The organism is Candidatus Thermoplasmatota archaeon (assembly GCA_035541015.1).
In the GTDB taxonomy this organism is placed as follows: domain Archaea; phylum Thermoplasmatota; class SW-10-69-26; order JACQPN01; family JAIVGT01; genus DATLFM01.
The window spans coordinates 1-42,012 of record DATLFM010000075.1 but is presented as its reverse complement, the minus strand read 5'-3'; the positions used below and the strand labels follow the sequence as shown (position 1 = coordinate 42,012).

At 70.0% G+C, this 42,012-nt stretch carries 45 protein-coding genes, 4 tRNA genes and 1 pseudogene; 40 read left to right on the top strand and 10 right to left on the bottom strand.

What is annotated here, in order from left to right:
* From VM681_06845 to VM681_06720, 26 genes and pseudogenes are all read left to right on the top strand, one after another.
* Window positions 1-272: ribosomal protein S19 family protein (locus VM681_06845; GenBank protein ID HVL87703.1), on the top strand; the 272-nt coding region annotated here is incomplete at its 5' end.
* Window positions 273-277: 5 nt separating this feature from the next.
* Window positions 278-751 (top strand): 50S ribosomal protein L22, encoded by a 474-nt coding sequence (locus tag VM681_06840; protein ID HVL87702.1) that lies wholly within the window; start codon window positions 278-280, stop codon window positions 749-751.
* The gene (locus tag VM681_06835; protein ID HVL87701.1) at window positions 751-1,629 is read left to right on the top strand and encodes a 30S ribosomal protein S3; all 879 of its coding nucleotides are present in this window, start codon (window positions 751-753) and stop codon (window positions 1,627-1,629) included. Before VM681_06840 ends, VM681_06835 begins: the two co-directional genes overlap by 1 nt.
* Complete coding sequence (gene rpmC, locus VM681_06830) at window positions 1,629-2,048, top strand: 50S ribosomal protein L29 (GenBank protein ID HVL87700.1); 420 nt, start codon at window positions 1,629-1,631, stop codon at window positions 2,046-2,048. The genes VM681_06835 and rpmC overlap by 1 nt, the downstream gene beginning before the upstream one ends.
* Entirely contained in the window at window positions 2,048-2,347 is a 300-nt protein-coding gene (gene yciH, locus VM681_06825; GenBank protein ID HVL87699.1) for a stress response translation initiation inhibitor YciH, read from the top strand. The genes rpmC and yciH overlap by 1 nt, the downstream gene beginning before the upstream one ends.
* Before the next feature lie 11 nt (window positions 2,348-2,358).
* Window positions 2,359-2,598, top strand: a complete 240-nt coding sequence (locus VM681_06820; GenBank protein ID HVL87698.1) for a ribonuclease P protein subunit — start codon at window positions 2,359-2,361, stop codon at window positions 2,596-2,598.
* A gap of 99 nt (window positions 2,599-2,697) precedes the next feature.
* Window positions 2,698-3,012, top strand: a pseudogene (locus VM681_06815) (30S ribosomal protein S17).
* 80 nt (window positions 3,013-3,092) lie between these two features.
* A complete protein-coding gene (locus VM681_06810; GenBank protein HVL87697.1) occupies window positions 3,093-3,491 on the top strand; it encodes a 50S ribosomal protein L14 in 399 nt (132 codons plus the stop codon).
* A gap of 9 nt (window positions 3,492-3,500) precedes the next feature.
* A complete protein-coding gene (gene rplX, locus VM681_06805; protein ID HVL87696.1) occupies window positions 3,501-4,067 on the top strand; it encodes a 50S ribosomal protein L24 in 567 nt (188 codons plus the stop codon).
* Complete coding sequence (locus tag VM681_06800; GenBank protein ID HVL87695.1) at window positions 4,064-4,783, top strand: 30S ribosomal protein S4e; 720 nt, start codon at window positions 4,064-4,066, stop codon at window positions 4,781-4,783. Before rplX ends, VM681_06800 begins: the two co-directional genes overlap by 4 nt.
* A complete protein-coding gene (locus VM681_06795) occupies window positions 4,780-5,319 on the top strand; it encodes a 50S ribosomal protein L5 (GenBank protein HVL87694.1) in 540 nt (179 codons plus the stop codon). Before VM681_06800 ends, VM681_06795 begins: the two co-directional genes overlap by 4 nt.
* A complete protein-coding gene (locus VM681_06790; GenBank protein HVL87693.1) occupies window positions 5,316-5,492 on the top strand; it encodes a 30S ribosomal protein S14 in 177 nt (58 codons plus the stop codon). Before VM681_06795 ends, VM681_06790 begins: the two co-directional genes overlap by 4 nt.
* A gap of 12 nt (window positions 5,493-5,504) precedes the next feature.
* Window positions 5,505-5,894, top strand: coding sequence for a 30S ribosomal protein S8 (locus tag VM681_06785; GenBank protein ID HVL87692.1), 390 nt, complete (start codon window positions 5,505-5,507; stop codon window positions 5,892-5,894).
* Between the two features lie 8 nt (window positions 5,895-5,902).
* Window positions 5,903-6,439 (top strand): 50S ribosomal protein L6, encoded by a 537-nt coding sequence (locus VM681_06780; protein HVL87691.1) that lies wholly within the window; start codon window positions 5,903-5,905, stop codon window positions 6,437-6,439.
* Window positions 6,440-6,444: 5 nt separating this feature from the next.
* The gene (locus VM681_06775; GenBank protein HVL87690.1) at window positions 6,445-7,185 is read left to right on the top strand and encodes a 50S ribosomal protein L32e; all 741 of its coding nucleotides are present in this window, start codon (window positions 6,445-6,447) and stop codon (window positions 7,183-7,185) included.
* Entirely contained in the window at window positions 7,182-7,658 is a 477-nt protein-coding gene (locus tag VM681_06770; GenBank protein HVL87689.1) for a 50S ribosomal protein L19e, read from the top strand. The genes VM681_06775 and VM681_06770 overlap by 4 nt, the downstream gene beginning before the upstream one ends.
* Window positions 7,659-7,660: 2 nt before the next feature.
* Window positions 7,661-8,203: a 50S ribosomal protein L18 gene (locus VM681_06765; GenBank protein ID HVL87688.1), complete on the top strand. Its 543-nt coding sequence runs from the start codon at window positions 7,661-7,663 to the stop codon at window positions 8,201-8,203.
* On the top strand, window positions 8,200-8,970 hold the full coding sequence (locus tag VM681_06760; GenBank protein HVL87687.1) for a 30S ribosomal protein S5: 771 nt from the start codon (window positions 8,200-8,202) through the stop codon (window positions 8,968-8,970). Before VM681_06765 ends, VM681_06760 begins: the two co-directional genes overlap by 4 nt.
* Window positions 8,967-9,425 carry a 50S ribosomal protein L30 gene (locus tag VM681_06755; GenBank protein ID HVL87686.1) on the top strand — a complete coding sequence of 153 codons (459 nt, stop codon included), beginning with the start codon at window positions 8,967-8,969 and terminating at the stop codon, window positions 9,423-9,425. The genes VM681_06760 and VM681_06755 overlap by 4 nt, the downstream gene beginning before the upstream one ends.
* A 4-nt stretch (window positions 9,426-9,429) precedes the next feature.
* Window positions 9,430-9,999, top strand: a complete 570-nt coding sequence (locus VM681_06750) for an uL15 family ribosomal protein (GenBank protein HVL87685.1) — start codon at window positions 9,430-9,432, stop codon at window positions 9,997-9,999.
* A 39-nt stretch (window positions 10,000-10,038) separates the two neighbouring features.
* Window positions 10,039-12,090 (top strand): preprotein translocase subunit SecY, encoded by a 2,052-nt coding sequence (locus tag VM681_06745; GenBank protein HVL87684.1) that lies wholly within the window; start codon window positions 10,039-10,041, stop codon window positions 12,088-12,090.
* A 54-nt stretch (window positions 12,091-12,144) separates the two neighbouring features.
* Window positions 12,145-12,693, top strand: coding sequence for an adenylate kinase (locus tag VM681_06740; protein HVL87683.1), 549 nt, complete (start codon window positions 12,145-12,147; stop codon window positions 12,691-12,693).
* Window positions 12,694-12,699: 6 nt separating this feature from the next.
* Window positions 12,700-13,878 carry an EMC3/TMCO1 family protein gene (locus tag VM681_06735; protein HVL87682.1) on the top strand — a complete coding sequence of 393 codons (1,179 nt, stop codon included), beginning with the start codon at window positions 12,700-12,702 and terminating at the stop codon, window positions 13,876-13,878.
* Window positions 13,879-13,882: 4 nt separating this feature from the next.
* Window positions 13,883-14,422 carry a cytidylate kinase family protein gene (locus tag VM681_06730; GenBank protein HVL87681.1) on the top strand — a complete coding sequence of 180 codons (540 nt, stop codon included), beginning with the start codon at window positions 13,883-13,885 and terminating at the stop codon, window positions 14,420-14,422.
* On the top strand, window positions 14,419-15,378 hold the full coding sequence (locus tag VM681_06725) for an RNA-guided pseudouridylation complex pseudouridine synthase subunit Cbf5 (GenBank protein ID HVL87680.1): 960 nt from the start codon (window positions 14,419-14,421) through the stop codon (window positions 15,376-15,378). Before VM681_06730 ends, VM681_06725 begins: the two co-directional genes overlap by 4 nt.
* A 129-nt stretch (window positions 15,379-15,507) precedes the next feature.
* Window positions 15,508-15,619 (top strand) — tRNA-Thr (locus VM681_06720).
* Window positions 15,620-15,723: 104 nt separating this feature from the next.
* Here VM681_06720 and VM681_06715 read toward each other — a convergent pair.
* The 3 genes from VM681_06715 to VM681_06705 are packed head-to-tail and all read right to left on the bottom strand — an operon-like array spanning window position 15,724 to window position 17,807.
* The gene (locus VM681_06715) at window positions 15,724-16,044 is read right to left on the bottom strand and encodes a hypothetical protein (protein ID HVL87679.1); all 321 of its coding nucleotides are present in this window, start codon (window positions 16,042-16,044) and stop codon (window positions 15,724-15,726) included.
* An 18-nt stretch (window positions 16,045-16,062) separates the two neighbouring features.
* A complete protein-coding gene (locus tag VM681_06710; protein ID HVL87678.1) occupies window positions 16,063-16,746 on the bottom strand; it encodes a phage holin family protein in 684 nt (227 codons plus the stop codon).
* Between the two features lie 41 nt (window positions 16,747-16,787).
* A complete protein-coding gene (locus VM681_06705; protein HVL87677.1) occupies window positions 16,788-17,807 on the bottom strand; it encodes a MoaD/ThiS family protein in 1,020 nt (339 codons plus the stop codon).
* A gap of 126 nt (window positions 17,808-17,933) precedes the next feature.
* Here VM681_06705 and VM681_06700 point away from each other — a divergent pair.
* Both VM681_06700 and VM681_06695 read left to right on the top strand, forming a co-directional pair.
* Window positions 17,934-18,019, top strand: a tRNA-Ser gene (locus VM681_06700).
* A gap of 316 nt (window positions 18,020-18,335) precedes the next feature.
* Window positions 18,336-18,410: transfer RNA gene (locus VM681_06695), tRNA-Glu, on the top strand.
* A 184-nt stretch (window positions 18,411-18,594) separates the two neighbouring features.
* On the opposite strand, the gene VM681_06690 is transcribed toward VM681_06695, so the two are convergent.
* Complete coding sequence (locus VM681_06690) at window positions 18,595-20,052, bottom strand: hypothetical protein (GenBank protein ID HVL87676.1); 1,458 nt, start codon at window positions 20,050-20,052, stop codon at window positions 18,595-18,597.
* 187 nt (window positions 20,053-20,239) lie between these two features.
* On the opposite strand from VM681_06690, the gene VM681_06685 reads away from it, so the two are divergent.
* From VM681_06685 to infB, 4 genes are read left to right on the top strand one after another with little or no spacing between them, the layout of a single operon-like run.
* A complete protein-coding gene (locus tag VM681_06685; protein ID HVL87675.1) occupies window positions 20,240-21,502 on the top strand; it encodes an MFS transporter in 1,263 nt (420 codons plus the stop codon).
* A 31-nt stretch (window positions 21,503-21,533) separates the two neighbouring features.
* Window positions 21,534-21,893 (top strand): ribonuclease P, encoded by a 360-nt coding sequence (locus VM681_06680; protein ID HVL87674.1) that lies wholly within the window; start codon window positions 21,534-21,536, stop codon window positions 21,891-21,893.
* On the top strand, window positions 21,880-22,176 hold the full coding sequence (locus VM681_06675; protein HVL87673.1) for a YhbY family RNA-binding protein: 297 nt from the start codon (window positions 21,880-21,882) through the stop codon (window positions 22,174-22,176). Before VM681_06680 ends, VM681_06675 begins: the two co-directional genes overlap by 14 nt.
* A gap of 21 nt (window positions 22,177-22,197) precedes the next feature.
* Window positions 22,198-24,033 carry a translation initiation factor IF-2 gene (gene infB / locus VM681_06670; protein HVL87672.1) on the top strand — a complete coding sequence of 612 codons (1,836 nt, stop codon included), beginning with the start codon at window positions 22,198-22,200 and terminating at the stop codon, window positions 24,031-24,033.
* A gap of 1 nt (window position 24,034) precedes the next feature.
* On the opposite strand, the gene VM681_06665 is transcribed toward infB, so the two are convergent.
* On the bottom strand, window positions 24,035-25,891 hold the full coding sequence (locus VM681_06665; protein ID HVL87671.1) for a S8 family serine peptidase: 1,857 nt from the start codon (window positions 25,889-25,891) through the stop codon (window positions 24,035-24,037).
* Between the two features lie 197 nt (window positions 25,892-26,088).
* Here VM681_06665 and VM681_06660 point away from each other — a divergent pair, with 197 nt between their 5' ends.
* A complete protein-coding gene (locus VM681_06660) occupies window positions 26,089-27,438 on the top strand; it encodes a sialidase family protein (GenBank protein ID HVL87670.1) in 1,350 nt (449 codons plus the stop codon).
* A gap of 59 nt (window positions 27,439-27,497) precedes the next feature.
* Here the strand turns inward: VM681_06660 and VM681_06655 are convergent.
* Window positions 27,498-27,569, bottom strand: a tRNA-Cys gene (locus VM681_06655).
* A 139-nt stretch (window positions 27,570-27,708) separates the two neighbouring features.
* Between VM681_06655 and VM681_06650 the strand changes: the two genes are divergently transcribed.
* From VM681_06650 to VM681_06635, 4 genes are read left to right on the top strand one after another with little or no spacing between them, the layout of a single operon-like run.
* Window positions 27,709-28,461 (top strand): PAC2 family protein, encoded by a 753-nt coding sequence (locus tag VM681_06650; GenBank protein ID HVL87669.1) that lies wholly within the window; start codon window positions 27,709-27,711, stop codon window positions 28,459-28,461.
* A 52-nt stretch (window positions 28,462-28,513) separates the two neighbouring features.
* Complete coding sequence (locus tag VM681_06645; GenBank protein ID HVL87668.1) at window positions 28,514-29,449, top strand: ABC transporter ATP-binding protein; 936 nt, start codon at window positions 28,514-28,516, stop codon at window positions 29,447-29,449.
* Window positions 29,446-30,288 carry a hypothetical protein gene (locus tag VM681_06640; protein HVL87667.1) on the top strand — a complete coding sequence of 281 codons (843 nt, stop codon included), beginning with the start codon at window positions 29,446-29,448 and terminating at the stop codon, window positions 30,286-30,288. Before VM681_06645 ends, VM681_06640 begins: the two co-directional genes overlap by 4 nt.
* A gap of 36 nt (window positions 30,289-30,324) precedes the next feature.
* Window positions 30,325-32,931: an RNB domain-containing ribonuclease gene (locus tag VM681_06635; protein ID HVL87666.1), complete on the top strand. Its 2,607-nt coding sequence runs from the start codon at window positions 30,325-30,327 to the stop codon at window positions 32,929-32,931.
* Here the strand turns inward: VM681_06635 and VM681_06630 are convergent.
* Complete coding sequence (locus VM681_06630; protein ID HVL87665.1) at window positions 32,928-33,233, bottom strand: hypothetical protein; 306 nt, start codon at window positions 33,231-33,233, stop codon at window positions 32,928-32,930. The two genes, VM681_06635 and VM681_06630, sit on opposite strands and share 4 nt — an antisense overlap.
* Before the next feature lie 112 nt (window positions 33,234-33,345).
* On the opposite strand from VM681_06630, the gene VM681_06625 reads away from it, so the two are divergent.
* Window positions 33,346-35,214, top strand: a complete 1,869-nt coding sequence (locus VM681_06625) for an ATP-dependent DNA ligase (GenBank protein ID HVL87664.1) — start codon at window positions 33,346-33,348, stop codon at window positions 35,212-35,214.
* Here VM681_06625 and VM681_06620 read toward each other — a convergent pair.
* Together VM681_06620 and VM681_06615 are read right to left on the bottom strand one after the other, a co-directional pair.
* Window positions 35,168-36,625, bottom strand: coding sequence for a hypothetical protein (locus VM681_06620; GenBank protein HVL87663.1), 1,458 nt, complete (start codon window positions 36,623-36,625; stop codon window positions 35,168-35,170). The two genes, VM681_06625 and VM681_06620, sit on opposite strands and share 47 nt — an antisense overlap.
* A complete protein-coding gene (locus VM681_06615; GenBank protein ID HVL87662.1) occupies window positions 36,622-37,410 on the bottom strand; it encodes an S-adenosyl-l-methionine hydroxide adenosyltransferase family protein in 789 nt (262 codons plus the stop codon). Before VM681_06615 ends, VM681_06620 begins: the two co-directional genes overlap by 4 nt.
* Window positions 37,411-37,471: 61 nt before the next feature.
* Here VM681_06615 and VM681_06610 point away from each other — a divergent pair, with 61 nt between their 5' ends.
* Window positions 37,472-39,337 (top strand): long-chain fatty acid--CoA ligase, encoded by a 1,866-nt coding sequence (locus VM681_06610; GenBank protein HVL87661.1) that lies wholly within the window; start codon window positions 37,472-37,474, stop codon window positions 39,335-39,337.
* Between the two features lie 4 nt (window positions 39,338-39,341).
* On the opposite strand, the gene VM681_06605 is transcribed toward VM681_06610, so the two are convergent.
* Entirely contained in the window at window positions 39,342-40,739 is a 1,398-nt protein-coding gene (locus VM681_06605) for a helix-turn-helix domain-containing protein (GenBank protein HVL87660.1), read from the bottom strand.
* Window positions 40,740-41,152: 413 nt separating this feature from the next.
* Here VM681_06605 and VM681_06600 point away from each other — a divergent pair, with 413 nt between their 5' ends.
* Complete coding sequence (locus tag VM681_06600; GenBank protein ID HVL87659.1) at window positions 41,153-41,821, top strand: helix-turn-helix domain-containing protein; 669 nt, start codon at window positions 41,153-41,155, stop codon at window positions 41,819-41,821.
* The last annotated feature ends 191 nt before the right edge of the window (window positions 41,822-42,012 follow it).

The window sequence follows — 42,012 nt, the reverse complement described above, 5'->3', positions numbered from 1 at the left end:
TCAGCGAGGAGCACCAGCACCTCCTGAAGCGCGTCCAGAAGACGGACCCCGGCGTGACCCTGCGCACGCACCTCCGCGACATGCCCATCCTGCCCAGCTTCGTGGGCCGCAGCTTCGCCGTGCACAACGGCAAGGAGTTCGCCCGCTTCGAGGTCGCGCCCGACATGGTCGGCCACTACCTCGGCGAGTTCGTCCTGACGCGGAAGAGCGTCCGCCACACCGGGCCCGGCGTCGGCGCGACGCGCGGCTCGAAGTTCATGCCGCTGAAGTGATGCCCATGCCCACCTACGGATACTCGGTCAAGCCGGACCCGGAGAAGACGGCCATCGCTTCGGCCCGCGAGGTGCCGGTCAAGCCCAAGCACGTGGTCAACGTGTGCAAGGCCATCAAGGGCATGAGCCTGGAGCGCGCCAAGGCCTTCCTCGAGGAGGTCCAGGAGCTCGAGACCGCGGTGCCCTTCGTGCGCCACAAGCGCAAGGTCGCGCACCGGCGCGGCAAGGTGGGCCCCGGGCAGTTCCCCGTCAAGGCCGCCGGCAAGGTGCTGGAGGTCGTGAAGGGCGCCGAGGCCAACGCCGAGTACAAGGGCCTCGACCCCGAGAAGATGGTCGTCTCGCACGCCGCCTGCCAGCGCGCCGCGCCCATCCAGGGCACGATGCAGCGCGCACACGGCCGCGCCACGCCGTGGAACACGGCCACCTGCCACATCGAGATCGTGCTGTCCGAGAAGTCCGAGAAGGAGGAGGAGAAGTAATGGCGGTCGAGCGCAAGCTCGTGAACGAGCGCATGCGGCGCGTGATGGTGCGCGAGTACCTGAAGCGCGAGACCGAGAAGGCCGGTTTCGGCGGCGTCGACATCCAGCGCACGCCCATGGGCACGCGCATCACGCTTGTCGCCGAGCGCCCGGGCTTTGTCATCGGCCGCCGCGGCGCCACGATCAAGAAGCTCACGGACGACCTCACGAACCGCTTCCAGCTCGACAACCCCCAGATCGACGTGCAGGAGGACAGCAACCCCTCCCTGAACGCCCAGATCATGGCCGTCAAGCTCGCCGAGGCGCTGGAGCGCGGCTGGCACTTCCGGCGCGCCGGCCACTCCACGCTGCGCCGCATCATGGAGTCCGGCGCCAAGGGATGCCAGATCAAGATCGGCGGAAAGATCACCGGCGGCCGCGCGCGCATGGAGAAGTTCACGGCCGGCCACATCAAGCACTGCGGCGAGCCCGCGCTCCAGTGGATGCGCTTGGGCTACGCGACCGCGCGCAAGAAGCTCGGAACGATCGGCGTGCGCGTGGCCATCATGGACCCCAACGCGAAGCTGCCCGACGAGGTGACCTACGCCGGCGAGGCGGGCTCCACGCAAGTCGTCCCGCAGGCGCCAGCGCCCGCGCCTGCGCCCGCCGTGCCCGTCGAAGGCGAGGTCGGCGAGATGCCGGCTGCGCCCACGGGCAAGCGTGGCGGCCGGCTCACGGACGTCGAAGGCATCGGGAAGGTCAAGGCCAAGGCCCTCGAGGAGGCCGGCTTTTCCGACGTCGAGAGCCTGCGCGAGGCCTCCGAGGAGGACCTTGCGACCGTGCTCGGGGAGAAGCTCGCCCGGAAGATCAAGAGCGACATCCTGCGGGGTGAGCGCTGATGGGCGTGAAGGCCCGCGAGATCCGGGGCATGAGCCACGACGACAAGCTGAAGATCCTCGCCGAGACGCGCGGCGAGCTCATGCACCAGCGGGGCCTCGCCGCGATGGGCGGCGCCGTCAAGAACCCGGGCCGGATCGGGGACCTCCGACGCACGATCGCGCGGATCCTCACGCTCGTCCGCGAGGAGGAGTTCCGCACGGGCCGCCGCCTGCGCACCGTCGCGCGGGGCGAGCGGCACCGCGGCGAATCGGCCCCCTCGCCCGCCGCGCGCCGCCGGGCGTCCGCCCGGCCCGCCCCGCCGAAGCCCAAACCCGCCTCGGCCAAGGTCGGCGCCACGAAGGCGGAGACGGCCGCGGCCAAGGAGCGGGTCAAGAAGGATTCGAAGCGAACGCGTGCCTCCAAGGAGGAGAGCGCCTAGTGGCGGAAGTGTGCCAGAAATGCGGGCTGCCCACGGAGATCTGCGTCTGCGAGGAGATCGCGCGGGAGCAGCAGCGCATCCAGATCTACTCGGTCGCCCGGCGCTACGGCAAGATGGTGACGATCGTCGAGGGGATCGACCCCACGGACATCGACATCGGGCATCTCACGACGGAGCTCAAGAACCGCTGCGCCTGCGGGGGAACCCAGAAGGACGGCAAGATCGAGCTTCAGGGCGAGCACCGGCAGAAGGTGAAGCAGGTGCTCGAGAACATGGGATTCAACGCGGAAGTGAAGTGAGGAGGATCGACGTGACGCGGACGGACTGGATCGGATTCCACGCGGAGGTGCTCGCCCCCGCCCCCTACGCGGGCATCGCGGGCACCGTCGTGGACGAGACCCGGGAGACCCTCCGCATCGCGTCGGACGACCGCGAGCGCGTCGTTCCCAAGCGCGGAAGCACGTTCCGCGTGAAGGCCCCCGACGGCTCGGAGGCGGTCGTGGAAGGATCGACGATCGCCAAGCGCCCGGAGGATCGCCTCCGAGGCTGACGTTTCAACCAAGGTGACGACATGGCCAAGCAAGCAACGACGGAGAAAGGCACGGCCGCCCGGTCCCGCACGCGCGGCGCTTCGCAGGCCGCCCGCAACATCGGCATCGACGTGCCGGCGCCGGAGCGGACCTGCGACGACGGCGACTGCCCCTTCCACGGCACGCTGCGCGTCCGCGGCTTCCGCATCGCCGGCAAGGTCGTGTCCTCGAAGATGGACAAGACGGCCGTCGTCGAGCGCGAGCACCTGCGCTTTGTGCCCAAGTACGAGCGGTACGAGCGCCGCACGGGCCGCTACGCCGCGCACAACCCGCCCTGCATCGCCGCGCAGCCCGGCGACGACGTGACCCTCATGGAGTGCCGCCCGCTCTCGAAGACGAAGAGCTTTGCGATCGTCGCGGCCCGTCGCGGCCAGATGCGCGTCGTGGGCGAGGACTACACGGAGGGCCTGCGCGAGGCGCGCGCGACGCCCCCCTCCCCCGGAGGCGAAGGCGCATGAAGGCCGTTCCCGCCACCATCACGCGCGGGCTTCCCGTGGGCGCGCGCCTCGAGTGCGCGGACAACACGGGCGCCAAGGTCGTCCAGATCCTGGCCGTTCCCCGCGCGGGCGCCCACCACCGCCGCCTGCCGGCCGCCGGCGTCGGCGACTACCTCGTCGTCTCCGTCAAGAAGGGAACGCCCGAGATGCGCCGACAGGTCCTAAACGCGGTCATCATCCGCCAGCGCCGGCCGTTCCGCCGGCCCGACGGCACGGTCGTCCAGTTCGAGGACAACGCCGCGGTCATCGTGGCCGAGAACGGCGACACGAAGGGATCGGACATCAAGGGACCCGTGGCCCGGGAAGCGGCGGAGCGGTGGCCCCGCATCGCGGCCACGGCCAGCATGATCGTGTGAGGTGCGACGATGACAAGCTCCCAACCCCGAAAGCAACGCCTTCGTCTCCACAACCTTCCCCACCACGAGCGCCCGCGCCAGCTGCGCGCCCACCTCGCGGAGGAGCTGTTCCTCAAGTACGGCAAGCGGTCGGCCACGATCCGCGTGGGCGACACCGTGAAGGTCCTTCGCGGCGGCCACGCCGGCACGGTCGGCAAGATCCTCGCCGTGAACCCGAGCCGGCGCACCGTGACGGTCGAGGGCGTCACGGCCGCCAAGGCCGACGGGACGCAGAAACCCAAGCCCATGTTCGCAAGCAACCTGCTTCTCACCAAGCTCGATCTCACGGACCGCCAGCGGCGCGACCTCCTGGGCGCGCAGCTGTCGGCCGACGAGGTGAAGGCGCTCGAGCGCGAGAAGGAGGAGCGCGAGAAGGCCAAGGAGGCCGCGCGTCGCGCCAAGGAGGAGCAGGCCGAGGCCCCGGAGGAAACGGAGGCCGACGAAGACGAGGCCGACAAGGAGCCCGCCGCGGGATCCGGTCCCTCCGAGATGGAAGAGGAGCACGCCGAGGACGACGAAGAGGAGGGACGCAAGTGAGCAAGCATCTCAAGCGCCTGGCCGTTCCGCGCCGCTGGACGGTCCCCCGCAAGGCCCACAAGTGGGCGACAAAGCCCCGCGCCGGACCGCACGCCGGCGAGGAGAGCGTTCCCATGGCCATCGTGCTTCGCGACTACCTCCACCTCTGCGACACCTCGCGCGAGGCTCAGCGCATCCTGGGCGCCCGCGAGGTCCTCGTCGACGGCCGGGTCGTCACCGACTACAAGCGCGGCGTGGGCCTCATGGACGTGCTGTCGATCCCGAAGGTCGACCGGCACTACCGCGCGCTCGTGGACACGGCCGGACGGCTGCGTCTCGTGGACATCCCAAAGGCCCAGGCCGACTGGAAGCTCTGCCGCGTGGAGGGCAAGACGACCGTGAAGGAGGGGCAGTTCCAGCTCAACCTCCACGACGGGCGCAACCTGCAGATCAAGGAGAACAAGTACGCCACGGGCGACGTGCTCAAGCTCAAGCTTCCCGAGCAGAAGGTGGCGGGGCACCACGCTCTCGCCGAGGGCATGCTCGCGTACATCACGGGCGGATCGCACGTGGGCGAGCTTGCCACGATCACGAAGATCGTGGTCACGCACGAGCCGCGCGCGAACCTCGTCGAGCTTCGCGCGGGCGACCGCGCGTTTGCCACCGTGAAGCCCTACGTGTTCGTCGTCGGCAAGGACGAGCCGGAGATCCGGATCCCGGAGGTGGCGATCCAATGAGCGCCGTTCAAGACTTCGCGTACGCGAACCCCATGCAGGCGCCGCGCCTGGAGAAGGTCATCATCAACATCGGCGTCGGCGAGGCGGGCGAGAGGCTCATCAAGGCCGAGAAGGTGCTCTCGCAGCTCACCAAGCGCAAGCCCGTCCGCACGCTCTCGAGGGTGGCCAACCGCGACTGGAACCTGCGGGTGGGGCTTCCCATCGGCTGCAAGGTCACGCTGCGCGGCGCGGCGGCCAAAGACTTCCTGAAGACGTGCCTTGAGGTCCGCAACAACAAGCTGGACCCGTGGAACTTCGACCAGGAGGGCAACCTCAACTTCGGCTTCTCCGACCACACGGACTTCCCCGGCATGAAGTACGATCCCGACATCGGCATCTTCGGCCTCAACGTCACGGCCACGCTTTCGCGCCCCGGCTACCGGGTGAAGCGCCGACGCGTGCTGCCCTCGCGCATCCCGCGCGCCTCGCGCATCGTCCGCGAGGAGGGCATCGCCTGGGTGAAGGCCAACTTCCCCGTGGAGGTGCTGGAGGAATGACCGACGCGACGAACGCCCCCGAGCTTCCCCCGAACGCCCGCTTCGGCCGCGGCGCCAACCGCTGCCAGCGCTGCGGCGTGTTCACCGGGCTCATCCGGAAGTACCGGCTCTTCGTGTGCCGCCACTGCTTCCGCGAGATCGGACCGGACCTCGGATTCAAGAAGTACTCCTGAAGGTGAGACGGAATGCAAAACGATCCTCTGGCAGACGCCTTGACGCTCCTCAAGAACGCCGAGCGCGTGGGCAAGCTCACCTGCGACATCCGGCCCGCGAGCAAGCTCGTCGGCCGCGTGCTCAAGGTCATGCTCGACGCGGGCTACATCGGGCCCTTCGAGTTCGTGGACGACGGCGCGAGCGGGTTCTTCCGCGTGAAGCTCGTCGGCCACATCAACGAGTGCGGCGTCGTGAAGCCGCGCTTCAACGTGAAGCGGCAGGAGTTCGAGCGCTGGGAGAGCCGGTACCTTCCCGCGCGCGACTTCGGCACGCTCATCCTGACGACCACCCAGGGCGTGATCAGCCACGCCGCCGCCAAGGAGCTCGGAACCGGCGGGAAGCTCCTGGCCTACGTCTACTGAGGGAAACCATGGTGCAAGCGCTCGCGAAGGAAACGATCCCGATCCCCAAGGGCGTCACGGTCACCGTCGAGGACCGCGACGTCAAGGTCAAGGGGCCCAAGGGCGAGCTCGTCCGCGCCTTCCCGGAGGCCTCCGTGGCCCTCGCCCAGCAAGGCGACGAGCTCGTCGTGTCGTGCGAGCTTCCCCGCCGCCGCCAGAAGGCGCTCGTGGGCACCTACGCCTCGCACCTACGCAACATGGTAAGCGGCGTGCAGGCCGAGTGGGAGTACAAGCTGAAGATCGTCTTCAGCCACTTCCCGATCAAGACGAAGGTCCAGGGCAAGCAGTTTGTCATCGAGAACTTCCTGGGCGAGAAGACGCCGCGGCGGGCCAGCATCCGCGAGGGCGTCGCCGTGAAGGTCGAGGGCGACGCGGTGAGCGTGACCGGCGTCCACCTCGAGAACGTCGCGCAGACGGCCGCAAACATCGAGCAGGCCACGCGCATCCGCGGCTTTGACCCGCGCGTCTTCCAGGACGGCATCTACATCACGCACAAGCCGAGGTGAGCGACGTGACGCGAGAGGACACGATCAAGGAGTTCGCGAAGATCCCGGGCGTCGGCGAGAAGAAGGCCGAAGCCCTCTACGACGCCGGCTTCACGTCGATGGAGAAGCTCAAGCGGGCGACCAAGGAGGACCTGCTTGCCGTCGAGGGCGTGGGCCCCAAGCTTGCCGAGGCCATCCTGAAGGGCGTAGCCGAGCTCTCGGCGCCGCCGGCGGCCGAGGAAGAGCAGCGCATCGAGGTCGTCGAGGAGAGCGCCCGCGAGGAGCGCAAGGGCCGCCCCAAGCCCAAGAAGGAGAAGGTCGAGATCGTCGAAGAGGCCGAGCGGGTCTACCGGACCCGCGCCAAGCCCAAGCTCGACGAGGCCACGCGCAAGGCGCTCGCGCTTCGCCGCGAGCTTTCGCGCCGACGGCCCGACTTCCCGCGCGACCAATGGTTCCGCTACAAGAAGATCGACCGCAACGTGTGGCGGCGCCCCATGGGCATCTCGAACAAGCAGCTCAAGATGTACCGCTACCGCCCGGCCGTCCCCAAGGCCGGCTACGGCGGCCCGGCGGCCGTCCGCGGGCTGCATCCCTCGGGCTTCGAGGAGGTCCTCGTGCACAACGCCGCGGACCTCTCGAAGGTGAACCCGGACACCCAGGCCGCCCGCGTGGGCGGCTCCGTGGGCGCGCGCACGCGCGAAACGATCGAGAAGGAGGCGGCCGCCCGCGGCGTCCGCATCCTCAATCCCCGGAGGGGATCGAAATGACCGACCTTCGCAACCAACGCCGCATGGCCGCCCTCCTCCTCGACTGCGGGGCCTCCCGCATCTGGATCGACCCCCTCCACGCCGAGGAGGTCGCCGCGGCCGTCACGCGCTCCGACGTCCGCAAGCTCATCGCGCGCGGCTGGATCGAGAAGCTCCAGGAGACGGGCGTCTCGCGCGGCCGCGCCCGCGCGCTTGCGATCCAGAAGAAGAGCGGACGCCGCAAGGGCGAGGGCTCCCGCAAGGGCGCGCAGGGCAGCAAGGCCCGCTCGCCTCGCAAGACGCGCTGGGTGCGGACGATCCGCCCCCTCCGCCGCGTGCTCGCGCAGCTTCGCGACGAGGGCAAGATCAGCCCCCGCGACTACCGCGCGCAGTACCTGCGCGCCAAGGGCGGCGTCTACCGCAGCAAGAACCACCTCTTGAGCCACCTCCGCACGGAAGGCGTGCTCAAGGAACCGCCCGCCGGAGGTGCCTGACGATGGCCGACGGACCCCGCTACCACGTCGCGATGCGCCGACGGCGCGAGAACCGCACGGACTACCGCCGGCGGCTCGCGCTCCTGAAGGCGCGCAAGCCGCGCCTGGTCGTCCGCAAGAAGACCGCGAACCTCATCGTCCAGCTCGTCGGCTACGACGCGCAAGGCGACGTCGTGCTCGCCCAGGCGCAGGCCCGCGAGCTCTCCGGCTTCGGCTGGACGGGCGCGGCCAAGAACACGCCCGCCGCCTACCTCGTCGGGTACCTCGCCGGCCGCCGCGCGGCGGCCACCGGCGTGAAGGAGGCCGTGCTCGACATCGGCCGGCAGATCCCGAGCAAGGGCGGGCGCATCTTCGCGGCCCTGCAAGGCGTCCTCGACGCCGGCATCGACGTTCCGCACGGCAACGACGTGCTGCCCGACGCCGCGCGCGTCAAGGGCGAGCACATCGACGACCTTGCCGAAGGCGTCTTTGCGGCCACGAAGGCCAAGATCGAATCCGGCAAACCGAACTCCAAGCCCGCCACCACTGGAGGGGCATCCCGATGACCAACGAAACGTCTCCCCCGTCCGCGCCCGCGCCCGAGGCTCCCGCCCCCCGCCGCTTCGGCGGCGAGCGAGGCGGCCGCGGCGGCGGCCCCCGCCGGCGCTTCGACGCGCCCGCGCGCGACCTTGGCGCCTGGCAGCCCAAGACCGAGCTTGGCCGGCGCGTCAAGGCCGGCGAGATCACGACCATGAGCCAGGCGCTCTCCTCCGGCCTGCCGCTTCGCGAGAGCGAGGTCGTGGACATCCTGCTGCCCAACCTCGAGGACGAGGTCATCGACGTGAACATGGTCCAGCGCATGACCGACTCCGGGCGTCGCGTGAAGTTCCGCGTGGTGTCCGTGATCGGCAACCGCGACGGCTTCGTGGGCCTTGGCATGGCCAAGGGCAAGGAGGTCGGCCCCACGATCCAGCGCGCGATCGACAACGCCAAGCTCAACCTCATCGAGGTCCGCCGCGGCTGCGGCTCCTGGCAGTGCGCCTGCCGCACGGCCCACACGGTCCCCGTGGCCGTCACGGGCAAGAGCGCAAGCGTCGAGATCACGCTCAAGCCCGCGCCCCGCGGCGTCGGGCTTGCGACGGGCGACGTCGCCAAGCAAATCCTGAAATTCGCCGGCGTGCGCGACGTCTGGGGCCGCGCCGAGGGCCAGACGAAGACCACGATCAACAGCGCCAAGGCCGCCTTCGAGGCCCTGCGCAGGGCCTCGGGCGTCAAGGTCCGTGCGAGCCAGCGCGAGGTCCTCGCGCTTGCCGAAGGAAGCGTGGTCGGATGAGCGGCGCCTACCTTGCCGTCCGCGTGCGCGGCACGCAGATGGTCCGCCACGACATCGCGCTCACGCTCGACCAGCTGCGCCTCTCGCGCCCCAACCACGCCGTCGTCGTCCCCAAGAACGAGACGACCGAAGGCATGCTCCGCAAGGCGCGCGACTACATCGCCTACGGCGAGATCGACGCCTCCACGCTCGAGCAGGTGCTGCGCGCGCGCGGCAGGCTCGCCGGTGACCGGCCGCTCAACGACGACACGGTGCAGGCGATGGGCTTCCCCTCGCTCAAGGCCTTCGCGCAGGCGCTCTCGAAGGGCGAGGCCAAGCTCGCCGACGCCGCAAAGCCGGTGCTCCGCCTGAACCCGCCGCGCGGCGGCTACGGCGGCAACAAGCGCCACTACCCCGAGGGGGCGCTCGGGTACTGGGGCGGCGAGATCCAACTCCTGATCCGGCGGATGGTGTGACCGCATGGCCAAGAAGACGAACAAGACGCACAAGAACCGCGGGTCGCGCGAGCACGGCCGCGGCAAGAAGAAGGGCCGCGGCGCGGGCCTGCGCGGCGGCAAGGGCCACGCGGGCAGCTTCGGGCACAGGATCCTCCACTACCGGCTCTACGACCCCGAGCACTTCGACCGCAAGGGCTTCAACCGGCCCCAGCAGGTCTTCGAGCCGCAGGTCGCCATCGACCTTCGGCAGCTCGAGGAGCGCGCGGAGCGGTTCCTCGCCGACGGCAGCGTGACGCGCGAAGGCGACGTGTACACGGTGAACCTCGCGGACGTGGGCTACAACAAGCTCCTCTCGACCGGGACGCCGCGGCGCAAGTGGCGCATCACGGTGGAGCGCGCCAGCGGAAACGCCGTGACGCGCGTGAAGGAGTCCGGCGGCGAGGTCACGGTGACCGCCGTTCCCAAGCCTCCGAAGGCCAAGGCGCCGCCGGCTCCTGCGGGAGGGCCCGGCAAGGGCGCGGCCAAGCCGGGAGCGTCGGCCGGCGGAAAATCCGAAAAGGCCGACGCGGGCCGCGGCGCGGGCAGGAAGTAAACCGTTATAAGGGGCAGGCGGAATCCCGGCGAGGCGGTCATGGCGGAAGAGAAGAAGAGCTTGCTGTACAAGCTGGAGCCGCTTGCCAAGCGGTTCCCCGCGGTGCAGAAGCCCGAGGGGCACGTCCACTTCCGCTCGAAGCTCGCCTGGTCTCTCGTCTGCCTCGTCGCCTACTTCTTCCTCGCCAACATCGCCATCTTCGGACTGGGCGAGGGCACGATCGACGTCTTCCAGCAGTTCCGAGCGATCCTGGCCGGCGCAAGCGGCTCGGTCGTCCACCTCGGCATCGGCCCCATCGTCACGGGCTCCATCATCATGCAGCTCTTCGTGGGCGCAAAGATCATCAACCTCGACCTCACGAAGCCCGAGGACAAGGCGATGTACCAGGGGACCCAGAAGCTCCTCGTCGTCGTCATGATCTTCGTGGAATCCATTCCCCAGGTCTTCGGATTCCTCCAGCCAAGCCAGGTGTTTGCCAACCGCCTCGACGTGGGCCTCCAGGGCGGTCTTGCGCTGGGCCTTGGCGTCGGCGCCATGTTCCTGTACGGCTTCATCTTCGCCCGCGTGGCCGAGGGCTACGAGCCCTCGCGCATGACGGTTCTCGCAAGCGTGCTGGCGGGGCTGCCCATCGGGCTTCTGTACACGTGGCTCGTCACGGCGCCGCTTGGAGGCATGCTTGGCCTTGAGGCGGAGCTTGGCGTCGTGGCCACGCTTGCGCTGGGCGCCGTGCTCACGCTTGCGGGCTTTGCCGTGGGCACGCTTCGCTCCGAGAAGGCCGAGAGCCCCATTCGGCATGCGCCCGTGCTGGCGGGTCCCGCGTTGGGGGGCCTTGCCATCGGCGCCGTGCTCGTGCTCACGTCCGCGACCTTCGCCTTTGCCCCCTCGTTTGCCACAAGCGCGGGGGCGGCCAACTACAACTGGGCGCGGTTCTTCCTCATCGTGCAGCTGGCGCTTGGAAGCTACCTCGTCTTCCTCATGGACGAGGTCGTCTCGAAGTGGGGCCTTGGATCGGGCATCTCGCTGTTCATCGCGGCCGGCGTCTCGCAGGCGCTCTTCACCGGCATGTTCAACTGGTTCCCCGCCCAGGCGGCGGACCTTTCCGTGTTCAACCCGCCCGGCGGGGCCATCCCCCGCACGGTGTACCTCCTCTCCGAGTACGACATGCGGTCGCTCGTGGGCGGCGGGTTCGAGAACATCTTCTTTGGCGACCCGCAGGATCCGTCGTCGGCCAACGCCATCATCGCCCTCGTCACGACGGTGCTCGTCTTCTTCTTCGTCGTGTACGCGGAGTCGAGCCGCATCGAGCTGCCTCTGGCCCACGGCAAGGTCCGCGGCGCGCGCGGCCGCTACCCCATCCGCCTCATCTACGCGAGCAACATCCCCGTCATCCTGATGGCCGCGCTGCTTGCCAACGTGAACTTGATTGCGCTCCTGTTCCACTACTCGCCCGCCGGGCCGACAGGCGAGACCTTCGGCCCCATGACGGATTGGCCCCTGTTCGGGGGCCGGTGGCTTGCGCACAACGCGCCCGAGTTCTCCGGCTGGCTTGGCGTCTACGCCACGGGCCAAGGCCAGGGGACAAGCCAGGCGCTGGGCGGCGCGGCGTACTACCTCTCGCCCGTGCAGGGCGTGGGCGACTGGCTGCTTCCGTTCCTGAACCCGCAGCGCTACGGCGGGGTGTTCGCCTACCGAGAGGGATGGCAGGTGATGCTGCACGTCGTCCTGTACCTCGTCGCCATGATCGGCGGCTCGATCCTCTTTGCCAAGTTCTGGATCGAGACCACGAACATGGGCCCGCAGGCCGTGGCCAAGCAGATCCAGAAGAGCGGCATGCAGATTCCCGGCTTCCGGCGGGACCCGCGCATCGTCGAGAAGATCCTCGAGCGCTACATCCCGGTCGTCACCGTGATCGGTGGGGCCACCGTGGGGGCGCTTGCCGCGTTTGCCGACATGCTTGGCACGCTTGGCCAAGCGTCCGGGACGGGCCTTCTCCTTGCCGTGGGCATCCTGCAGCGTCTGTACGAGCAGATCGCCAAGGAGCAGGTCATGGAGATGCACCCGGTATTGCGCGGGTTCTTTGGCGAGCGATAGCGCGCGCCCGGGCCTATTCCTATATACCCCCGCCTCCATCCCCGCCGCGGTTCCATGGGTGCCATCGTCATCACGGGCGTGCCGGGCGTGGGCAAGAGCACGGTGTTGGAGCTTGCCGCGGCCGAAACCAAGCGCCCGGTCGTCGTCTACGGCACGGAGATGCTCGCCGTGGCGCAGGCGCGCGGGCTCGTCAAGGACCGCGACGAGATGCGCCGGCTCCCGCCGGATCTCCAGCGGCAGATCCAGGAGGCCGCCGCCGACGCCATCCGGGCGAAGGGCGACGTCATCGTGGACACCCACTGCACCATCAAGACCCCGCACGGGTACCTGCCGGGGCTGCCCGCCTGGGTGGTCGAGCGGCTGCGCCCAAGCCAGATCATCCTCGTCGAGGCCGCGCCAGAGGAGATCGCAGGCCGGCGGGCCAAGGACGCCACGCGGAAGCGGGACGCGGACGACACGTTGGCGATCGCGGAGCACCAAGCCGTGAACCGCCTGGCCGCCATGGCCGTGGCCACCCTGACGGGCGCCACGCTCGTGTTCCTGCAGAACCGGGACGGCAGGCAGGACGAGACCAAGCGCGCGCTCCTTTCCGCCCTGGGTTGAACCGCCATGCCCGACGCCCCCGCCCCGCCCCCCGCGCCGCCGGCCAACTCGTTCCTCTACCTTTTCCTCTTCATGATGCTGTTCATGGTCATCATCATCTTCCCCGACCTCTACCTCGGGCTCGGGCGCGCCACCGGCTCGGTGCTCGCGCCCCTCATCGGCTTTGGCGGCGAGATGCCGGCGGCCACCCTCGTCCTTGCGGCGCTTCTCACCGGCGTCGCGACGACGTACCTGCGCCACGTCTTCACCGACTGGGTCGCCATGGCCAAGGTCCAGGAGACCATGCGCGCGTTCAACCAAGAGTTCAAGAAGGCGCGCCTCGACAAGAACCACCACAAGATCAAGAAGCTCACCGAGCGGCAGGGCGACATCTTCAAGCTGCAGGCCGAAGCCTCCGGCGGCCAGTTCAAGCCCATGATGGTGACGATGATCGTCGTCATCCCGCTCTTCGCGTGGCTCCTCACGTTCTTCACGGCCGCCATCCCGTACGACGTCGACGCCACGGGCGAATCCCTTCTCGTCACGCGCGGCGGAACCGAGGGCGTCCATTTCCTTGGCGCCGGCGCTTCGCCGACGTTCCAGGCCGTCCAACGCACGGACGTTTCGGCCTGGGCGCTTGCGCCCGACGCGGCCGTCTTGGTTCGAGGCGGGGGCCAAACGGCGCGTCTTGGTCCTCCATCCGCGCTCGACCGGTCGGCGCACGAGGTCGGCACGCTTGCGCGGGGCTTCCACAACCTCTCGGCAAGCGGCGCCCTCCAAACGCCGGCCGGCCCGGCTGGCGTCGTCGTCCTCCTCTTCGCGGCCGACGGTTACCGTCACGCCGTCCGGACCGACCAGGTCTCCTTCGTCGAGCTTGCGCGCAACGCGACCGTCTACGCCTTCGTTCTTTCCCCGTCGGCGACGGCGTCGGGCGAGATCGTCGTCGCAGCCGGAGGGACGAACTGGACGCTCTCGGCCGCGCACGCCATCGCGCCCGCCCAAAGCGCGCACGCGGCCGTCACGCCGCATCGCGCCTCGGTGCCCTGGAACCCCGAATGGGACCTCACGGGAGTGTGGATCTTCCTGCCGCGCTGGATCATCCTCTACTCGCTGTTCTCCTTCCCCGGCGGCCAGCTTTTGGCGCGCGCGCTCAAGGCGCGCGACCTCGGCAAGGCCGGCCGCGCCGCGCAGCCGGCGGCGGGGTGAAGACGTGCGCGTGGCCCTGGCCGGGCTCCCCGGCTGCGGAAAGACGACCGCCGCGCGCCTGGTCGCGCGCGAGCTTGGCCTTGCGCTCGTGTCGGCCGGATCCGTTTTCCGCGAGCTTGCCGCCAAGCGGAACCTGTCGCTTGCCGAGTTCTCGCGCGTGGCCGAGCAGGACCCGTCGATCGACCGCGCGCTGGACGCCCGCATGCTCGAGATCCTGCGCCAAGGCGATGTGCTCGTCGAGGGCCGCCTCGTGGCCTGGCTTGTCACCGCAAACGGCGTCCCGGCCCTCCGCGTGTGGCTCGAGTGTCCGCCCGAGGTCCGCGCGGCGCGCGTCGCCGCCCGCGAGGGGGTCCCAGTCGAGCAGGCGCGCGCGGCCAACGACCTTCGCGAAGCCAGCGAGGACGAACGGTACCGGACGATCTACGGCGTGTCGATGGACGACCCGCGCTGGTACGACCTTCGCGTCTCCACGCACGACCGCACGCCCGAGCAGGTCGCCGCCGCCGTCGTGGCACGCGCCCGCGCCGGGGGATCGCCACCGTGACCGAGCGCGTGCTCCTCGTGAAGGCGAAAGCTCCAACCGGCCCGCACGGTCGCCCGCCAAACGAGCGGTCCATCGCCGACCACCTGCGTCTGGGCATCGTCAACCTCGACAAGCCTTCCGGACCCACGAGCCACCAGGTCGTCGCGTGGATGAAGGCGGCGCTTGCCATCTCGCGCGCGGGCCACGGCGGCACGCTTGACCCCAACGTCACGGGCGTGCTGCCCGTCGCGCTCACGGACGCCACGCGGGCGCTCAAGGCGCTCCTCCTTGCGCCCAAGGAGTACGTCTGCGTCCTGCGCCTGCACGCCGACGCCCCGCCCAAGCGGCTGGAAACGGTGCTGCGCGAGTTCGTCGGCGACGTGTACCAGGTTCCCCCGCTCAAAAGCGCCGTGAAACGCCAACTGCGCGTCCGTCGCGTGTACACCCTGGACCTCCTCGAGAACGAGGGCCGCGAGGTCCTGTTCCGCGTCCGCTGCCAGGCGGGCACGTACGTCCGCAAGCTTTGCTCGGACGTCGGGACCGTGCTTGGCACCGGAGCCAACATGGCCGACCTGCGCCGAACGCGCACGGCGGGCTTTGGCGAGGACACGATCGCCACGCTTCACGACCTCACGGACGCCGTGGCGCTGTGGAAGGAGACCGGCGACGAGAGCGCACTGCGACGCGTCGTCCAACCCATGGAGCGCATGATCGAGCATCTCCCGCGCGTGATCGTCCGCGACAGCGCCGTCGACGCGCTCTGCCACGGCGCCGACCTTGCGGCCCAGGGCGTGCTCGAGGTCGAGCGCGGGCTTCGCAAGGGCCAGGCCATGGCCGTGTTCACGCAGAAGGGCGAAGGGGTCGCGCTTGGGACCGCGCTTGCCAGCGCCGAGGAGATGCTTGCGGCCGAGTCTGGGCTTGTCGTGAACGTCGACCGCGTGCTCATGGACAAGGGCACGTACCCGCGCGCCTGGTAGCAAGGTTTTTAGGCGAAGCGGGCCTACCGCGGGCCGTCGGTCCAAGGCCGCCGCCTTGGCCCTCGTGGAATCCTCGCTGCGGCTTTGGATTCCCCGGGGCCCGGCTTCAAGCGGCCCGGCGGGCCGCTTGCCGCCTTGGCTCAGTGGTGGAGCGACTCCTTGGTATCCCACTCCGCCGACGCGATTTGCGCGGGTGAGGCCGGAGAGGAGTAGGTCCCGGGTTCGATCCCCGGAGGCGGCTTCGCGGCGCCGCCGGACGCTTGCCGGGCCTGCGCCCGACAAGCCGGCGGCTGCACGCATACGCATGCATACGTTTGTATACGTGTGTATACAGGGGTTTTCGGATCAGAGGTTGTCGCGTTTCATCGAGCGCGCGCGGTCTTCCGCGCCGGGTCCTTGGATCCCCTTTTCGCCCTGCATCTGTTCCCGGCCCTGCTCGACGACCTCGCGCACGGTCTCGCCCGCCTTGCGGGTGAGCTCGCCTGCGACCTCCGGCCGCGCCTGCTCGGCGTAGCCCTCGGCCGTGCCCGTCACGGCGGCCGTGGTCTTCGCGGCGGCCTGCTTGGCCTCTTCGCGGATCTCCTCGGGCGACTTGTCGCGAAGCGTGCTCGCGATGTCCGTGGTCTTCTGCTTGGCCTTCTCGGTCAGATCGCTCGTGTCCACCATGGTTCCACTCCTCTTCGTTTACGGCTCGCGGCGCGGCCGGGCCAGCGGGCGAGCGATCGCTTGCGCGCGCTCGCCGGTCGTGCGGGCCACGCGCTCGAAGCCCTCGTCGGCCTCCCGGCGAATGGAGGTGGCCGCTTGGTACGCGACGGCCCCCGCCATGGCCGCGAGGATGGCAAACGTGAGACCCACCGCAACGTGCCCCCAGGGAACGCCCCATTGCGCGTTGAGGTGCGCCGCGATGGCAAGGGCGAGGAAGCCCAGCGCAAAGACGGCGAGCACGGCCGCGGCCACGATGCCGCCCACCGTCTTGGCAACCTCCCTGCGAACGTCGTCGATGACGCGTCGGACCTCGTCGCCGACGATGCCCGGCGTTGCGCGTGCTTCGCGTGCCGCCTCGGCGATCCCGGGCGCCTGCGCAACGCTGCTGCGCACGGCGTCGCCCGCGCGGGAGAGTGCATCGGGGGAAAGGACGTCTGCGGTACCCATTCCTTCTTGCGCCTGGCGCACGGTCTGGGCCGCCTGGTCGGCGGCGCGCGAGGTGTGACGGGCAAGGTCGCCTTCGCGCGCTTGCTCGGCGAAGCCTTCCGCCGCGCCTTCGACGGCGGCGAGGCCTTTCTCGAGCGCGCTTGCGTCGGAGCGGGTCGCCTCGGGACGGTTCGGCGGGCGGCGGGTCGCAGACTCGTCGTCGACCATGGGCTTCACGAAGCCGTTCACGGGCGCGCGCGAGTCCTTAGGGTTGCGGCTCAATCGGCGGTGGATGGCTTCCGCGCCACGAGCGCGTGGTTGTTGGCGGCCCAGCCGAGCGGAGGAAGGCTCGCGGCCGCGCGATCCCACTGGAACGTTCGCGCCGGGTCGGCTGCGAGGCGCTTGAGGAGGAGCCCAAGCGGCGTGCCGCCGTATCGCCAGTGCGCAAGCACGGAGAAGCCGGCCGCCTGCAGCAAGGACCGTATCTCCCTGGCGCCAAAGCGCCGTTCGTGGTACCAGCGCCCGCGCACCTTGCCCGCAAGGTCGCCAGGGGCAAAGGTGGTGGGCAGGTTCCAGAGGAACGCGAGGCCGCCCGGGCGCAGGACGCGGAAGACGTCGGCGAGGATGGTCGCCTCGTCGCCCACGCCGTCCTCCCAGACGTGTTCGAAGACGCCCGAGGAGATCCAGGCGTCCTGGCTTGCGTCGGGCACGGAGAGACGGTTTGGATCGCTTCCGAGGAGGGTTGGGATGGCAAGCTTCTGCGCGACGGGTTCGTAGCGCGGCGGGACGTGCAGCAGATAGTTCGCGGCGCCGCGGACCCCAAGCGCGTGCAACGTGGCGGTCACGTGGCCGTAGTACCCGCCCCAGTCGAGCACGCGACCTTGGCCGGGAACGAGCCGCGCGACGAGGCCGGCATGGAATGCGTAGATGGCCCAATCGTGTGGGTTGCGGAGGTTGTCCGCGTGATCGAGCGCAAGCTCGTCGGCCAGGCGGCGGTAGGCCATTTGCGTCCCCTTCGTGCGGGAAACAAGCGCGGGCAGGTCTTCCAGGGTCGCGTGGAAGGCCCGCCGCACGTCCGCCGATCCGCCCGTGACGACGCGCGTGATCTGAAGCTCGTCGCCGTCGGCCATGGGCGTGTCGTGCGGCACGACGACGCCGTCCAGGGCCGCAAGCACGGTCTCGGGATGGTCGCCCACCGCCCGCAGGACGTCCTCCACGCGCGCGCCTGCGGGCAGCGTGACCTCCCCTTGTCCCCGATCGGGCCCCAGCCTCCTCCATCGCACCCGGACCGTGGACACCGAAGGGGTTATGGAGGACCCCCAAAATACGGCTTCGCTCCCGGGACGAACGTACCCCGGTTGGTTCGACTTTGGAGGAACCGAGGGGGAAGGTTTCGGCCTTCCCCCTCGGGCTCCCCCTTCCATGCGCACGTAGCCAAGCGGTCCACGGCGGTAGACTCGAGATCTACTCGGGCTCACGTCCGGCGCAGGTTCAAATCCTGCCGTGCGCGTGAAACCTTTCCCGCTCGGCGGCCGCTCGCCCTGGGTGCTTCGCGGCCGCCTCGCTGAAAAGGTTGTCATCCAAAGGCGGCGATGCCCGCCCTCGCTCGGCCTGCCTTCGGCGGTCCTCGCGTCGGGCGCCCGCCGCCTAACTTCCCGCGCGGCGGCCGCTCGACCCACCGACGAAAAGGCTTAATCGGCCGCCCGTCGTGCGCGAGTTCGAACGGTGGACCGCGAAGGCGCGCGCGAGACGGTGCCGATTGCGTTCGCGGAGGGAAGAGGGGGGAGGGCTTTCGGGCCCTCCCCCCTCTACTCCCCCCACCCCATGCTCCCGTAGTGTAGTCCGGTCAATCATGCTGGCCTTTCGAGCCTGCGACTCGGGTTCAAATCCCGGCGGGAGCACTTGCGCGGTCGCAAAGCGACCGCGCGATCGCTGCGCCGGGATTTGACGAGATGACGAGCGAGGTTGCGCCCGAAGGGCGCAACGAGCGGAGTCATCGAAGTCCGAGCGTTGGTCGGCGACGAAGGCGCCGGGCACCAACGTGAGCCGAATCCCGGCGGGAGCACTCCTCGACGCTTGGGCGCGTCACCGAGTTCTCGCGCCTATCGCCCCTGCCAGCGCCTCGATCGTGATCGGCAGCCTGGGCCCATCCTGCTGCACGGCGACGGCAAGCGGCGTCGTTCCCACGCGCGAGAGCGAGTCCTGCAGGTCGTTGCCGTGGACGGCGGACAAGACCATGTAGGCGCGCCCGTCGGGGCCGACGGCGGCACCCTGGACGTGACGGGAGGCGGCCGGGCCGTCCTTGAGGACGAGCGAAGCTTCGCGGACGATCGGGCTTCCGTCGGCTCCGGCGAGGAGGTGCCCGAGGTACCAGTCGGTGGGGCCGTCCACCGTGTCCGTGAGCCCCCAATTGAGGACGGCGCCTGGGCCGCGCTTGTTGCCGTCGATGTAGACCGAGCTCACGGGCCGGTCGAATCGGATCGTTCGCTCGACGAAGGTATGCCCGTCGTCCTTGCTGATGGCGATCTGGATGCCGCCGGAGCCGGGGCCGGGCGTGGCGGCTTCGTTGCTCATGGCGACGACGTACATCGTGCCTTCCGCGTCGAAGGCGACCAGGCCGTAGTTGCTGATCTCCGAAATGGACGTGTGGGCGTTTTCGAACACGGGGCGCTGCTGGACGTCCATGACGTTTGCCGCGTTGCCCGTCACGACCACGAACATCTTGCCCTGGCGCTGGGGCGCGGCGAAGAAGTGGTCCGCGCGCATGTCCGGAATCCCGGGGATGAAGCCGCCGCCGTCGCCGGCGCACAGGTTCCACACGGGCCCGTCGAGCGGGTTCCAGACGTCCACGTACCGAGCCGGCGGAACCTTGAGCACGCCGATCTGGACCGGCCCGCCTCCGGCGTTGTTGACCATGAGGAGCTTCCCGTTGGCGTAGGCGGCCCATGGCCGGTCGTTGAGGTTCGCGACGCTGCACGAGCGATCCTGGCCCGTGAGCGCGGCGGCGCGCGAGGTCTGCGCTTGAACCATGTCGTACGCGTTGGGATTGTGGTAGCAGTGGCGGGCGCCGTCGTCGCACCAGCCGTTCACCGGGAACGTGGCAAGCGTGATGTCGACGCCCCAAGCCTGCCCGTCGTCGCCCGCGACGATGAAGATCTCGTCGCTGGGCGGAGGGGTCCCGCCGTGCAACGGCTCGGGCACCCGGGCGCTCGATGCAAAGGGAAGCTGTCTCCACGTCTTGCCGTCGTCGCTGCTGAAGAACGCGGGCGCGCCGGTGGTGTCGATGCCCGTCGTGTGGGCGCTGATGTAGATCACGCCCGAGCTCGAAACGTCGATCGTGGGCTCGTAAAGGCCATGCCCGAAGTGCACGGCAGGAAGCACCGCCGACAAGGCGAAGGCCATCGCGTCGGTGACCTCAAGATCGATGTCCAAGGGCAACGCGTCGGTCACTTGGGGGTCGAGCAAGGCGCCCGAATCGGGGCCAAGACAGCCCGCCAGGACCAGGCCGGCCGTCGCTAGAACCGGGAGAATCAGCCTCGCCATGGGGGGAAGTAGCCCTGACTCATTATCTATTTTTTCCGCGCCCGGGGGCGCGGCGGGTCGTCATCGGGCCGCGTCCGCGGAAACGCGGCCGCCGTGGCCTACGCGCCGACGCCGCGGTGAGCTTCCGGTGCCAGGCGTCTCCCCTTCCGGCCCGCGGGCTCAAATCCTCCAAGGAGCATGCGCCCGCGTGGAGGCGGTCCTGCGAAGGCCCCAAGCGGCGCCTGCGGAGCCTGCGGCCGCCTGGCGCGTGGTCGTCAACCGGGCCGTCGTCGTGGGTGCGCTCGGGTACTTCGTCGACATCTACGACCTGCTCCTTTTCAGCATCGTCCGCGTCCAGAGCTTGCGCGCCATCGGCGTCGCCGACGCGGACCTTCTGCCCGTGGGCGTGCTCCTCCTCAACGCGCAGATGATCGGGCTTCTTCTGGGCGGCATCCTCTGGGGCGTGCTCGGGGACCGGCGGGGCCGGGTTTCCGTCCTCTTTGGCTCGATCGCGCTGTATTCGGTCGCCAACATCGCCAACGCCTTCGTGACGGACGTGGAGACCTACGCCGTCCTGCGCTTCGTGGCCGGCGTGGGGCTCGCCGGGGAACTTGGCGCCGCCGTCACGCTTGTCGCCGAGACGCTGCCCGCCAACGCGCGCGGCTACGGCACGGCGGTCGTGGGCGGCGTGGGCATCCTGGGAGCGGTCGCCGCGGCCATCGTGGGAGGCGCGTTCGCCTGGCAGGTGGCCTATCTCGTCGGCGGCGGCATGGGGCTCGTGCTGCTTGTGGTGCGGTTCAAGCTCGTCGAATCCGGTCTCTGGCGCTCGGTCGAGCGTTCGGACGCCCGCAAGGGGGACCTCCGGCTCCTGTTTGGGCATCCCGAGCGCCTGGCCCGATACGCGGCGTGCGTCCTCGTGGGGCTTCCCATCTGGTTTGTCGTTGGCGTCGTGGTGACCTTCTCGCCCGAGCTGTCGACGGAGCTTCGCGTCACGGGACCCGTTTCCGCGGGGGACGCGATCCTGTGGTGCTACGTGGGCCTGGCCGTGGGCGGCTTTGGGCTGGGCGCCGCAAGCCAACGCCTCCGCTCTCGCTGGTGGACCGTGTTTGTCGCGCTCGGGCTCACGGCGGCCACGGTATTTGCCACGCTGCTTGCGCGCGGGCAGAGCCCCGCCGCCTTCTACGGCCTGTGCGCGGCCATGGGCCTTGCCGCCGGCTACTGGACGGTCTTCATCACGATCGCCGCCGAGCAGTTCGGGACGAACCTCCGCGCAACGGTCGCCACGACCGTCCCCAACTTCATTCGGGGCTCGGTGGTGCCCATCACGCTTGCCTTCTCGGCTCTGGCGCCCCTGCTGGGCCTCTGGCGCAGCGCGATGGCCGTCGGCGCGGCCTGCCTGCTCGTTTCGCTCGTCGCCTTGCGGAGCCTGCCCGAAACGCACGGAAAGGACCTGGATTACCTCGAGACCTAGCTTTTTGGCACCCTCCTGCATTGCGGGGGCCATGCCCCGACGCCGGGACAAGGGGCTCGAGCGCGAGCGCGCGCGGGCCCGCATCGGAGAACTGTTCGTCTTGGCCGAGGCGCGCGCCCGAGCCGGCGACGCCGAGCGCGCGCGCCGCTACGTCTTGCTGGCCCGGCGGCTTGGCACGCGATACCTCGTCCGCCTGCCGCGCGAGCTCTCGCGCCGTCACTGCAAGGAATGCAACGCGTACTGGCTTCCCGGGCAGGCCCGCGTGCGGATCCGCTCCCGGCGCGTCGTGGCCACCTGCCCCTCGTGCGGCGCGATCCGCCGGTTCGGGGTCGGTCCCCCCGCGCGGCGCCGCGCCCGCGCCACCAAGGAGGGTTTCCATGGACGCGCGTGAGCGGCGCGCGCTTGCCGCCCTTGCGCAGAAGCTCGAGGCGAACGTGTCCGTCGGCAAGTCCGGCGTCACGCCCGGCGTCCTGGCGGAGCTCGAGGCGCGCCTTTCCCGCTCGGAGCTCGTGAAGGTGAGGTTCCTCAAGTCGGCGCGCGAGGGCGCGCAGCGGCAGGAGCTTGCCGATAGCCTGGCGACGGGCGCCCGCGCCGAGGTCGTCGAGGTGCGTGGCAACACGGTCGTGCTCTGGCGCGCCAAGTCCAAGCGCGGTCCCGGCGCAAACGTGAAGTAGCCCGTCCCGGCTGTCCGGCCCATGGGCGAGCCTTCCGCCGAGGGCGAGGCGAAGGCCGGCGAGGCGCCCGCGCCGGCGCCCACCCCTCCTGCGCCGGCAACGGAGACCCGCCAGCCCATCGTGTCCGTCCTGGGGCACGTCGACCACGGCAAGACGAGCCTCCTCGATCGTATCCGCGGCACGACCGTGGCCGAGCGCGAGGCGGGCCGCATCACGCAGCACATCGGCGCCACGGAGGTGCCGCTTCCCGCCATCCGCCGGCTGTGCGGGCCCCTCATGAAGGGGAAGGAGTTCCGCGTGCCGGGGCTCCTGTTCATCGATACGCCCGGCCACCAAGCCTTCACGACGCTGCGCGCCCGCGGCGGAGCGCTTGCCGACATCGCCGTGCTCGTCGTCGACGTCCACGAGGGCCTCATGCCCCAGACGCGGGAGGCCATCTCGATCCTTCGCAAGAACAAGACGCCCTTTGTCGTCGCGCTCACCAAGATCGACCGGCTCCACGGCTGGCAGCCCGAGGAGGGGAGCCCCTTCCTCGCCTCGCTGCAGCGGCAGCTCTCGCGCGTCCAGGAAGAGCTCGACACGAAGATCTACGAGATCGTCGGCCGGTTCTCCGAGATCGATCTGCCCGCCGACCGGTACGACCGCATCGCCGACTTCCGCAAGTCGATCGCGCTTGTTCCCCTCTCCGCGCACACGGGCGAGGGCGTTCCCGACCTCCTGCTCGTGCTCATCGGGCTTGCCCAGCGCTTCCTCGAGGAGAGCCTCGCCACGACGATGGACGCCCGAGCGGAGGGCACCGTGCTCGAGGTCAAGGAGGAGCGGGGCCTTGGCGCCACGCTCGACGCGATCGTGTACGGCGGCACGCTGCGGCAGGGCGACACGATCGTCGTGGGCGGCCGAGCCGGCCCCATCACCGCCAAGCTGCGCGCGATCCTGAAGCCCCGGCCCCTCGACGAGATCCGCGACCCCTCCGAGCGCTTCGCGAGCGTGAAGAGCGTGCGCGCGGCAAGCGGCGTGAAGCTCTCGGCTCCGGGACTCGACGGCGCGCTTGCAGGCGCGCCCCTGTACTCGGCCACGGCCGCCACGCTTGCCGAGACGGTCGCGCTCGTCCGCGAGGCCATGCAGAGCAACATCGAGACGGCCGAGGCGGGAGTGACCGTCAAGGCCGACAGCCTCGGCAGCCTCGAAGCCATCGCTTTCGAGCTTTCGAACAAAGGCGTGCCCATCCAGGTGGCCGAGGTGGGAGACGTGAGCCGCCGCGATGTCGTGAACGCGCGGGCACGCGCGGACCCCCTCTTCCAGGCCGTGCTCGCCTTCCACGTGAAGACGCTGCCCGACGCGAAGACCGAGCTTGCCGCCGGCGACGTGAAGCTCGTCGAGGGCAACGTCATCTACCATCTGCTCGACGCCTACGTCGCCTGGCGCGACGAGCGCAAGGCGCAGCTGGAGGCGCAAAGCCGGACGGAGGTCGTGTACCCCGGCAAGGTCCTGCTCCTTGCAGACCACGTGTTTCGCGTCTCCAAGCCCGCCGTCGTCGGCGTGCGCGTGCTCGCCGGCAGCGTGCGCGCCGGCGAGCGCCTCCTTCGAGAGGACGGGCGCGTCGTGGGCGAGATCGCATCGATCCGCAGCGGGCAGGAGACGCTCAAGGAGGCCAAGCAGGGCCAGGAGGTGGCCCTTGCCATCGACGACGTGACCGTGGGACGCCAGATCGACCCCGAGATGGTGCTCTACGTGGACATCCCCGAATCCGACGCCAAGGCGCTGCAGGCGATGGAGCTCACCTACGACGAGAAGGAGACGCTGAACGAGTTCCTCGGCATCAAGCGCAAGGCCGAGCGGCCGTTCTGGGGAATGTGAGTCACGCGTCCTGCCGCCGGCGCCCGAGCGCAAGCGCAACGAGGACCACGCCGCCTGCGACAAGCAACGGCTCGGGCGCCGGCGTCCGCTTCAGCCGGTCGATCTCGAGGCCGACGCGTGCCAGCTCGTTGTCGATCTGATTCGACAGGCGCTCCATCCAGCCATACGCGCGGTCCTCCTCGCGGTACCGCGGGTCGAGGCTTGCCGCAAGCTCGGGGTTCTCCTTGACGAGCACCGTCGAGGTCGCCGACCAGGCGGTCGAGAACGGGCCCACGGGGCGGGCGACAAGCTGCCACATGCCGGGCCGGACGCCTTCCTGCTTGACGCCGCTGATGACCTTCTTTGCGCCCTCGGCCTTGGCCGCGGTCCACGGCCCAAACGTGCCCACGCCGTCGGAGAGGTACACCTGGAAGACGCCCTGCGGGTTCGTCCACGCGAAGTCGAACGTGACCCGCGTGGCGCCCTGCTTCACCGGGAACACGAACTGGATCGTGGACGGCGCTGCCCCCGAAGCCGGCGTGGCGCCAAGAAGGCCGCCCGCCGAGGACGTGAACGTGCCCGTCTGCGTCCATTCCTCCGCGCCGCCGGCCACGAGAACGTTGCCGTGGTCCTCCGGGAGGTTCCGCGCCAGCAGGACCGCGTCCCGGCCGTCCACGAGCCCAAAGCCGTATTCGGGATCGGGCCCTCGCGGCCCAAGGTCGATTGCGGCCTCGCGAAGGATGTTCTTCACGCGCGCGGGCGTGAGGCTCGGGTTCGCCTCCAGCATGGCGGCCACGATGCCGGCCACAAACGGGGCCGCCTGGCTCGTGCCCGAGAGTTCAAGATACCGCGCCGACGACACGGCGTCGGCCTGCTGCGCCCGGACGATTCGCGAGGTCGGATCGCCCGTCGCGCTGGCCGACCGCGCGCTCACGACCGAGGAGCCGGGCGCGACGAGGTCGGGCTTGATGAAGTCGAGCGCCAAGCGGTCGCGGCCCACGGCCGGGCCCCGCCCCGAATACGAGCCGAGCACGCCCGCCTTGTCCGTGCCGCCTACCGTGATCGCGTGCGGGTTCTGCGCCTCGCTCGAGAGCGTGCTTGGGCCCGGGCCCCCGTTGCCGGCGCTGAACACGACGACGATGCCCTCGTCCGTCAGGCGCTGGATGGCGCGCTGCAGCGGGTCCTGGGCGTCGTAGTGCGCGTCGCGCTCCGCGCGGCCCCAGGAGTTGCTCACGACGCGGATGTTGTAGCGGTCCTTGTTCGTGAGGATCCAGTCGAAGGCCGAGAGCGCCGCCGTCGTGGTGAAGCTCACGCTAAAGTCGAGGCCCACCAGGCACGCGCCCGGCGCCACGCCCCGGTACCGGCCGCCTGACTCGCCGCCGGACCCGGCCACGATGCCCGCCACGTGCGTACCGTGCCCGTCGAGGTCGCTGGGGCTTCCGTGCCAGGCTCCGTGCGCGTACTTCACGTTCGCAAGCACGCACGGGAAGTCCGGATGCGTCGTGTCGATGCCGCTGTCCACGACGGCCACCGTGACGCCGCGGCCCGTCGCGCCCAGGCTCTCGATCGCCGTTCCCGCCCGCACGAGGCGCGCGGCCTGATCGAGGTGCTTCTCCACGGGACGCTCGGGGTCCACGCGCAGGACGAAGGGAAGGCGCGCCACGTCGCGCGCTTGGGCGTCGGTGAGGCTCGCCTTGGCGCTCGGGACGATCGTGAAGAAGACGGCCGCCGGGTCGCGGGCGAGGATCTCAAGCCTTTGGACCGGGGAGGGCTCCTGCGCGAACGTGACCACGTACGTCTGCTCCGAGAAGCCGCCCACGGGAGGCGCGGCAAGCGTGGCGAGGAACAGAAGCGCGGCTAGGGTCGCGCGAAGGCGCATCAAGGAAAAGCCGGGCGGACGGGCTTATAAGGGCTCGTCTGTCGGGAGGCGGGAAGAAGGGGGAAACGGACGAAGGGAGGGACACGAATTTCGCGGCGATCCGCCGGCAAAGACGACTGCGTGTCGAGGTGACCGCCTGGCATCGGGCAAAGGACATGACGAATACCCTTAGGGAAGGCACTGCATCTCGCGACTCCATGCATGCGGTGGCAGCGCCGTTCCTGGCGATGGCGCTGCTCCTGTCGGGATGCTTGCAGACCGCGGAGCGTCCCAGCACCCCGGACCCGGTCGCTCCCAGCCCGCCGGGCCCGCTCGAACCATCCTATCCGGAAGGCCCCGGTGAGCCGCCGCGCCCTCCGGTTGAACCGTCGGCGGAGCGTACGCTCGTCGGGATCGGCGGTGACGCCGAGGCGTCGCTTGCCGCGGGAGCCGACGGCGTCATGCTTGTATGCAGCCATGGAGGTTTCACCAAGCCCTCGCCCCTATGGGCCTCGGACGACGGGGGATTGACGTGGCGCGAGGTCCACCCGGCGCCCAACCATCCCCCAAGCGGGGACTGCGACGTCGCGGTGGCGCCCGACGGAACTTGGTACGTGGCCTACGCGACCCTCGCCTCCGTGACGATGGCGGCTTCGACGGATCGGGGCCAGACGTGGAAGGTCACGTACGTCTCCGCGGTGCCCGTGGGCGGCATCGTCGACCGTCCGTGGATCGTCGCCCGCGAAGGCGATCTCCTGCTTTCCTACATCGGCGGCGACGCGGCCGGCATCTTCTGCCGGCGGATCGAGGCCCTGGGCGTGTACTCCTGCGCGAACGCGCATCTCTCCATGGTTGCGCGTTCGACCGACGGGGGGCAAACGTGGGCGGAGTACCGCGTCGCCATGGCGCCCTCGGGCATTCCCGAGACGTGCACCACCGGGCGGACGTTTGCCACCGGCGACGGGGTGGTCCATCTCCCGCTCGCTTGCTGGCCGTCCGCGGGCCCCTCGCCGCCGGCCCTGCGCGTGGGCCTGCTCTCCTCACGCGACCTGCAAGCCTGGGAGTTTCAGCAGGCGCACGCGTCGTCGCTGGGTCTTTTCACCGTGCCAACGGCAACGCAGAGTCCCGACGGGACGTTTTGGCTGACGTGGGCCGAGGGCAGCAGAGCGGAAGGAGGGGTGATCGCGGCCGCGTCGAGCGACGGCGCGTCTTGGAGTCCGCCCCTCGTCGTCGCCTCCAACCGGACCTCCGGCGGCTTCCTCTGGCCCTGGATTGCCGCCCACGACCGCGGCGCGACGTTGGGTTGGATGGACCAAACGCCGCACGAGGGAAGCCCCGCTTGGAACGTCGTGGTGGCGACGATCGAGGCAGATTCGCGCGTGCAAACGCGCACAACGCACTACGCCGAGGGCGACATGGTCTACGAATTCTCCATGGTTTCTCTTGACGCGGCGGGTCGAGCGTTCCTTGTCCATCCCCTCCTTGGGGACGGATGCAAGAAGAGCCCCCCGGGCATGGACGACAGGCGCCGGAACGAGCAGTGCATTTGGCTTCTGCGCGCGGCCTGATGTTCACCGCCCCCGGCCGCTCGTCCGTTCGTCAAGAACCCCCGATCGCGCCTCGCGAAAGCTGGGAGTGGGATTCGAACCCACGCGACCCAGATCTGCAGTCTGGTGCCTAGCCGCTCGGCCATCCCAGCGGGCCTACGGGCCCACCGCGCGAACCTGCCTTCAATCCTTCGCTCGGCACGCCAGCGCCGCGCGATCGCGCGACCGCGCGCGCGGCAATCGGGCACCGCCCCGCGCCCTTTACGTAGGGGGCCCGCCTTCTCGTCCGTGATGGCCGACGACGAGCCGGACCTGTCGATCCACGAGTTCGCGCAGGTCGACCTCACGGGCGCCACGGTGATCGACGGGTTCCCGAGCGTGGGCCTTGTCTCGACGATCACGGCAAACTACCTCATCGACGTCCTCGAATTGCAGCAGATCGGCATCATGGACAGCCGCTTCTTCCCCACGGTGTCGATCGTCCGCAACGCCACGCCCATGTACCCCGTCCGAATCTACGCGGGCAAGGGCGTCTGCGTCTTCATCAGCGAGTTCCAGCCCGCGCCCAAGCTCATCCGGCCCATCGCCGACGCGATCCTCGCGTTTGCGCAGCGCAAGGGCTGCACCACCATCATCAGCCCGGAGGGGCTCGTCCTCGAGCAGGCCGGCGACAACCCCGAGGAAGTCGCCATCTACGCGCTTGGCAGCACGGACGCCACGCGGGCGCTTCTTGCCAAGCACAAGCTGCCCATGTTCGGAAACGGCATCATCACGGGCGTCTCGGGCGTCCTCCTCAACCTCGGCAAGAAGCACGGTTTCGACACGATCAGCATCCTCGCCGAGGCAAACCCGAACTATCCGGACGCGCGCGCGGCGGCGAAGGTCATCGAGGTCATCGACGCGCTGCTCGAGCACATCGAGATCGACGTGAAGCCCCTGTACACGGAGGCGGAGAACATCGAGCGCACGCTCCGCATGATGCAGAAGCAGGCGGCGCCGGCCGAGGGCAAGGGGCAGGACTACCCGCCGAGCATGTACGGCTAGGCGCCGGCAGGTTCATGGGTTTCCCCGCCGCTTGGCCGCCGGGGAAAAAGCGGTGGCCGACGTTGTCGTCGAATCGCGGGGACTGTCCAAACTCTATGGCGGCCGCCGCGCCGTGGACGCGCTCGATTTGCGCGTGACCCGCGGTGAGATCTTCGGCCTCTTTGGGCCCAACGGCGCGGGCAAGAGCACGACGCTCCGGCTTCTCACGGCCCTCACGGAGCCTTCCGAGGGAACGGCCGTCGTCTGCGGACTTGACGTGCGGCAGGCGCGCGACCGCGTCCGCTCGCGCGTGGCGATCCTTCCCGAGAACCCCACGCCCGACGGCCATCTCAAGCCCGACGCATACCTCGGGTTCTGCGCGGCGCTGCGCGGCGAGTCGGCGGGCCGCGCGCGCGCCGCCTGCCGCGAGACGCTTGCGTCGCTGGGCGTTCCGCCGCGGGAGAAGCCGCTCTCGCACCTGTCGATGGGCCAGCGGCAGAAGGTCGAGATCGCGCGCATCTTGCTGGATCCCTCGCCGCTTCTTGTGCTTGACGAGCCGTTCAACGCGCTCGATCTCGACACGCGGCGGGTCGTCATGGCGCGGCTGCGGGAGATGGTCCGCGATGGCCGCACGATCGTGTACACCTCGCACCACCTTCTCGAGGCCGAGCGGTTCGTCGACCGGTTTGGCTTCCTGCGCGCCGGACGGCTCGCTGCCGTGGGCGCTGCCGGCGACCTCAAGCGGAAGTTCCTGGCCGCCCGGTTCCGCCTCGAGGTCACGCGACCGCAGGACGCCGTCGCGCGGCTGCGCTCGGTCGCGGGCGTGCGCGAGGCCCGCATGGACCACCATGAGATCGAGGTGCTCGTGGACGAGCGCTCGCGCGTGGGCTCGATCGTGCGCGCGCTCGTGGAGGCCGGCCACGAGGTGACCGCCGTCGTTCCCCAGGGCTCCATCGAGGACCTCTTCGACCAGCTGCGGCAGGAGACGACGCCGGCGGTGGCGGCATGATGCGAGCCGCCGCGGCCGTCGTCGCTCGCGACCTTGCGGCCTGTCGCCTTCCGATCGCGCTCGTCGTGGCGCTGTTCCTTGTGCCCACGACGGTGACGGTCGTCACGAGCAACCCGGAGGGAGCGCCCCCGCCTGGACCCGACGAGCCCCCGCCGATCGTCTCGTTCCTCTTCCCGGCGCGCCTGATCGCCTCCATCCTCTCGCTCGTGTTCTTGGCCGCCTGCTTCGAGCGCCTGCTTGTGAACGAGACGCGCACGGGAAGCATCGCGACCGTGCTGCGAAGCCCCCTTTCGGCCCGCCGCATCCTGGCCGCAAAGTTCCTCTCCGTGGCCGTGACGGGCGGCCTTCTCATGCTTGGGCCCGCGCTTCTCTTGTCCGCGGCCGCATTCGCAAATGGCGTCGTCGAGCCGCATCCGATCCTGGCGGGCTTTGGCGCCGCGTACGCCATGTGGACGGGCGCGTTGGGCATCCTTCTTCTGGCGCTCCTCTCGGCCGTCGCGCTCACGGGCGTCCGCGCGCTGCCCCAGGTGCCGCTTCGAGGTCCGCTTGCGGCCGTGGCGTTCCTGTCGCTCCTGTTCACCTACCTTGGCATCGACCTTCTCGGGCGCGTGCTGGGCTTGTTCCTTCGCGATCCGGCGGCCATGGACGCGCTTGCCGCGGCCCTTCAATCGTTCGTCAAGGCAAGCCCGCTCCACGTCATGGCCGACGCCTTGCAGGCTGCGCTTGGCGTCCCCGGCTGGCAGCCCCCATGGCTCTTGGCCGTCCTTTTCGTCGGCCTTGCCGCCGTCGCCTGGCCCGCCGCCTCCCGTCTGTACGTGGACCGCGTGGCGGCCGCCTAGCGGAACCGTTTTCGGACGGCTCCGCCTTGGGGCCTCGTGAAGCCGGGCGATCTCGTCGAGTTCAAGGCGGGTCTCTTCGGGATCCAGGCGCCCAACAACGTGGGACTCTACCTCGAGCGCCTCAAGAAGAAGGAGGGTTTCTACGCGGTGCTCTACACCGCGAAAGGCCGGCTCGAGGTGAAGACGGAGCATCTCAAAGGACGCCTCCTCGCCTCCCAGCTGACCCTTCCGGCCGACGAGGCGACCCTCAAAAGCCGCCTCGCGCAGCTCCTGGCGGATCGATCCAAGAAGGCCGCCCAGGTCGAGGTCCGGCCGGGCGAAGTCCGCGACGCCGACCTGTGGCGCAAGGTCTCCGGAACCGAGGGGCCCTACACCGCCTACGCCCTGGCGGCCGCGCTCTTTGGAACCGAGCAGCCCTCGACCGACCAGCGCGAGGCGGTGCGGCGCGCCCTCGAGAGCTGCCGCCGCGCGGGCGTGGGCTACTTCCGCTTGGCCGGCGCGCGCGACGAGACGTGGAAGCCCATCGAGGTCGAGACGTTCAAGACCTTCCGCCGCGAGGCGGACGCGTTTCGGGCGCTGCGCAAGCGGCTCATCGCGGAGGAGGAGGTTGAGGACGATCCCAACGCGCCGCCGCGCACCGTGTACGTCGGCCTTGCCTTCTCGCTGGATGCGTTGCCCCCGGCGGACGCCGAGCGCGTGCGCGTCCTTGCCAAGGTCATGGAGGACTTCGTCCTGCACGACCGCGACCGGGGCGCCGTGACCGTGCCGGGAACCGATCGCCACACGCTCGACGGCTTCTCGCTGTTCGACTTTGCGCGCTGGCTTGCCAACGACTGGACGGGCTCGCGGGCGTCGCTCTCCTCCACCTTCGTCGAGTTCCTCGTCGACGCGGGCCTTCGGACGGAGGCCCAGGCGCTGGAGCTCGTCGCGCGCCGGCTGGTGCACGCGCGCGAGGGCTTCGGCTGGAACAGTCCGCCGGAGGTCGAGGAGGCCGCCAACCGCTTCCCTGGCGACCTTCCGGCCCCATGGCTGTCGGGGCGGCGCGATCTGCGGGGCGTCCCCTGCTACACGATCGATCCCGCCGACGCGCGGGACTTCGACGACGCCGTCGGCTACGAGCGCCAGCCGGACGGCACGCACGTGCTGTGGGTGCACATCGCCGACGTGTCGCATTACGTCGAGAAGAACTCGGCGATCGACCTCTCCGCGCGGACGCGCGGAACGAGCGTGTACCTGCCCGTTCGCGTGCTGCCGATGCTTCCCTCCCGTCTCTCCGACGACCTCTGCTCGCTGCGCGACGCCTCCGACCGGCTGTCCATGAGCGTGCGCACCCGCTACGACGCGGACGGCGGCGTGCTCGAGGAGGAGCTCTTCGAGGGCGTCATCCGCGTGACGCGCAACTGCCGCTACGAGGAGGTGGACGAGGCCATCGCCGCCGGGCGCGAGCCGTTTGCGTCCATGGAGGCGTTCGCGCGCGTGCTGCAGTCCCGCCGCCGAGGGTTGTCGCTCGACACGGGCGAGCGGCGCATCCGTCTCACGGAAGAGGGCATCGTCGATCCGACGATCAAGGAGGGATCGCCGGCCACGCGCATGATCGAGGCGTTCATGGTGGCGGCCAACGAGGCCGTGGCGCGGCGCCTTACGCGCGAAGGCGTCTTCTTGCCCTACCGATGCCACCCGCTTCCCGACCGCGCGAGCGTCGAGACCTGGAACGCGCAGATGGAGACGCTGGGGATTTCCTTGCGGATCGAGCTTCCGGAGCCGGCCGATTCCGAGCCGGAGGCGGGTTCGGGCGCAAGCCTGCTCGACCTCCTCCAGAAAGGGGGGAAGCTCGAGCTTGTGACCGGCGGCTTCAAGCCGGAGGCGACGGACGGGGAGGAAACCGGGCCGCCGGCGCCGGCCGTGCGCGGGGTCGCGCAGCTTTCGGACGAGGAGCGCGAGGTGTACCTTCGCCCGTTCCGCGAAGCCCTGTCCGTCGTGTCCGCCCTTCCGGACCCGCGCGTGCGGGAGATCGTGCACGTGAAGCTCCTCTCGGCCATGGGGCGTGCCTTCTACACGCCACGCAACCTCGGGCATTTTGGCCTGGGAAGCGACTGCTACTGCCACTTCACGAGCCCCATCCGTCGTTACCCGGACCTCATCGTGCACCGCGCCTTGCGGTGGGTGCTGCGCGGGCGACCCGGCGCCGAACCGCACACGCTCGACGAGCACGAGGCCATGAGCGCCCACGACAGCGAGCAGGGACAGGCCGCCGAGGCGCTCGAGCGCGGAACCGTGAACTCGGCCATGGTGTTCGCAAGCCGCGACCCGCGCTACGCGGGCGCGCTCGAGGGCGTCGTGAACGGCGTGACGCGGGGGGGCCTTTTCCTGGCGCTTCCCGGGGGGCTCGAGGCCCGATTGTCGACGGCCGACCTTCCCGGCGGGCCCTTTGCCGTGGACGAGCACGCAAGCGTGCTGTACGCGGGCGAGATCGAGCGGGAGGCCCTCCAGGGCGAGGTCGACGCCTCGAACTGGCGCGAGCTTCTCGATCCACAGACGGGCGAGCTGCGCCGCGTGCGGGCCAAGCTTGGCGACCGGCTCCGCGTTACGATCGCGCACCGGGACTACGTGGCCGGCCGCGTGGGCGTCAAGCTCGCGGATTAGGCGGCGCCCAGATCGTCGCCCGAAATCGGGGGCAGGATCGGGCAGTACTGCTGGGGCGCGACCGAGTCGCGGACGGCTTCGACGACCCTGCGCACGGCGCAGGTGGGCGCGCAGACCACGCCAAGCGGGGAGGACTGCTGGAGACAGATCGGGGGGCTGCAGACGTCGTACGCAAACAGGGAACAGACGTTTTCCCGAACATCTTCGATTTTCTCGCCCAAGTTCACGCCCGCGGAGGCCATCGGCAGGGCCACGGCGGCCAAGAGCGAAGCAAGCCCAACGGTCAGCACTGTACGCAGCATGGATCTCCCGCCTGCCTGGGCCTGGGGGGTTCTTAATTTTTTCCGCCACATACTAGACGGATGGGGCCTCCCAAGCGGCAATGTCAAGGCTGCGAGCCCCGTTTCGGCACGGATGCGCTACGGGCGTCTGGCCGAATTCTACGCGCGCCTGGAGGCGACGGCAAAGCGCCTCGAGATCACGCGGGTCCTGGCCGAGCTTCTCACCGAGGCCGACCCGACGGAGATCGACAAGGTCGTGCACCTCCTGCTCGGCGAGGTCGCCGCGCCGCACGAGGGGGTCGAGCTTGGGCTCGCCGACCGCCTCGTGGTCCGCTCCGTCGCGTTTGCCACGGGCCTCCCGGAAGCCGAGATCGACCAGGCGTACGTCAAGACCGGCGACCTTGGCCTCGCCGCCGAGCAGGCCGCGGAGCGCAACCGCGCCTCGCGGGGAGGCCAGCAAGCGCTCTTCACGGAGGAGCTCACGGTCGCGCGCGTCTTCGCGAGCTTCGAGAAGATCGCCCGCCGGGGGGGTGCCGGAAGCGTCGAGGCCAAGACGAAGCTCCTCGTGGACCTTCTCTTGTCCGCGACGCCCCTGGAGGCGCGATACCTCGTTCGCTTCGTAGCCGGCAAGGCGCGCCTTGGCGTGGCGGACCTGACGGTGATCGACGCGCTTGCCGCCATGGTCGCGTTGCCCGACCGCGTGCCGCGCCCGGTGGAGGAGCTGGGCCCCGAGCTTCGTGCCAAGCTCCAGGCGGCTGACGCCGCCATCGAGCGCGCCTACAACGTTCACCCCGATCTCGGTCACGTGGCCCGCGTCCTGGCGACGGACGGCCTTGCGGCCATGGAGGAAATCCGCATGCGGCCTGGCGTGCCCGTTCGTCCCATGCTGGCCGAGCGGTTGTCCTCGACCTCCGAGATCCTCGTCAAGATGGGCGGGGAGTGCTTGGCCGAGTACAAGTACGACGGGCTGCGGCTGCAGGCGCACCTCGAGGCCGGCTCCGTCGAGCTCTTCTCGCGCCGTCTCGAGCGCGTGACGGACCAGTTCCCCGACGTCGTGGAGGCCCTGCGGGCGGCCTTCCGGGGGACCTCCGCGATCGCCGAAGGCGAGTGCGTGGCCGTGGACGCCGAGGGCGACATCCGACCCTTCCAGGAGGTTTCCGTCCGGCGCGGCCGCAAGCACGGGTTGACCGAGGCCATCGAAAGCGCCCCCGTGCAGCTTGTGCTCTTCGACCTTCTGTACCTGGACGGCCGGGAGGTCGCCGGCGAGCCGCTGCCTCGTCGGCGCGAGAGGCTCGAATCCGCCTTTGCGCCGGGCGAGCGCGTCACGTTCAGCAAGGCCGTCCTCGCCAGCGAAGACGAGGCGCTCGAGGTCTTCTTCCGCGACGCGATCGCCGGCGGGGCGGAGGGCATCCTCGCCAAGTCCGTTGGCCCCGGCAGCGCCTACCGCGCGGGCGCGCGGGGATGGCAATGGATCAAGTACAAGCGCGACTACCGGAGCGAGCTTGCTGACAGCCTCGATCTTGTCGTCGTGGGCGCGTTTGCCGGCCGCGGACGGCGGGCGGGGTGGCACGGGGCGCTCCTCATGGCCTGCTGGAACCCCGAGGAGGGCCTCTTCGAAACCGTCTGCAAGCTCGGAACGGGCTTCGACGACGCGACGCTTGCCGCCTTGCCCGAGCGCCTGTCTCCCCATCGCCTCCCCGCGCGCGATCCTCGCGTGAAGAGCGCGCTTGAGGCGGACGTCTGGTTCCGGCCCGCCGTCGTGGCGGAGGTGGTGGGCGCCGAGCTTTCCCTCTCGCCCACCCACACGTGCGCCTTTGGCGTCGTCGACGCGGCAAGCGGCCTTGCCGTCCGCTTCCCGCGCTTCACCGGGCGATGGCGCGCGGACAAGCTTCCAGACCAGGCCACCACGACCGGCGAGATCCTCGCGCTCTATCGCCTCCAGCGCGAGGCGGGACCTAGCGGCGACGGGCCCAAGCCGCCGAGGCCATCGCAGCCAGGATGAGTCCGGCCGCCGGCGCGTCCACGGAGCGGTCGGGAACGGCAAAGAGGCGCGCGGCGGGTTCCGAGACGTTTTCCCCCGAGTGGACGACGGCCTCCAGCCGATGCTCGCCGGGCGAAAGGCGCGCAGGATCCAGAAGGAAGCGCCAACGCGCGGCGCTCTGGGTCGCCGTGATGAACTCGAGCGCCGCCTCCTGCCACGCGCCGCCGTCGAGCCGCACGAGCACGCGATCCACGGGATGGACGAAGCTTGGCGAGGTCGCAAGCCCATGCGCCCAGGCCGAGGCTGCGAGCACGGTTCCGGCCTGCGGCTCGTCGATCGTGATCGTGGGCGAAGCGACGGGAGCATGCCGAAGCACAAGGCCGTCGCGCCCAACCGCGAGGGCCACGTCTCCCTGGGGTCTCCACGCCACGCCGAAGGCGCGGTGGCCCCGATCCCACAGCGGCCCGACGCCCTCGCCGTCCGAGAACACGAGCGTGGGCGGGCCGTTCACGGCGGCAAGGAAGCCCGAGCCGTCCGGACGCCATGCGAGGCCTCGAACGTCGCGCCCGACGGCAAACGGCAGCGGAGAAAGGCTTTGGCCGTCGTAGGCGACAAAGCGACCAAGGGCGGCCGAACCGTCCGTGACGGGCGTGTGGTTGAACCCGCCCAGCACCGCCCGATCGCCGCGGGGCGAGAACGAAATGGCAAAGGCGCTCGAGGCCTCGTTGGAAAAGTTGCCCTCGAACGTGAAGCAGGGGCTCCGGCAACCCTCCCGCGGCACGTGCTCGAACCGGAGGATGCGGCCGTGCGAGAGGCTCCCGTCGGGCTCGGTGCGGATCGTGTCGAGGAGCGCATAACGCCCCGACGGGTGCCAGCCGATCGCGTTGAAGCGGACCTGGTTTCCGCTGTCAAGGACGGTGAAGTTCCGGCCGTCCCACTTCAGAAGCCCGTTCCCGAGGAGAAGCGCGTAGTCGCCCTGGGGCCGCCACGCGGCGTCCCGCCCCACGAACGTCTGGCTTGCAAACTCGCTTGCCGCCCACAGGTTCTCGATGCGCACGCCGTGCGGCCCGCGGGGCTCCAGACGCAGGATCGCGTTCCAGGCGCCGACGGCGATGGCGTGGCCGCCCGAGGGATGCCAGGCGACGGCCAGCAGAGACGGATCGACCGCGCCGGCCACCTCGCCGTCGTGCGCCGCGCGAACGTCGCGCCCGTCGGTCCACAGCACCGTCGCCACGCTCCGACGCTCGTCTTCGCGGCCGCCCACGATCCACGCCATCGTCCCGTCGGGCGCCCAGGACACGGCCTGCAGGTCGGAGGCGGTGACCTGCGGAAGGCGCATCGCAACGCCCTCGTGGTCGGCGGCTTGCGCGTCCAAGGTCGGCCCCGCAACCGCAAGCAGGAAGACCGGCCAAGCCGCGAGCACGGTCCTCATGACGGGACCTCGAACCGCACCGCGTCCCCTTCGTGCAGATCCAGGCGGTCGGCCGCGCTTCCCTGGTTGACGGCGATTTCGACGAATCCGGCCGAGCCGGCGAGAACGAGGAGATCGCCGGCGGCTGCAAATCCGTACGTTGGAAGCCAGGGCGCCTCCACGGACGGAGCCTTCCCAGGCCCCGCGATCCGCAGGGAATCGCCAAGCGAGAGGCGCGAGGCGAGGACTTCCTCCGAAACGTTCGTCACGACGTTCCCGAAGGTGTCGATGGACACGACGACGGCCTCGATGCGCCCTCCTTCGACGCGCGGCGAGCCGAAGTCGAGGTCGACGAAGGACTCCACCTCGCGCCCTACCTCCGAAGGATCAAGCCCCCCGTCCAGCCGCGCCGCCACCGGCGCGAACACGTCCCGGCCGTGGAACGTTCGGGACACCTGAGGGAGCCAAAGCTCGGCGTTCGACAACTCACGGACCCGCAGCAGGCCCAGCCTGCGCGCGGCGGGAAGCAGGAGCCCGTTGTCGGGCCCAAGCAGAAGTCCGCGCTCGCACTCGGCAAGGAGCGTCCGGCGTCCCGCGCCAACGCCCGGGTCCACCACGGCCACGTGCACGGCGGGGGGGTACCACGGGACCGTGGCTGCAAGCAGGAACGCGCCGTGCCGGACGTCCCCGCGGCGGACCTCGTGGGTGAGATCCACGACCCGCGCGTCGGGCCGAAGCCGCAGGATCACGCCCTTCATGGCCGCCACGTAGGCCGATTGCCCGAAGTCCGTCGTGAGCGTGATCATCGGGCCTGGAACCTTGGGCTTGGCGCAAAGTCTTTTTGCAGGGCCCGCGCGTGCCGGTTCGATGTCCCGACCGGGCGTGGGAACCCTCTGCTCGATGTTCCAGAACACGGTCGCGCGCGCCGGCGAGCGGCCCGCCCTGAAGGAACGCACCGCGGGGGGTTGGCGCACCATCACCTGGGAAGGCTACGGCGCCTACGTGCGGCACGCAAGCGCCTTCCTTCGCGCCCAAGGGCTGCCGCCCGGGGAGAGGGTCGCCATCCTGGGGCGCAACGGGCCGGAGTGGGCCATCGCGGACTTCGCGATCCTCCACGCGGGCCTCGTTACGGTCCCCCTGTACGACACGCACTCGGACGAGAAGCTTCTCCACATCCTGGAGGACGCCGGCGTCCGGGCCGCGTTCGCCCTGTCCCCCCGGCACGCCGCGCGGCTGCGCGCGCTGGGGCCGAGGCTTGAGGTGATCGTCGCCGCGGGGGGTCCGCCAACGTCCGAAGCGGCCGCGAAAGCCTCTGGAACGGGCGTGCTCGACTGGGACGCGGCGCTGCGACGCGGACGGGCGGCGGATGCGGAGGCGCCAAGCGCGTTCGAGGAGCGTTGGCGCGCCGTCGCGCCCGAGGACCTCGCAAGCCTCGTCTACACGTCCGGCACGACGGGCGTGCCCAAGGGCGTCGAGCTTACGCACGGCAATTTCGTGTCGAACGTGCAGGCGTCGCTCTCCGTCGTGCCGCTCTCCGAGGACGACCTTGCCCTCTCGTTCCTTCCCCTCTCGCACGTCTTCGAGCGAACGGCGGGCCATTTCGCGCTTGCCTACGCGGGCGCCTGCATCGCCTACGCGGAGTCGATCGACAAGCTTGCCGACAACCTCCCGGAGGTTCGCCCGACGGTCATGGTGGCCGTTCCGCGGCTGTACGAGAAGATGGAGGCCCGCATCCGCGCGGCCGCGCGGGCGCGTGGGCGGGAGGCCTCGCTCGACCGGGCGCTGTCCGTGGGCATGGCCGTCGCGGAGCGGACGTCGCAAGGACGGCCGATTCCGCCGGGCCTGCGCCTCCAGCACGCGCTCTGGGATCGGCTCGTGTTCCGCACGACCCGCGCGCGCACGGGAGGGCGCCTTCGGTACTTCGTCTCCGGCGGCGCGCCCCTCGCGGAAGATCTCGAGAAGACCTTCGCGGCCGCGGGCCTTTGGATCCTGGGCGGCTACGGTCTCACCGAGGCGAGCCCGGTCGTCTCCGTGAACACCTTCCAGAACTACCGCTTTGGAACGGTCGGGAAGCCGATCCCCGGCGTCGAGGTCCGCATCGCCCGCGACGGCGAGATCCTCGTCTCGGGCCCCAACGTGATGCGCGGCTACTGGAACCTGCCGGAGGACACCGAAGACGCCTTCGAGGTCGACGACGACGGCAAGCGGTGGCTCAAGACAGGCGACGTCGGAACCCTGGATGCCGACGGATTCCTGCGGATCACCGATCGCAAGAAGGACATCATCGTCCTTTCAAACGGCAAGAACGTGGCCCCCCAGGGCGTCGAGAACGCCCTCAATGCCTCGCCCTGGATCGCCCAGAGCGTCGTCGTCGGAAACGGCCGAAACCACCTCGTGGCGCTCCTTGTCCCGGCGTTCGAGCGCCTCTTCGAGTGGGCCAAGGGCGAAGGCCTTCCAGCCGACGCCGACATTCTCGTCTCCCACCCGCGCGTGGGCGAGCGCTACCGGCGCGTCGTGGAGGAGGCAAACGCGCGGCTGTCGCGGCACGAGACGGTCAAGAGCTTCACGCTGCTGCGGCGCGAGCTCACCCAGGAAGCCGGCGAGCTCACGCCCACCCTCAAGGTCCGTCGCAAGGAGATGGATCGCGCCTACGCGGACGTGATCGCGCGCCTGTACGACGACGGCGGCGCTGCGGTCCCCGTGGACGAGTTCGAGCGCACGGTGCGAGGGTAGGCCGTCAGCCTGCCACGGCCGGCGGAACCTCAGCCCCGCTCGCCTTGGGCGACGGAAACAGCCGGTGACGCCGTCCCTGCACCACCCGGAAGACCAGCCCGACGTCCTCCAGCCGCGACGCGAGCGTGCACACAGCACCGCGCGAGGCGTTGAGCGCCCGCGCCGATTCCGAGATGCTCGCGCCCGGTTGCAGCCTGAGATGAGCCAGGAGCGCGCGCGCAAGGGGGCTTGCCGCCACGTGCGCCTGACGCGCCCGGTCTCGGTCGAACAGCTCCGCATCGTACCAATGCCTGCGGGCGCCTGCGCTTCGGACAAAGCCCGCACGCGCAAGACGCCAAAGGTGGTACTCCGCAGTCGTTCGATCGACTTGCAGCAGGCGTGCCGCCTGCTCGGCGGCGATCCCCGGACGCGCTCGGACGAGCGCGAGGATTCGACGCCGGACCGGCGACTCCAGGACATCGCCGTGCGCGATGCGCGAGAACATCCACGCGACCAAGAGCGCCGCCGCACATCCGAGGGCCAGCAGGGGAGCGCTCGACCCGGTCATGGCCGGCAACCGCCCGGGGCCGGGAGCCTTCGTTTCGATTGGCGCCCGCGGCGGCGCCCCCAAAGCGGGAGAGGGCTTCGAGGGCAAAGCGGTCGCCGCCATCGGCCCGATGGGCCCCTCCACCGGCAGGACCGCGGGCGTGGACAAAGCGTCGCGCAAGGAGCGCCCGGGCGGCGTTTCGGCCGACGCGGGCTCCGGGCCCGCAGGGGAAGAAAATCGCACATCAAGGCCGCCCCATCGGACGTGCGTTTCGATGCGCGGCGTCTTCTTGTGGAGGGTGCCAGCCGCTTCCTGTCGATCGTAAGGGCAGGGGCGCCCCTCAAGCCGCGCGCACGGGTAGGACAATGCCCCCGCGCCAAAATCGTCGGTGTTCCACGCGCGCAGCCAAAGATCGTTCGGGAAGGCCCGAACGCTTCGGTCGTCCGTTGCATACAAGGGGTTGTCCGGCCATCGCAGCGGGCACGCGTTGAGGTTCCAGCACAAGCCCGCTCCCAGGTCGCGCCGATCGACCTCCCGGGCGCGCACGGTCAGGAAGATTCCTCGTTCGCCCGGGGCGCCTTGGACTTCGCGCTCGCCGACGCTTGCGCGCTGGCGCAAGGTGCCAGGGGACAACGAATCAACGGCGCCAACGGCCTCGCGGACCACCGGCGCGGCGTCGTGCTCAAAGGCGAGGTCGTGCGGCGCCACCTTCGCGCCCACGGGCGCTTGGGCGCCTGCCTCGACCCGCGTGGTCGTATCGTATTCCAGGCGGACCCGATCGTCTCCGGGATCCGTGGGGTCTCCGGCCTCCCATTCGAGGGCGGACGCCGCCGGAAGCAGGGGCAGGACGGCCAGGACAAGGGCGAGGGCGCGCATGGTCAGCAGTAGGGCAGGCACGATTCCGGCGGCATGCAGCCAAGGGGCGTGGGGATGCACTCCTCGGCTGCCACGAACGCAAACGCAAGGGTTCCCAACGCAAGCCAAGCGACTACGGCCATCGCCGCTACGACCGCGATGCGCGCTGCGCCTTCCCAAAACGCACGATCGGACATTGCCACTCCCGATGCCACGTAGCCAGGCTCCTGGGAAAGGTTTTTCCGTGATTGGATGGCTGGATCGCGTCGGCCCGGTGGATCGTTCTCGAAAACGGGGAAAAGACTCTAATGGGCCACCCGCCCGCGCGCGTCCAAAAGCGCCGGCGCTTCGGGCCGTCTCCGTTTGTTCCTCGAACGTTTTGCGGATCGGGGAAAAACCATACAAGACCTGGCCGGGTCTGCGGGCGCGTGGAGATGCACGAACGGTGGATTCCGTTCTTCGGCTTGGCTGCATGCCTTGCGCTCTTTCTCGCTGCCGAGCCCCTGGCGCAGGCTGTCCTGATGATCCCGCTTTTCCATCGCGCTCCCGTTGCGGGCGTCCTGGCGGCGCGGACGCGGCGCAACATTTACGAGACCGTCTGCAGCCGCCCCGGCCTTTCCGTGGGCGCCGTTGCCCGCAACTGTGGCGTCGCCCATGCGACGGCCGCCTACCATTTGGGCCGACTGGAGCGGGAGGGTCACATTGTCTTGGTGCGGGGGCGCTACGCTTCGGCCTGCTACGCCTCCGGTTCCGGATTCCTTCCCGAGGACCGGGCCCTCCTGGCGTTGCTTCGGACGCGGGCGACGGTCGTCCTAGCCGCCATCCTTGACGAGCCGGGCGTTTCCTTTGGTGACCTTTGCCGCCGGACCCAAGCGTCGGGTCCAAGCGTGCGTTGGCATCTGCGCAAGCTCGCAAGCGCGAAGCTCGTCGAGGAGCGCTCCGAAGGCCGCCGGGTCCGCCTGTGGCCCGACCCCACGGCCGTGCTCTTGATCGGCGGACGTCTGGAACCGCGCATCGGCGCTGCGGACGAGAAGCTGCGGCACGACTTGGCAATGCTCATGGCGCACGCGCGGCGGCCGAACCCGGGGCCCCTTGGGTCCTAACATGCCGCGGCCGCCGGGGCCTCCTTAGCCACCTCTGCGCCGGCCCCCGCCTCTTCCAATGGCGCGCAGCCGCCGGAAGCGGCCCTCGCCGCTTCCCTTTTTTCTTTCTCAGACTTCCTTCACGAGGTACTTGTCCGCGATCCCGCGGATCGTCTTCTCCCAGCCCTGCGGGTTCGTGTGACGAGCCACAC

What these genes read in the sequence shown, in the direction of transcription:
- VM681_06840 (HVL87702.1), top strand. Translation starts at nt 278, where the DNA reads ATGCCCACCTACGGATACTCGGTCAAGCCGGACCCGGAGAAGACGGCC.
- VM681_06835 (HVL87701.1), top strand. Translation starts at nt 751, where the DNA reads ATGGCGGTCGAGCGCAAGCTCGTGAACGAGCGCATGCGGCGCGTGATG.
- rpmC (HVL87700.1), top strand. Translation starts at nt 1,629, where the DNA reads ATGGGCGTGAAGGCCCGCGAGATCCGGGGCATGAGCCACGACGACAAG.
- VM681_06810 (HVL87697.1), top strand. Translation starts at nt 3,093, where the DNA reads ATGAAGGCCGTTCCCGCCACCATCACGCGCGGGCTTCCCGTGGGCGCG.
- rplX (HVL87696.1), top strand. Translation starts at nt 3,501, where the DNA reads ATGACAAGCTCCCAACCCCGAAAGCAACGCCTTCGTCTCCACAACCTT.
- VM681_06795 (HVL87694.1), top strand. Translation starts at nt 4,780, where the DNA reads ATGAGCGCCGTTCAAGACTTCGCGTACGCGAACCCCATGCAGGCGCCG.
- VM681_06790 (HVL87693.1), top strand. Translation starts at nt 5,316, where the DNA reads ATGACCGACGCGACGAACGCCCCCGAGCTTCCCCCGAACGCCCGCTTC.
- VM681_06785 (HVL87692.1), top strand. Translation starts at nt 5,505, where the DNA reads ATGCAAAACGATCCTCTGGCAGACGCCTTGACGCTCCTCAAGAACGCC.
- VM681_06780 (HVL87691.1), top strand. Translation starts at nt 5,903, where the DNA reads ATGGTGCAAGCGCTCGCGAAGGAAACGATCCCGATCCCCAAGGGCGTC.
- VM681_06770 (HVL87689.1), top strand. Translation starts at nt 7,182, where the DNA reads ATGACCGACCTTCGCAACCAACGCCGCATGGCCGCCCTCCTCCTCGAC.
- VM681_06765 (HVL87688.1), top strand. Translation starts at nt 7,661, where the DNA reads ATGGCCGACGGACCCCGCTACCACGTCGCGATGCGCCGACGGCGCGAG.
- VM681_06760 (HVL87687.1), top strand. Translation starts at nt 8,200, where the DNA reads ATGACCAACGAAACGTCTCCCCCGTCCGCGCCCGCGCCCGAGGCTCCC.
- VM681_06755 (HVL87686.1), top strand. Translation starts at nt 8,967, where the DNA reads ATGAGCGGCGCCTACCTTGCCGTCCGCGTGCGCGGCACGCAGATGGTC.
- VM681_06750 (HVL87685.1), top strand. Translation starts at nt 9,430, where the DNA reads ATGGCCAAGAAGACGAACAAGACGCACAAGAACCGCGGGTCGCGCGAG.
- VM681_06745 (HVL87684.1), top strand. Translation starts at nt 10,039, where the DNA reads ATGGCGGAAGAGAAGAAGAGCTTGCTGTACAAGCTGGAGCCGCTTGCC.
- VM681_06740 (HVL87683.1), top strand. Translation starts at nt 12,145, where the DNA reads ATGGGTGCCATCGTCATCACGGGCGTGCCGGGCGTGGGCAAGAGCACG.
- VM681_06735 (HVL87682.1), top strand. Translation starts at nt 12,700, where the DNA reads ATGCCCGACGCCCCCGCCCCGCCCCCCGCGCCGCCGGCCAACTCGTTC.
- VM681_06715 (HVL87679.1), bottom strand. Translation starts at nt 16,044, where the DNA reads ATGGTGGACACGAGCGATCTGACCGAGAAGGCCAAGCAGAAGACCACG.
- VM681_06690 (HVL87676.1), bottom strand. Translation starts at nt 20,052, where the DNA reads ATGGCGAGGCTGATTCTCCCGGTTCTAGCGACGGCCGGCCTGGTCCTG.
- VM681_06680 (HVL87674.1), top strand. Translation starts at nt 21,534, where the DNA reads ATGCCCCGACGCCGGGACAAGGGGCTCGAGCGCGAGCGCGCGCGGGCC.
- VM681_06675 (HVL87673.1), top strand. Translation starts at nt 21,880, where the DNA reads ATGGACGCGCGTGAGCGGCGCGCGCTTGCCGCCCTTGCGCAGAAGCTC.
- infB (HVL87672.1), top strand. Translation starts at nt 22,198, where the DNA reads ATGGGCGAGCCTTCCGCCGAGGGCGAGGCGAAGGCCGGCGAGGCGCCC.
- VM681_06665 (HVL87671.1), bottom strand. Translation starts at nt 25,891, where the DNA reads ATGCGCCTTCGCGCGACCCTAGCCGCGCTTCTGTTCCTCGCCACGCTT.
- VM681_06660 (HVL87670.1), top strand. Translation starts at nt 26,089, where the DNA reads ATGCATGCGGTGGCAGCGCCGTTCCTGGCGATGGCGCTGCTCCTGTCG.
- VM681_06650 (HVL87669.1), top strand. Translation starts at nt 27,709, where the DNA reads ATGGCCGACGACGAGCCGGACCTGTCGATCCACGAGTTCGCGCAGGTC.
- VM681_06640 (HVL87667.1), top strand. Translation starts at nt 29,446, where the DNA reads ATGATGCGAGCCGCCGCGGCCGTCGTCGCTCGCGACCTTGCGGCCTGT.
- VM681_06630 (HVL87665.1), bottom strand. Translation starts at nt 33,233, where the DNA reads ATGCTGCGTACAGTGCTGACCGTTGGGCTTGCTTCGCTCTTGGCCGCC.
- VM681_06625 (HVL87664.1), top strand. Translation starts at nt 33,346, where the DNA reads ATGCGCTACGGGCGTCTGGCCGAATTCTACGCGCGCCTGGAGGCGACG.
- VM681_06620 (HVL87663.1), bottom strand. Translation starts at nt 36,625, where the DNA reads ATGAGGACCGTGCTCGCGGCTTGGCCGGTCTTCCTGCTTGCGGTTGCG.
- VM681_06615 (HVL87662.1), bottom strand. Translation starts at nt 37,410, where the DNA reads ATGATCACGCTCACGACGGACTTCGGGCAATCGGCCTACGTGGCGGCC.
- VM681_06610 (HVL87661.1), top strand. Translation starts at nt 37,472, where the DNA reads ATGTCCCGACCGGGCGTGGGAACCCTCTGCTCGATGTTCCAGAACACG.
- VM681_06605 (HVL87660.1), bottom strand. Translation starts at nt 40,739, where the DNA reads ATGCGCGCCCTCGCCCTTGTCCTGGCCGTCCTGCCCCTGCTTCCGGCG.
- VM681_06600 (HVL87659.1), top strand. Translation starts at nt 41,153, where the DNA reads ATGCACGAACGGTGGATTCCGTTCTTCGGCTTGGCTGCATGCCTTGCG.